This is a genomic window from Peribacillus tepidiphilus (assembly GCF_009466385.1).
Lineage (GTDB): Bacteria > Bacillota > Bacilli > Bacillales > DSM-1321 > Bacillus_BN > Bacillus_BN tepidiphilus.
The window spans coordinates 57,672-115,342 of record NZ_WIAQ01000015.1 but is presented as its reverse complement, the minus strand read 5'-3'; the positions used below and the strand labels follow the sequence as shown (position 1 = coordinate 115,342).

The 57,671-nt window shown below is 37.2% G+C and carries 52 protein-coding genes and 2 riboswitches (2 of these 54 cut by a window edge); of the genes, 18 read left to right on the top strand and 34 right to left on the bottom strand.

The features are described 5' to 3' along the window. On the bottom strand, positions 1–518 hold the 5' portion of the coding sequence (locus GD441_RS09915; RefSeq protein WP_153126223.1) for a chemotaxis protein. The gene continues 388 nt to the left of window position 1, outside the view; the window shows 518 of its 906 coding nt (coding positions 1–518); its start codon is at positions 516–518; its stop codon lies beyond the left edge, outside the window. 295 nt (positions 519–813) lie between these two features. Further along, complete coding sequence (locus GD441_RS09910; protein WP_191992144.1) at positions 814–1,845, bottom strand: sensor histidine kinase; 1,032 nt, start codon at positions 1,843–1,845, stop codon at positions 814–816. Positions 1,846–2,510: 665 nt separating this feature from the next. On the opposite strand from GD441_RS09910, the gene GD441_RS09905 reads away from it, so the two are divergent. After that, positions 2,511–3,656, top strand: coding sequence for an aminotransferase A (locus GD441_RS09905; protein WP_153126219.1), 1,146 nt, complete (start codon positions 2,511–2,513; stop codon positions 3,654–3,656). Positions 3,657–3,718: 62 nt separating this feature from the next. Here the strand turns inward: GD441_RS09905 and GD441_RS17440 are convergent, their stop codons facing one another. Then, positions 3,719–3,850 carry a hypothetical protein gene (locus tag GD441_RS17440; protein ID WP_263862439.1) on the bottom strand — a complete coding sequence of 44 codons (132 nt, stop codon included), beginning with the start codon at positions 3,848–3,850 and terminating at the stop codon, positions 3,719–3,721. A gap of 208 nt (positions 3,851–4,058) precedes the next feature. On the opposite strand from GD441_RS17440, the gene GD441_RS09900 reads away from it, so the two are divergent. From GD441_RS09900 to GD441_RS09890, 3 genes are all read left to right on the top strand, one after another. After that, positions 4,059–4,844, top strand: a complete 786-nt coding sequence (locus GD441_RS09900) for an SDR family oxidoreductase (protein ID WP_153126217.1) — start codon at positions 4,059–4,061, stop codon at positions 4,842–4,844. 12 nt (positions 4,845–4,856) lie between these two features. Beyond that, positions 4,857–5,729 carry an NAD(P)-dependent oxidoreductase gene (locus tag GD441_RS09895; protein WP_153126215.1) on the top strand — a complete coding sequence of 291 codons (873 nt, stop codon included), beginning with the start codon at positions 4,857–4,859 and terminating at the stop codon, positions 5,727–5,729. Positions 5,730–5,816: 87 nt separating this feature from the next. Continuing rightward, positions 5,817–6,182 (top strand): hypothetical protein, encoded by a 366-nt coding sequence (locus GD441_RS09890; protein WP_153126213.1) that lies wholly within the window; start codon positions 5,817–5,819, stop codon positions 6,180–6,182. A gap of 68 nt (positions 6,183–6,250) precedes the next feature. On the opposite strand, the gene ptsP is transcribed toward GD441_RS09890, so the two are convergent. The 3 genes from ptsP to GD441_RS09875 all read right to left on the bottom strand — a co-directional run bounded on the left by ptsP (position 6,251) and on the right by GD441_RS09875 (position 9,727). Further along, complete coding sequence (gene ptsP, locus GD441_RS09885) at positions 6,251–7,969, bottom strand: phosphoenolpyruvate--protein phosphotransferase (RefSeq protein ID WP_153126211.1); 1,719 nt, start codon at positions 7,967–7,969, stop codon at positions 6,251–6,253. Further along, a complete protein-coding gene (locus GD441_RS09880) occupies positions 7,969–8,235 on the bottom strand; it encodes a phosphocarrier protein HPr (protein WP_153126209.1) in 267 nt (88 codons plus the stop codon). The genes ptsP and GD441_RS09880 overlap by 1 nt, the downstream gene beginning before the upstream one ends. A gap of 751 nt (positions 8,236–8,986) precedes the next feature. Further along, positions 8,987–9,727, bottom strand: coding sequence for an SDR family NAD(P)-dependent oxidoreductase (locus tag GD441_RS09875; protein WP_153126274.1), 741 nt, complete (start codon positions 9,725–9,727; stop codon positions 8,987–8,989). A 265-nt stretch (positions 9,728–9,992) separates the two neighbouring features. Between GD441_RS09875 and GD441_RS09870 the strand changes: the two genes are divergently transcribed. Beyond that, positions 9,993–10,460, top strand: coding sequence for a sigma-70 family RNA polymerase sigma factor (locus GD441_RS09870; protein WP_153126207.1), 468 nt, complete (start codon positions 9,993–9,995; stop codon positions 10,458–10,460). A 71-nt stretch (positions 10,461–10,531) separates the two neighbouring features. Here GD441_RS09870 and GD441_RS09865 read toward each other — a convergent pair whose 3' ends face one another. From GD441_RS09865 to GD441_RS09855, 3 genes are all read right to left on the bottom strand, one after another. Continuing rightward, on the bottom strand, positions 10,532–12,394 hold the full coding sequence (locus tag GD441_RS09865) for a CapA family protein (protein ID WP_191992143.1): 1,863 nt from the start codon (positions 12,392–12,394) through the stop codon (positions 10,532–10,534). Between the two features lie 90 nt (positions 12,395–12,484). Then, positions 12,485–12,679 (bottom strand): hypothetical protein, encoded by a 195-nt coding sequence (locus tag GD441_RS09860; protein WP_153126203.1) that lies wholly within the window; start codon positions 12,677–12,679, stop codon positions 12,485–12,487. Between the two features lie 153 nt (positions 12,680–12,832). Then, complete coding sequence (locus GD441_RS09855) at positions 12,833–14,569, bottom strand: methyl-accepting chemotaxis protein (RefSeq protein ID WP_191992142.1); 1,737 nt, start codon at positions 14,567–14,569, stop codon at positions 12,833–12,835. A 332-nt stretch (positions 14,570–14,901) separates the two neighbouring features. On the opposite strand from GD441_RS09855, the gene GD441_RS09850 reads away from it, so the two are divergent. Further along, complete coding sequence (locus GD441_RS09850; protein WP_153126199.1) at positions 14,902–15,102, top strand: YkvS family protein; 201 nt, start codon at positions 14,902–14,904, stop codon at positions 15,100–15,102. Positions 15,103–15,170: 68 nt separating this feature from the next. Here the strand turns inward: GD441_RS09850 and GD441_RS17185 are convergent, their stop codons facing one another. Further along, positions 15,171–15,278 carry a DUF6254 family protein gene (locus GD441_RS17185; RefSeq protein WP_225434193.1) on the bottom strand — a complete coding sequence of 36 codons (108 nt, stop codon included), beginning with the start codon at positions 15,276–15,278 and terminating at the stop codon, positions 15,171–15,173. Positions 15,279–15,430: 152 nt separating this feature from the next. Between GD441_RS17185 and GD441_RS09845 the strand changes: the two genes are divergently transcribed. Continuing rightward, positions 15,431–16,045, top strand: a complete 615-nt coding sequence (locus GD441_RS09845) for a CPBP family intramembrane glutamic endopeptidase (protein ID WP_153126196.1) — start codon at positions 15,431–15,433, stop codon at positions 16,043–16,045. A gap of 257 nt (positions 16,046–16,302) precedes the next feature. After that, positions 16,303–16,953 (top strand): hypothetical protein, encoded by a 651-nt coding sequence (locus GD441_RS09840; RefSeq protein ID WP_153126194.1) that lies wholly within the window; start codon positions 16,303–16,305, stop codon positions 16,951–16,953. Between the two features lie 72 nt (positions 16,954–17,025). Here GD441_RS09840 and GD441_RS09835 read toward each other — a convergent pair whose 3' ends face one another. The 3 genes from GD441_RS09835 to GD441_RS09825 all read right to left on the bottom strand — a co-directional run bounded on the left by GD441_RS09835 (position 17,026) and on the right by GD441_RS09825 (position 20,617). Continuing rightward, positions 17,026–18,063, bottom strand: a complete 1,038-nt coding sequence (locus tag GD441_RS09835; RefSeq protein ID WP_153126192.1) for a YkvI family membrane protein — start codon at positions 18,061–18,063, stop codon at positions 17,026–17,028. A 269-nt stretch (positions 18,064–18,332) separates the two neighbouring features. Beyond that, complete coding sequence (locus GD441_RS09830) at positions 18,333–20,027, bottom strand: M3 family oligoendopeptidase (RefSeq protein WP_153126189.1); 1,695 nt, start codon at positions 20,025–20,027, stop codon at positions 18,333–18,335. 149 nt (positions 20,028–20,176) lie between these two features. Beyond that, entirely contained in the window at positions 20,177–20,617 is a 441-nt protein-coding gene (locus GD441_RS09825; protein WP_153126187.1) for a MarR family winged helix-turn-helix transcriptional regulator, read from the bottom strand. A 192-nt stretch (positions 20,618–20,809) separates the two neighbouring features. Between GD441_RS09825 and GD441_RS09820 the strand changes: the two genes are divergently transcribed. The 3 genes from GD441_RS09820 (at position 20,810) to GD441_RS09810 (ending at position 24,020) form a co-directional block, all read left to right on the top strand. After that, entirely contained in the window at positions 20,810–22,291 is a 1,482-nt protein-coding gene (locus GD441_RS09820) for a PAS domain-containing sensor histidine kinase (protein ID WP_153126185.1), read from the top strand. A gap of 24 nt (positions 22,292–22,315) precedes the next feature. Beyond that, complete coding sequence (locus tag GD441_RS09815; RefSeq protein ID WP_153126183.1) at positions 22,316–23,533, top strand: MFS transporter; 1,218 nt, start codon at positions 22,316–22,318, stop codon at positions 23,531–23,533. A gap of 136 nt (positions 23,534–23,669) precedes the next feature. After that, positions 23,670–24,020: a hypothetical protein gene (locus GD441_RS09810; protein WP_153126181.1), complete on the top strand. Its 351-nt coding sequence runs from the start codon at positions 23,670–23,672 to the stop codon at positions 24,018–24,020. Between the two features lie 316 nt (positions 24,021–24,336). Here the strand turns inward: GD441_RS09810 and GD441_RS09805 are convergent, their stop codons facing one another. From GD441_RS09805 to GD441_RS09790, 4 genes are read right to left on the bottom strand one after another with little or no spacing between them, the layout of a single operon-like run. After that, positions 24,337–24,621: a ferredoxin family protein gene (locus tag GD441_RS09805; RefSeq protein ID WP_153126179.1), complete on the bottom strand. Its 285-nt coding sequence runs from the start codon at positions 24,619–24,621 to the stop codon at positions 24,337–24,339. Then, the gene (locus GD441_RS09800) at positions 24,621–25,916 is read right to left on the bottom strand and encodes an FAD-dependent oxidoreductase (RefSeq protein ID WP_153126177.1); all 1,296 of its coding nucleotides are present in this window, start codon (positions 25,914–25,916) and stop codon (positions 24,621–24,623) included. Before GD441_RS09800 ends, GD441_RS09805 begins: the two co-directional genes overlap by 1 nt. Next, positions 25,900–26,937: an electron transfer flavoprotein subunit alpha/FixB family protein gene (locus GD441_RS09795; RefSeq protein ID WP_153126175.1), complete on the bottom strand. Its 1,038-nt coding sequence runs from the start codon at positions 26,935–26,937 to the stop codon at positions 25,900–25,902. The genes GD441_RS09800 and GD441_RS09795 overlap by 17 nt, the downstream gene beginning before the upstream one ends. A 28-nt stretch (positions 26,938–26,965) precedes the next feature. After that, entirely contained in the window at positions 26,966–27,790 is an 825-nt protein-coding gene (locus GD441_RS09790) for an electron transfer flavoprotein subunit beta/FixA family protein (protein WP_153126173.1), read from the bottom strand. 760 nt (positions 27,791–28,550) lie between these two features. Between GD441_RS09790 and GD441_RS09785 the strand changes: the two genes are divergently transcribed. Then, a protein-coding gene (locus tag GD441_RS09785) for an IS3 family transposase (protein WP_153126171.1) occupies positions 28,551–29,716 on the top strand; the annotation gives its coding sequence in 2 pieces (ribosomal slippage) (positions 28,551–28,827 and positions 28,827–29,716; 1,167 coding nt in all). 56 nt (positions 29,717–29,772) lie between these two features. Here the strand turns inward: GD441_RS09785 and GD441_RS09780 are convergent. The 7 genes from GD441_RS09780 to GD441_RS09750 form a co-directional block, all read right to left on the bottom strand. After that, on the bottom strand, positions 29,773–30,315 hold the full coding sequence (locus GD441_RS09780; RefSeq protein ID WP_153126169.1) for a PilZ domain-containing protein: 543 nt from the start codon (positions 30,313–30,315) through the stop codon (positions 29,773–29,775). A 75-nt stretch (positions 30,316–30,390) separates the two neighbouring features. After that, positions 30,391–30,639, bottom strand: a complete 249-nt coding sequence (locus GD441_RS09775) for an aspartyl-phosphate phosphatase Spo0E family protein (RefSeq protein ID WP_153126167.1) — start codon at positions 30,637–30,639, stop codon at positions 30,391–30,393. 268 nt (positions 30,640–30,907) lie between these two features. After that, positions 30,908–31,441: a cupin domain-containing protein gene (locus GD441_RS09770; RefSeq protein WP_153126165.1), complete on the bottom strand. Its 534-nt coding sequence runs from the start codon at positions 31,439–31,441 to the stop codon at positions 30,908–30,910. A 14-nt stretch (positions 31,442–31,455) separates the two neighbouring features. Then, entirely contained in the window at positions 31,456–32,097 is a 642-nt protein-coding gene (locus GD441_RS09765; protein ID WP_153126162.1) for a methylthioribulose 1-phosphate dehydratase, read from the bottom strand. After that, complete coding sequence (locus GD441_RS09760) at positions 32,094–32,753, bottom strand: 2-hydroxy-3-keto-5-methylthiopentenyl-1-phosphate phosphatase (protein ID WP_153126160.1); 660 nt, start codon at positions 32,751–32,753, stop codon at positions 32,094–32,096. Before GD441_RS09760 ends, GD441_RS09765 begins: the two co-directional genes overlap by 4 nt. Continuing rightward, positions 32,750–33,994 carry a 2,3-diketo-5-methylthiopentyl-1-phosphate enolase gene (mtnW, locus tag GD441_RS09755; RefSeq protein WP_153126158.1) on the bottom strand — a complete coding sequence of 415 codons (1,245 nt, stop codon included), beginning with the start codon at positions 33,992–33,994 and terminating at the stop codon, positions 32,750–32,752. The genes GD441_RS09760 and mtnW overlap by 4 nt, the downstream gene beginning before the upstream one ends. Before the next feature lie 72 nt (positions 33,995–34,066). Then, a riboswitch (SAM riboswitch) is annotated at positions 34,067–34,217 on the bottom strand. Positions 34,218–34,302: 85 nt separating this feature from the next. After that, positions 34,303–35,475 (bottom strand): pyridoxal phosphate-dependent aminotransferase, encoded by a 1,173-nt coding sequence (locus GD441_RS09750; RefSeq protein WP_153126156.1) that lies wholly within the window; start codon positions 35,473–35,475, stop codon positions 34,303–34,305. A gap of 96 nt (positions 35,476–35,571) precedes the next feature. On the opposite strand from GD441_RS09750, the gene GD441_RS09745 reads away from it, so the two are divergent. From GD441_RS09745 to mtnA, 3 genes are all read left to right on the top strand, one after another. Further along, positions 35,572–36,360, top strand: coding sequence for a carbon-nitrogen family hydrolase (locus GD441_RS09745; RefSeq protein ID WP_153126154.1), 789 nt, complete (start codon positions 35,572–35,574; stop codon positions 36,358–36,360). Between the two features lie 83 nt (positions 36,361–36,443). After that, positions 36,444–36,596: riboswitch (SAM riboswitch) on the top strand. Between the two features lie 96 nt (positions 36,597–36,692). Continuing rightward, positions 36,693–37,895 (top strand): S-methyl-5-thioribose kinase, encoded by a 1,203-nt coding sequence (gene mtnK, locus GD441_RS09740; protein WP_153126153.1) that lies wholly within the window; start codon positions 36,693–36,695, stop codon positions 37,893–37,895. A gap of 13 nt (positions 37,896–37,908) precedes the next feature. Further along, positions 37,909–38,955, top strand: a complete 1,047-nt coding sequence (gene mtnA / locus GD441_RS09735; protein ID WP_153126151.1) for an S-methyl-5-thioribose-1-phosphate isomerase — start codon at positions 37,909–37,911, stop codon at positions 38,953–38,955. Between the two features lie 93 nt (positions 38,956–39,048). Here mtnA and GD441_RS09730 read toward each other — a convergent pair whose 3' ends face one another. The 5 genes from GD441_RS09730 to GD441_RS09710 all read right to left on the bottom strand — a co-directional run bounded on the left by GD441_RS09730 (position 39,049) and on the right by GD441_RS09710 (position 47,865). Next, positions 39,049–41,427 carry a sensor domain-containing diguanylate cyclase gene (locus tag GD441_RS09730; RefSeq protein WP_153126148.1) on the bottom strand — a complete coding sequence of 793 codons (2,379 nt, stop codon included), beginning with the start codon at positions 41,425–41,427 and terminating at the stop codon, positions 39,049–39,051. Positions 41,428–41,676: 249 nt separating this feature from the next. After that, entirely contained in the window at positions 41,677–42,174 is a 498-nt protein-coding gene (locus tag GD441_RS09725; RefSeq protein WP_225434192.1) for a methylated-DNA--[protein]-cysteine S-methyltransferase, read from the bottom strand. A 31-nt stretch (positions 42,175–42,205) separates the two neighbouring features. Further along, positions 42,206–44,380, bottom strand: a complete 2,175-nt coding sequence (locus GD441_RS09720; RefSeq protein WP_153126144.1) for a PAS domain S-box protein — start codon at positions 44,378–44,380, stop codon at positions 42,206–42,208. A 177-nt stretch (positions 44,381–44,557) separates the two neighbouring features. Then, on the bottom strand, positions 44,558–46,852 hold the full coding sequence (locus tag GD441_RS09715) for a thiamine pyrophosphate-dependent enzyme (RefSeq protein WP_153126142.1): 2,295 nt from the start codon (positions 46,850–46,852) through the stop codon (positions 44,558–44,560). Next, the gene (locus GD441_RS09710; RefSeq protein WP_153126140.1) at positions 46,852–47,865 is read right to left on the bottom strand and encodes a 2-oxoacid:acceptor oxidoreductase family protein; all 1,014 of its coding nucleotides are present in this window, start codon (positions 47,863–47,865) and stop codon (positions 46,852–46,854) included. Before GD441_RS09710 ends, GD441_RS09715 begins: the two co-directional genes overlap by 1 nt. Positions 47,866–48,297: 432 nt before the next feature. On the opposite strand from GD441_RS09710, the gene GD441_RS09705 reads away from it, so the two are divergent. After that, positions 48,298–49,356, top strand: coding sequence for an acyltransferase family protein (locus tag GD441_RS09705; RefSeq protein ID WP_153126138.1), 1,059 nt, complete (start codon positions 48,298–48,300; stop codon positions 49,354–49,356). Between the two features lie 301 nt (positions 49,357–49,657). On the opposite strand, the gene GD441_RS09700 is transcribed toward GD441_RS09705, so the two are convergent. From GD441_RS09700 to GD441_RS09685, 4 genes are all read right to left on the bottom strand, one after another. Next, the gene (locus GD441_RS09700) at positions 49,658–50,380 is read right to left on the bottom strand and encodes a LutC/YkgG family protein (protein ID WP_225434195.1); all 723 of its coding nucleotides are present in this window, start codon (positions 50,378–50,380) and stop codon (positions 49,658–49,660) included. Further along, positions 50,377–51,804 carry a LutB/LldF family L-lactate oxidation iron-sulfur protein gene (locus tag GD441_RS09695; RefSeq protein WP_153126134.1) on the bottom strand — a complete coding sequence of 476 codons (1,428 nt, stop codon included), beginning with the start codon at positions 51,802–51,804 and terminating at the stop codon, positions 50,377–50,379. The genes GD441_RS09700 and GD441_RS09695 overlap by 4 nt, the downstream gene beginning before the upstream one ends. A gap of 37 nt (positions 51,805–51,841) precedes the next feature. Next, positions 51,842–52,558, bottom strand: coding sequence for a (Fe-S)-binding protein (locus GD441_RS09690; RefSeq protein ID WP_153126132.1), 717 nt, complete (start codon positions 52,556–52,558; stop codon positions 51,842–51,844). A gap of 173 nt (positions 52,559–52,731) precedes the next feature. Continuing rightward, positions 52,732–53,451, bottom strand: coding sequence for a FadR/GntR family transcriptional regulator (locus tag GD441_RS09685; RefSeq protein WP_153126272.1), 720 nt, complete (start codon positions 53,449–53,451; stop codon positions 52,732–52,734). Positions 53,452–53,871: 420 nt separating this feature from the next. Between GD441_RS09685 and GD441_RS09680 the strand changes: the two genes are divergently transcribed. Together GD441_RS09680 and GD441_RS09675 are read left to right on the top strand one after the other, a co-directional pair. After that, a complete protein-coding gene (locus GD441_RS09680) occupies positions 53,872–55,548 on the top strand; it encodes an L-lactate permease (RefSeq protein WP_153126130.1) in 1,677 nt (558 codons plus the stop codon). A gap of 140 nt (positions 55,549–55,688) precedes the next feature. Continuing rightward, complete coding sequence (locus GD441_RS09675; RefSeq protein ID WP_153126128.1) at positions 55,689–57,443, top strand: B12-binding domain-containing radical SAM protein; 1,755 nt, start codon at positions 55,689–55,691, stop codon at positions 57,441–57,443. A 70-nt stretch (positions 57,444–57,513) separates the two neighbouring features. Here GD441_RS09675 and GD441_RS09670 read toward each other — a convergent pair whose 3' ends face one another. Beyond that, on the bottom strand, positions 57,514–57,671 hold the 3' portion of the coding sequence (locus tag GD441_RS09670; protein ID WP_153126126.1) for a hypothetical protein. Its footprint extends 1 nt past the window's final position; the window shows 158 of its 159 coding nt (coding positions 2–159); only part of the start codon is in view: it crosses the right edge, with 2 bases visible at positions 57,670–57,671; its stop codon occupies positions 57,514–57,516.

Here is a 57,671-nt window from a genome sequence, read left to right as displayed (position 1 = left end):
TCAGAACGCTCTCTTTTTCCAAGCTTCTGAACTTGCTGAACACTGATGCCTGAGTCTGGATTGATTTCCACAACAATTTTTTCAAAGTCTAATAGCAAGATCATCTCGCCGTTTAATTTGATTACCCCAATAATTTGGCTTTCAGAACCTTGATACATATCGGAAGGTTTTTCAATTTGCCCCCAGGAAATTCGGTGGATTTGTGTCACACTATGAACGTGAAAGACAACCTTCTGCTTATTAAATTCAGCAACAATGAATTTATCTTGTTTCGGATTTTCTGATGGAGGAAAGCCAAGCGCTGTTGCCACGTTCACAACAGGAAGCACTTCTCCTCTTAATTCTATAATGCCTTCAACATTTTTATGAGCCTGAGGGACCACGGTAATTGGAACCGGGTTGATGATTTCTTTCACTTTAATAACGTTAATTCCAAACTTATTGTTACCAATCCCAAACTCCACGATTTCAAGTTCATTCGTCCCGCTCTCTAACAGAATTCCTTTCTTATTTTCCATTCCATTACGCCCTTCCTGTTAAAAAATACAATATATAATTCAATATAACATGTTTATATCTATTTTCTTACCTCAAAATAATCGTTTTATTGAAAAATATTAGGCATACAGAATTGCCGTAAGAGAACAACAATCTATTATCTTCTTTTTAATTCTGCTTTATAATACGGAACCTAATCTTGATTATTCATAAACTTCATTCACGCGGCTATTATTTGAGCTTTGTGATGAAAATCATTTTCCAAGAAATCGACGAAATAACTTCGCCTCACTCCTCTAAAGAAATTGTTATAACTCAAGTTGGTGGCAAATCAGTTGTGACTGGAATTGTGACAATCACTTTTGTTCCGATATTTTTTTTGCTTTTGAAGTTAATAGATCCTCCATGCTCTCGAATAATGGCTTTTGAAACCATAATGCCAAGTCCAGTTCCTGTTTCCTTTTTCGTATAAAAAGGTTCACCTATTCGATTTATTTCTTCTTCACTCATTCCAATACCATTGTCCTCTATTTCCACGAAAATAAATTGACTATTTCCATACACTTTTATGTCCACACGCCCCTGCTCACCTGAAATAGATTCTATCGCATTTTTTAGTAAATTATAAAAAATCTGTTTAATTTTGCTTATATCACCTAACGTTGTTAACCCCTCTTCTATATTACTGTTAATAAGAATGTTATGTATATTGGAATATGACCTCATAACAGACTGGACACTTTTCATCATTTCACTTATATTAATCGGCTCTTTTTTTATTTCGGTTTTTTTTGCAAGATTTAAATAATCAGATATTAATGATTCAGCCCTTTCCAACTCTGTCAAAACTAGTTTCATATAATGCTTATTTTTTGTACTTTCTTCTTTTTCTATCAATTGGATAAACCCTTTCACCACCGTTAAGGGATTTCTGACCTCATGTGCAATGCTTGCTGCAAGCTCACTAACAACCGACATTTTTTCAGAATCCTGAACAGCTTTTTTCAATTTTGAGTTTTCAAGAAAAAACTCAGTGAAATAGACCAGTAAAAAGAAAGATAGAACATAGATAATCAAGCTCAAGAAAACGTCTTTTGCAGTATATTGTTCGATTGGCACTTTGATAGGAGATAAGAACACATTAATAAAAAATAAAATAAATCCTGAAAAACTTATGAGTATGGAAGCGAGATACTTCCTTTTGACCGAGTAAGATTTCCACTTATTCGCTATTAGAAAAGGAGCAGTATAGAAGAATGGCAGTTGAAATAGTGAAATGACAAGGTCTGTATGATCGCTAACAAAAGCTCCGAATAAGGTAGAAAAGACCATTAGCCATATTCCCATCCACCGACTACCATATAAGAAGGAATACATAATGATGATAGATCGAAAATCAACAGAAAACCCATTTATGTTCATGATCGGAAACATCGAACAAAGAATAGCCGTAATTAGACAACAAAAAAATAATAACGTCATATCCTTTATTGGTACAGAGCGAAATTTTTCGTGTGTCCACAATAACTGATAGATTAAAATTGGGACAAAAATGATAAAGAAATGTAACAATATTTCTGAAAAATCCATAATCACCATTCCCATAAGTAGGCTTATAATTTTAATTATACAGCAACCTCCATTTTTTTACCATTTTTTCCAAAATATTATATTTATATATTTTTTCTATTTTCGTACAACGATTCAAAAAAATGTCTCTTGCTATTGGGAATATGGATATTAATAGAATGAAAACAAAAAACTCGAGCAAAAATTTTATGCTACGAGTTTTTTGTTTTATCTGTCTAAATTAAATGGTCTCTCCCAATTGTCATGTTCATCTACTCCAATCTCTCTTTAAAAAAATAATGCCAAAAGAACAGGGATAAAGCTTATGATCAATGAAAAAAAATTTAAAATATTAGTTTGCATGTTAATTTTCTTCTAATCCTTAAAGAATTCCTTGTTTAAATTTGATAAAATAGGTGCAAGCTTAAGGAGGATTTAATAAAATGAATAAATTCATTAACCACCGAGTCAATCAAATCGAAATTTCTGGGATAAGAAAATTTTTCAACCTAGTAGCTCCCTATAAAGATGTGATTGGCCTTACGATTGGCCAGCCTGATTTCCCAACTCCTTCACACATTAAGGAAGCAGCTAAAAAAGCAATTGATAACGACTTCACTGTTTATACACATAATGCTGGTTTCCTTGAAGTAAGAGAAGCTTGCTCATTATATGTAAAAGAGAAATATAACCTTGATTACTCAGCCGAAAACGAAATCATTATTACAAGTGGAGCCAGTGAAGCCATTGATGTTAGCCTTCGAACAATTTTAGAAGAAGGAGATGAAGTGATTTTACCAGGTCCTGTTTATCCAGGTTATGAACCGATTATTAAATTGTGTGGAGCTAAACCAATTTACGCGGATGTAACAGAGAAAGACTTTAAATTAACAGCTTCTGTCATACAAACATACTTAACACCCAAAACAAAATGTTTTATTCTCCCGTATCCTTCAAATCCTACAGGCGTTAGCTTATCAAGAGAAGAGTTAAAGGAAATTGCAGAACTCGTAAATGGAAAAGGGATCTTTGTTCTAGCGGATGAAATTTATAGTGAGCTCGTCTACGACCGACCACACGTATCCATCGGCGAATTTTTGAAAGAGCAAACGATAATCATTAATGGCCTTTCAAAATCGCATTCCATGACAGGCTGGAGGATCGGCTTCCTGTTTGCAGACGAATCAATCTGTAAACAAATTCTAAAGGTACATCAATATAATGTCACATGCGCCTCCTCCATTTCACAAAAAGCCGCTCAAGCTGCTCTTACAGTTGGAAAAAACGATGCGCTTCCTATGAGAGAGGAATATAAGAAAAGAAGAGACTATGTTTTTGAAAGATTAAATTCGATGGGGCTCAAGCCTGTCAAGCCTGATGGAGCCTTTTACTTTTTCGTAAAGCTACCTAATGGGTGGAATTCTTCTTTTGAGTTTGCTTTAGAGCTTGTTGAAAAAGCAAAAGTGGCTGTTGTACCTGGCAGTGCTTTCTCTCCACTAGGTGAAGGATATTTCAGGTTGTCTTATGCGTACTCAATGGAAACATTGAAAGAAGCATTCGATCGATTAGACAAATTCTTAAACACATAATTTCAAAAAATGCCGTACTCTCCCCTCTTTTAAAAGGTTTTAGAGTCGGCATTTTTGTTTCGTTATCCCCTGTTGTTCTTATTGTTTTTTGAAGGGTTGGCAAATTCTTGGGCAAATTCTTCTTTCATAGTAGCAGAATTAAAGCCCTGTTTATTTTTTTGCTCTGCATCATTCTTTTTTGTCCTTTTAGCCATCTATACTTCCCTCCTTTTCACCATTATGTTTTGAAAAGGAAGGATTCATTATGCATCCACCCAAATGGGAAGCTTGCTTTTTCCATTCTTCATTCTCTTGAAATTACTCAAATACATTAAAAAGCAATCGTTTGAATTGTTTAAATTTTTCCCTTTTTCTTGATTCCCGTTATAATAGAAGTGATTAATATAGAAGGGGGAGAGAGAATTGGAATTAGGATTAAAAGGTAAGATAGCATTGGTGGTGGCTTCAAGCCAAGGACTTGGCAAGGCAATTGCTGAGGAGCTTTTAATCGAAGGTGCCAAAGTTATGCTTGTGGGGAGAGAAAAAAACAAACTTCAGCGTGTGAAAGAAGAATTTTCTTCATACGGTGAAGAAAATGTAGAGTATGTTGAAGCAGATATCACTAAGCCAGACCAAATAAAAAATATGGTTCAAAAAACGATTGACGTGTTTGGTGGAATACATATTCTTGTAAATAATGCCGGAGGACCGCCAGCAGGATCCTTTGAGGATATGACGGATGAGATGTGGCAAAAGGCGTTTGAGCTAAATTTATTAAGTTATATCCGGATCATTCGAGAAGCTCTGCCTTACTTAAAACAGCAAGGCGGGAAAATTATTAATATTGCTTCTTCTTCCATAAAAGAGCCCATTCCAGGATTGATTCTTTCTAATACGTTCCGTACGGGTATAGTTGGACTTTCCAAAACCTTGGCCTTGGAATTTGCCCCATATGGAATCCTGATTAATACAGTAGCTCCTGGTCGAATCTCTACCGACCGAGTAAGGCATTTGGATCAAGTAAACGCTGACAAAAAAGGTGTTTCCCGTGAAGAAATAGAAGAGGCTGTTAAAGCCACTATACCTCTTTGCCGTTACGGAGAGCCAAAGGAATTTGCAAAATTTGTGACCTTCCTCGTATCAGAGGCCAATTCATATGTAACCGGAAGTGCCTTTTTAATTGATGGCGGAATGGTCAAATCCATTTAAAGGGGGATATTTATGGACTTGCAAAACATGCAAATCGGTTTTATCGGTACTGGTGTAATGGGTAAAAGCATGGTCCGTAATTTAATGAAAGCTGGTTTTTCTGTTTCCATTTTCACTCGTACAAAAGAAAAAGCCGAAGATCTTCTTTCAGAGGGAGCTTCTTGGGCACATTCCCCAAAGGAATTGGCTCAAAATTGTGATGTGATTATTTCCATTGTAGGTACCCCTCAAGACGTAGAAGAGGTATACCTTGGAGAAGAGGGAATCATTACAAATGGAAAAGAAGGTTTATATATTATCGATATGACAACCTCAAAGCCCTCCTTAGCCAAAAAGCTTTACGAGGAAGCAAAGAAAAAAGGTATTTCTTCATTAGATGCACCTGTATCCGGGGGAGATATTGGAGCAAGGGATGGAAAGCTTTCCATCATGGTAGGGGGAGACAAAGAAGCTTTTGAAAAGATGCTACCTATTTTTCAAGCAATGGGAACCAATATTGTATACCAAGGTCCGGCAGGTTCAGGTCAACATACAAAAATGTGCAATCAAATCGTTATAGCTTCCGGCATGATCGGAGTTTGCGAAGCGCTGGTGTATGCAGAAAAATCCGGTCTTGATCCAGAAACAGTTCTTCAAAGCATTTCAACAGGTGCTGCTGGCAGCTGGAGCTTATCCAACTTGGCTCCACGCATCATTAAAGGTAACTTTGAACCTGGATTTTTTATCAAGCATTTCATTAAAGATATGGGTATTGCGCTAGAAGAGGCAGAAAAAATGGGAATGGATGCCCCTGGTCTTTCCTTAGCAAAACGGATGTATGAAGAGCTTGCCGAAAAGGGTGAGGAAAATAGCGGCACACAAGCTCTTTATAAGTACTGGCGTTGATATACGTTTCGTCTTGAGATGAACATGCATATCCCCTTCTTTTTACGAATAAAATGTTATATGTTTCGCGAAAGAAGGGGATAAGTTATGGGCTTATTTGATGATATCGAGGAAAAATTTATGGAGCTTGAAGACGGAAATTATGTAGTCCGAATCGACGGATTCAGTAGGGAAAGAACCGTGACTGGTGCTAAGCCATTAAGATGGGAGCTTACCTTGTTGAATGATCATTCTTCTCCTCTTCCTACCAAGTTTAGTCACATTGAAACAAACGCAGGCTTTCAAATTTTATTACGAGAACTAAAGAGCTTAGGATATAATAAACCTGCTAATTCACGGGAATTAGAAGAGATCTTAAATTCCTTGATTGGATGCATAGTTGAAGTCCATCTAAACACAACAAATCGAGAAGAAGGCTACCGAGAAATAAAGTTATTAAGGAAGCTTTACTAAAATGAAATTGCGATCATATAAAAGAAATAAAAATGGGCCTCACCACTACTGGCGAAGCCCAATTTCTATTAATGTTTAACCACACGGTTAACTGCTTGTAATACTTCTTCATTCGTTCTCATTTGAAGAACTTCCTCAGCAAGCTTTTCCATGTCTGCTTTGGAAAGATTACGAATTAATGAACGTGCTTTCAAAATGGATGTCGCACTCATGGAGAATTCATCTAATCCAAGCCCCAATAAAATTGGAATCGCAGTTTCGTCACCGGCCATTTCTCCGCACATGCCAGCCCATTTGCCTTCTTTATGGGCAGCATCAATAACCATTTTTACCAATCGAAGAATGGCAGGATTGTATGGTTGATATAAGTATGAAATTCTTTCATTCATTCGGTCTGCAGCCATCGTATACTGAATTAAATCGTTTGTTCCGATGCTGAAGAAATCTACTTCTTTTGCAAATTGATCAGCTAAAACAGCTGTTGCAGGGATTTCAACCATGATTCCCACTTCAATATTGTCAGACACTGCAATGCCTTCTGAAACAAGCTTTTCTTTTTCTTCTTCTAGCATTGCTTTAGCTTGACGGAACTCATCGAGAGTAGCAATCATCGGGAACATGATTTTCAAGTTTCCGAAAGTACTTGCACGAAGTAATGCTCTAAGCTGTGTACGGAACATATCTTGTTCTTCCAAGCAAAGACGGATTGCACGGAATCCTAAGAACGGATTCATTTCTTTAGGCAGGTTTAAATATGGCAGCTCTTTGTCTCCGCCAATATCAAGTGTTCGAACAACAACAGGCTTTCCGTTCATCCCTTCTAGAACAGCCTTGTACGCTTCAAACTGTTCTTCTTCCGTAGGGAGCTGGTCACGGCCCATGTATAAAAATTCTGTTCGATAAAGACCTACACCTTCTCCACCATTAGAAATGACTCCATCGATATCTTTAGGCGTGCCGATGTTTGCAGCCAACTCAACATGATGTCCATCTTTGGAAATCGTTTTCTCATTCACAAGCTTAGCCCATTCCGCTTTTTGCTTTTCATACTCTGCGATTTTTTCTTCATATTCTTTGAGCAATTCTGGTGTTGGGTTAATATGAACTTCACCATTTAAACCGTCAACAATAATGATGTCTCCATTTTGAATCGTTGAAGTCGCTTGTTTTGTACCCACTACAGCCGGAATTTCCATTGAACGAGCCATGATGGCAGAATGGGAGGTTCTTCCACCGATATCAGTCGTGAAAGCCTTCACATATGTTCTGTTAAGTTGGGCTGTATCAGATGGCGTTAAATCCTCTGCAACAATAATCACTTCTTCAGCAACCATGCTTGGATTAGGAATTTGAACACCGAGAAGATGAGCCAGTACACGCTTCGTTACGTCACGAATATCTGCAGCTCGCTCCTTCATGTATTCATTATCCATTTGTTCAAACATGGTAACAAACATATCAGCTGTTTCTTTTAATGCAAACTCAGCATTAACATTTTCATTCTTAATTTTATCTTCAATCGGATTTAATAATTCAGGATCACTCAAAACTAAAAGATGGGCATCAAAAATTGCAGCCTTATCGGCTCCTAATTCTTTCTCTGCACGGTCACGAATAGCTTGAAGTTCAGTCTTTGATGTTTCAACAGCGCTTTGGAAGCGAGCAACTTCAGCTCCTACATCCTGAATCTCTTTTTTAGATACAGATAAATCAGGTTCAATTAATCTGTACGCTTTCGCAATTGCAATTCCATTTGATGCGGCAATACCAGTTAACAAAGTTGTCATTATTCAGCTAAACCTTCTTTTTTAAGAGTTTCTTCAAGCGTATTCATTGCTTCCTGTTCGTCGCTACCCTCAGCAGAAATCGTGATTTCAGCACCTTGACCTATTCCAAGCGACATAACACCCATAATAGATTTAAGGTTTACTTTTTTGCCTTTGTACTCAAGATTGATTTCAGAATCAAACTTTCCTGCTGTTTGAACAAGAAGAGTTGCAGGACGAGCATGAATACCAGTTTCAGCGATCACTTTAAAAGTTTTTTCTACCATTAAAATCAGACTCCTTTATCAATAAATAGTATGATTAGCTTACGTCGCTTCGCTTCAATTTCTATGGAAAATACTATCTATTAATGTTGCACAAATTGGATAAATGTATGTTTTACACAAAATAATTAAGCGAAGCGAGGAAGCGAATGAACAAATTCTAATGATCTTAAGATAGTCAGACAACTGACATCTCCAATACAAAGAATAACATCAAAAATGCTACGATACAATGTATTTTACAACATTTCGTATGCTGAAAATGGTACAAAATCTTGAAGGTAAAATCAACTAATGAGATTTTTTAAATAAATGTAAAATGTAGGGTAACCACACTAATCCTTCACCTTTTCAGATTGTTGTACCATACAATTTCTTTGTGATATTGTATATAATATTTTAAACTAAAACAATGCCATTGCTTATCCTACATCATCATTGAATGGAATTCAACTCATATACGGTTTGTAAATGTTCACTAGAAGAACTGATTCTTAAAGAAGTAAAAACCTACTCCAAAATGATAAGAAGCCAAAGTGAATAAGAAAAGCGGAAAACGGCTTACCCTGAACAATCATTTCCCATTGTTTAGGTAATCCGTTTTTTTTTCAATTATAGTCCTTGAATGGATTTAGAATTATAATCATCGTCCCATCTATACTCTGTAACCTATAGGAAGGTAACGATTATACCTTCCAATCTTTATTGCTCATTATTCGTGGTTATGGTTTTTATTTTGTTGTTAAGAAAATGTTTATTCTTCGTATATCATTTTTTTCGTCATACCACCATCTACAATGATGTTTTGACCGTTGATAAAATCATTTTCAGGATCAGCCAGAAATAAACAGGCTTTCGCGATATCCTCCGGTTTTCCGACTCTTTTTGACCAGTGCTGTTCATGATCCTTGTCTGTTAATGCTTCATAATCTGTGGTCTGAATCCAACCTGGACTCACGCTATTTACCCGTATCTTTTTATTTTGCAAGGATGCCGCTAGTGCGTGTGTTAATGCAATCATTCCTCCTTTAGAGGCTGCATAGGCTTCAGAGTTCGGTTCTGACATGAATGCTCGGGTCGAAGCAATATTGATTATACTCCCCCCGTCTGACATGATTTTCGCTGCTTCCTTTGAACCAATAAATACGCTACGTAAATTTGTATGGATGATTTCATCCCATTCATCAACTGATAGCTCCATCAAAGGCTTAAATCTTGAAACGCCAGCATTATTGATCAAAATATCGATCTTGCCAAAAACCTTGGCCACATGTTGGAATAATCGTTTAAAATCGGCTTCTTTCTTAACATCTAGAGGAAAAAATAAAGCCGAACCCTTAATTGATTGAACTTCCTGAAGAGCTTTCTTTCCTTCCTCCTCATTAATATCGGCCAGAATGATATGAGCTCCTTTTTGAGCAAATGCTTTCGCAATTCCTTTCCCAATTCCTTGACCAGCACCAGTAACAACAACAACTTTATCTTTAAACACGATACCCACCTCTTTTTCTTACTGATTTCTATAAAGTGTAACTTTTTTCGGAATTTTTTGTTTTTATACAAAAAATAAATTTTTGTTGCCTTCTTACCTATAATTGAGCCATTTTTCTTAGTAAATTATTCAAAACCTCACACTTTTTCTATTAAAAACATTATTTTCTAAAATCTACAACATTTTCTGAATCTTTTATAGTAAAAATACCCGGGAATAACTGAAAACGCGTTTTAGAAAGTAGGATAAGGTGGAAAATTTTAATGAAATGGTTAAGCAATATTCTCCTATGGTCTACAAAATTATCCATTCTTTACGCATTTACAAGAATCAAGAAGACTATTATCAAATAGGTTTGATAGCGTTATGGGAGGCATATGAAAAATTCGAAATCAGTAAAGCTTCTTTTGTCACTTTTAGCTACAACATGATACGAGGAAGAATTTTAAATGCTTTGCAAAAAGAAAAGCGTATAGATGATAAACTAGTTTTATATGAGCCTACTTCCTATGTCCTTATAGAAGGTTCACCGATGTGTGATCATTATTTTCCCTACGAAATTTTGAAAAGTTATGGTGAAGATTTGACAGATCGACAGCTTTGTTGGATCCTTCATCATTTTATTGAAGACTTATCAATCGAACAAATAGCAAAAAAATATAATGTCAGCAACGAAACCGTAAAATCTTGGAGGAAAGGAGCATTAAAAAAACTAAGGAGAAAACATAAAACGTAAAGCTCCACTTCTCTTTTTATGAAAAAAAGGTGATTCTCGAATCCAACAAGGAATCAAGAGTCACCTTTCTATTATTTTACAATGATATTCCCAGAATTTATTTGAACTCCATAGGAAATTCCTTGAAGCTTACTCCATACTTTCCTTTTAGTATGAGCATCTTGTGCTATGATTTGATTTTTATAAATGTAATATGGCGAAAAACCCATATTTACGGTCTTATACTTTATTTCAAGATGCAAAATACCAGTTTGGGCAGTATTTCCTTTTACATAATCAGGGAATAAAAAATTCCCTAAAGAATAGGCAATAGGTTTCCCTTTATAATATTCGAAGCCCTGCAGGACATGAGGATGACTTCCGATAATTCCATCCGCTCCGGCATCGATCATTTTTTTCGCCCAAGTCCTTTGATAGCTCTCCGATTTTTCACTTTTTTCTTTCCCCCAATGAATATACACAAACAAAAATTCACTGTCCTTTTTCTCTTTTTTGATACGGCTCAACATGTCTTCTAGATTATACCCATCGGCAATACCCGCGCTTTTGCTCCCTGCTTTCCAGCTTGCATCTGGAAGCACCCTGGAAAAAGCCATAAATTTGATTTTTTTCCCATTTATTATTTTTACATATGGCTTATTTGCATCAGTTGCATTGCTACCAGCACCTACATATGGCATGTTTGCCTTCTTTAAATAGTGCATCGTATCTGACAAGCCTTCTTTTTTATAATCCATCGTGTGATTATTAGCCAATGATACCAAGTCAATACCGGCATTCTTCAAGCCAGAAATTGAAGTGGGGTCTGACTTAAAATTATACGTCTTTGGATAAGGAGAGTTTCTCGTTGTAATCGCAGTCTCGAGGTTGGCTACCGTTAAATGACTTTTCTTCAATTCAGGGGCTACAAATTGAAAAGGAAAGTTGACTCCTTTCTTTTTCATTGCTGTTTTTACAGACCAATCCATCATCATATCCCCGACAAAAGAAATCTTGATTGGAGCGTATAAATCTATGATATTACTATTTTCAATGTATCCAAGCCGTCCAAATACATTTACTCCATAGTAGCTTTTATGCAGCTTTATAAACGGGAGCCGATCCCCTTTTTGAAATTCTGCAAAAGCAATTGGCTTGCTCGTGGACAAATCAAACACTTTAGCGTTTTTATTTAACTCAATAACACCCAAGTTTTTCCCATTGATCCTTCCATTTGCAAATAGAGCTTCTTCGTCACGGTATGTTCCCTTTTTGCCTACATAGCCTTTTTTATCCCCAATCTGTACTACATGATATCCATCTAATTCACCAGTTCTTACATATTGTTGTCCCTTTATAAGGTATCCAGCTTTTTTATACTTGCCATTCATTTTGTAATAAAACGGGGTATTCGAATCAACGACAGAGAAAAATTTTGTCTGTTGATCGAAGGGAAGTGAAGCATTTTTTGCATCAATATAACCCAGTCTTCCACCCAGCAAAATTTTATAAAAATCACCTGTTTTTTCTTCGAAGGCTAAAGAAGTGTCCCTATTCAACTCTCCTATTCTATGAGATGAGCTGTTCGTGTCAAAATATATCGGAGCTTGAGTTTTGATTATGATAAGTCTTTGATTTTTGGAAGGCAATGAATGGTATGAATAATTGTCAATAGAGGAGCCTTTTACATATTTTTTTTCGACAAAACCTACTGAATTTCCAAAAGCCATTTCAAAATGATTAGAGTGCTCTTTAAGGATTCGAAAGGTTTCGTTTTTATTGAGATGACCTAGCACTTGTAACTTTCCTTGAAGAGCACTATATATTTTCACTTTTTCTAAAGTAGTAAAATATTTTGTCTCATCTGCTTTTGAGATGGTCAAGTGTGATACAACTAATATGACCACAAAAAGCGATAATACCATGTATTTTACTGATTTCCCTCCGATCCGCATTCCCATCCCCCTATATGTTTTCCACTCATTTTACAGTAGTTATTATAAAAAAAATGTCGAAATGCGGATTTCAATAGAAATTCCTTCTATTTAACTACGAGGTTTCTCCATATATTGATAGGTGACTTTCCCACCGTGTTGAGCAATACCACGAAAATGTTTAAAATCCTGGCGTTTCACAAGCTCTGTTCGGAATTCAAGAAAATCTTCCTTATTAACGGTATATTCATTTAATTCACCTGAAGCCAGCTTGTTTAATATTTCTTGGATCAAACTTTTTTCCATGAAAACCATCCTTTCCTAAAAAATATAAAAGAGGCTGACTACAGCAACATCTTTCAATCATCTTACAATGTGAATGCTATTTTTTCTACTCACTTGTTACATGAAAATGAAAGGTGTGATATTGTGTCAACCTCTTTTATAAATACGTACATCTTAAAGTTTAAATTTTTGAATTTGGGATTGCAAATGCTCTGCTAATTTAGATAAGCTTTCTGCTGATGCTGAGATTTCCTCTATAGCTGCCGTCTGCTCTTCTGTAGCAGCGGCAACATGCTGAGTGTACTCATGTGAATCATTGGATATTCTTGTGATTTCTTCTGCAGATTCAACTAATTCTTTCATGATCTCGTTCATTCGCTCCATTGCTTCAGAAATCGAATGGGATTGTCCTGAAATACTTGAAATGGAACTTGAGATTTCCATAAAAGCCTCTCCAGCTTGGTCGACCACTTCTTTCCCAGCTAATACAGATTCTTTTCCTTTTTGCATCGTTTCTACAGCTTTTCTTGTTTCTTCCTGAATTAATTGAACTAGTTCTCCTATATCAGACGCTGCTTGGCCGGATTGCTCAGCAAGCTTTCTCACTTCATCTGCAACAATAGCGAAGCCTCTTCCGTGTTCACCTGCTCTTGCCGCTTCAATCGCAGCATTTAAAGCCAGTAGATTGGTTTGATCTGCTACGGCCGTAATCAGATTGAGAATTTCACCAATTTCTGTTGATTTTTCATGCAATACATTAGCGATCCCTACCATTTTTTCTGTATTATCAGCAATAATATTCATTTGGTTCATTCCGTTTTTGACAAGCATATTTCCTTGTTCAGCAGATTGGGTAGATTTCAAAGCAGATTGTTGCATGGTTTTAATGCCATCATGAATGTTCGTGAGCATATTTGAAATGTCTACCGTTTGATTTTTTACTGAATTCATTTTTACAGACTGCTCTTCAGCACCAGCAGCAAGCTGGATGGTTGAATTGGATATTTCTTCAGTAGCTTTGCTCGTGTGTTCACTGCTTGCACTAAGCTGTTGTGAAGAGGCAGCTAGAAGTAGGGAAGACTCATTCACATCCACTAAAAGCTTCCTTAAATTAGAAGTCATGATCCCAAAGGCTTTTGCTAATTGACCAACTTCATCGTTATTTTTTACAGAAAGCTCATAAACACTTAGGTCTCCCTCAGCCACTTTGCTTGCCTGTTCAGCAATTTTCCTAATCGGCAAACCAATGTGACGTGCAAATATTATGACGAAAATAGAGCCAATGATACTAGAAAGGAGCAAGGTAATACCAAGAATATACAATATTTTATTTGCTCCACTATTAAAATCCATCATATATGTACCTGATGCCACAACCCATTGCCAATTCGGATCTTTTTTTGCGTACACGATTTTCGGAGCCAAAGTATCTGGATCATTTGGAAGTGCCCAATCATATTTTGTAAAACCACCGCCATTATTGGCTTTTTTGATAATATCCTGCATGAAATAAAAGCCTTCTGCTGTTTTCGTTTCATATAAATTGTCTCCTTCAATCACTGGATGCATCAAAAGAGTACCTTGATCGTCCACCACATATAAGTAACCGTTTTCACCAATGTCAATATCTTTTGTTATGGACCTTTTTCCATCCTTGCCCTTTTCTCCTAACAGCTGAACCTTCACAGCTTCCTGAGCTTCTTCTAAGGTCAGCTCTCCAGACTCAACCTTTTCTTGGGCAATGTTAATCATCTTCAATGCAAAATTCACATCATTTTTTAAGCTTGTCTCAGCTAATGTATTTAATTCTTGCTTTGAGATATAAAAAGCGATTGTACCTATTATTAACCCAGGGATTATTAATAGCATTAAACACATCAGAATCATTTTTTTCTTAATCGAAAGCTTCATTTTTCCACCTCTCATAAATAAGTCCAAACAATCATACACATAAATTTTAAAGTAGACAAACTACTTATTCAAGATTAGGAATATTGCGAAAAATAACACTGTAATAGTGTAAAATTATTAAATCAACGTTTTTTGAAAAATTTTTTTTATAATTTTTATGGATGAGGACTCATAATTTTCCATTTCCGAAATACATTTTACATATTTTATTAAAAATTTCTTTACGAATATGGAATAATAGTGCAAACTGTATAATAAATGTTTAATTTTTTGATCATTGACAAAAGTATGTTTTTTTTGATGGTTAAAATAGAAGTAAGGATGTGGGGCTAATGAAAATAGCTGAAATTGGAAATGTAATAGAATTCAAGGAAGGTCTCCAGGGCGTTGTCGAAAAAGTTAATGAAAATTCAGTGATTGTTGATTTAACTTATATGGAGAATTATCGTGACTTAGAGCTTGAACAAAAGACAGTAGTCAATCATAAAAATTATAAAATCATTCATGAAAGTGTACCCACAGGTAAATGCTAGATTAATAAGCATAAAAGGCTGAATCGAAAATATGAACTTCGATCAGCCTATTTTTATGCCATCCTTTCTTATTCCTTTTCATCCAACTCCTTAAGAGATTTAATTTTTCCGTGCGGCTTTTGGTCTTGCTTTCTAACAGTCCAAACACGTTCTTTTTCTCTTTTCGATTTTGACATTTTCCTCACTCCTTTCTTTGTCTTCTTAATTTGTGAGATAGACAAAAATTTATTCGCTATGCAATTTTTCCCTGTAACACTTAGTCTCTTTAATTTCTATCATTTTTTCTGTTACAATTATTTTTGTTTGATAAGGAGGGAGAGCTTTAGATATGAAAAAAAATGTGGCAGATCTTCGCCTTTTCTTAGGGTTAATCTGTGCCCACATATTACTAAATATTACGTATGATGATAAAGCAGTTTTTTGGTATATTTTTACTGCAACTATTTTATTCTTAGTCAGTATTGCCATCTTATCTGAAAGAATGGATGATGAGCTGTCCATCTTACCATACCTTTTATACGGAGTTTTATCTGGAGCCCTTTTATATAGTGTTTTTTGGATTGGATATAAACTTATGAAGCTTTTCGATATTTCACCGTTAGTGAATGATGTAGCAAAATTATATAATATTTATGCTCCTCAGATGATATGGCAATATGTCGTTCTACTATTCATCATCATCCCAGGTGAAGAAATATTCTGGAGAGGGTTTATCCATAAAAGGATCTCGCGTCTCTTTCATAAAAAATGGGTCATTCCCCTATCCGCACTCATGTACACTTTACCCTTGATATACAGCGGAAATAAGGCATTGCTAGTAGCAGGGTTTGTTGCTGGACTATTTTGGAGCTTTTTGTATGAATGGAAAAAAAGTCTGCCTCTAGTTATTATTTCTCACTTGACGTTCGATTTATTGCTGTTGTATATATTCCCCTTTTTGTAAGCTTCAATCAAAACCTTTAGGCCAGGCATTACCACCTATATGATGAATCATCACTATTTTCTGCTTGGCCATTTTGCATTTTTTTGTCACTGTTTTATGACGTAACATAGGTTACAATCTATAGTAAATGTTATATAATCCCTTTAAACCCATACATAGTTAGTGCATGATAACTTTTCACCTTATATGCCATCTATATTGATTGGGATATTCAAAAGTTGCTACAATCGTTTAAAGAAAGATTTGGAGGGGCTTATATGAGAAAATTGAAATTTTTCACCGTCATTGGGATCTCTGCTTTGCTTTTGTCCGCTTGTGGGGCAAATGACGCAACAAAAGAACAAGTTCATGAGAATTCAGCAGCTGAACAAAACCTACAAGATAAAACAAATACTAAAAATGGTTCTTTAGAGAAAGACACCCCATCAACGGATGATGAATTGATCCGATTAATGGAGCAAAACCTGACCTATTCAATCAACGGTGAAAAAATAGAAGAGACTGCTTTTCTAACAAACAGTGATAATCAAGGTTATTCCATGTATGTTCTTCCACAATTCGAATTAACATCGGAAGAACCTATGAAGGACATTCTCTATTTAAAAGAACATGATGACGTTTTTATGAGGATTGAATTGTTGTCCGAAGATACTGATTGGACAGCTGAGGAAAGCACCACAAAGGCTCAGCTAAAGGCTGTTTCTAATCATGTTGAAGAAGCAAAAGAGGATTTTCTCAAGGCTGATCAGTCTGCTGCCTTCCAAGCTTCCAACGAAGAAGAAATCATGACTGCCGTCCTTTTTAAGAACGAAAAGAACCCTCTAAAGGTCACTATGTTTACAAAAAAGGGCCTTGATTACAGACAAGCTTTTATGGAAATGGCCAAAACAATCGAAAGAAATCAATGACAATGAAAGGGTTAGCCTAGTCTTCAAAGTTCAGACGTAGGCTAACCCTTTTCCTATGTTAATCATATGTGGTCACCTATTCCTACTTTTCCAATAAAGCAGAAATAAGAACAAGAGACTAATATAGCCAAAAAGAGGATACAAAATCGATAATAGGACGCCATACTGTATTCGACTGATTACAATGGCAATGATAAAAATAGAAACAAATATAATCAGAGGCTTTACCGTAATATATGTACTTGCTTGTTTTTCTAATCCAAATGCATTCCCTATAATAGATGTAAAAATTTCACCGTAAATGATGAATACATAAATCCAATAAAATTGAGGAGCCAGTTTTTTCATAATTTCCGCAGTTGGAATATTAAATTCGCTAAAATTAGGTAAATTAACAAGTGCAGCATGGGAACAAAGCAAGATCAGTGCCAAAAGTGTTCCCCCTAAAATCCCTCCATATCTGATAACTCCTTCATTTTTTACATTATAAGCTACTGGTACAAGAACAGCCTGGGCCAATGCAAGATTAAAGGCTGCATATGAAAACGGCGTTAAAACAAATTTCCAATGGCTTATATTTTCAGGAATATGTAAAAAACTAGTAAAAAACTGAGAATGAGTAATCGATAACATACACATTATGACACTAAAAAAAATCATAATAGGTACTACAAAAGAATTGACTGCAAATAAGCCTTTAATGCCTTTAGTAAGAATGAATAGCGACAGGACAACAGTCAGTAAAACTCCTTTTAATTTAGAAATTCCTAACTGTTCCTCAAAAACCGCTCCTGCCCCAGACAGCATCACAGAAGTTACTCCTAACAACATAATAAAAAAAAGGAGATTGATAAATACAGCTGCTTTTTTCCCGAATAAATAGGCATTCAGTTCTTCATACGACCTTGCCCCAATGTTGGCTGAAAGCAGCATTAGCTTCGTTCCAAGCTTGATAAATAGTAAGCCTGCTATCAAAATACTGATTACTCCAAGAAACCCATACTTTGAAAAGAACTCTACGATTTCCTTACCAGTTGCAAACCCTGCTCCAACCACTGTTCCAACATAAACTGCAGCTATTTGAAAGGCTTCTGTCCACCTTGACCTCATTTCCTCTCCCCCTCATATAAAAAGTATATGAGGTAGGTAAGATAAATAGACAAGCCTTTACTCTTGTCTTTTAATAATACCCCTTTGTGCTAGAGGGATTTTTTTTTGTAAAGATTGTCACATAATATGGTAATATTGCTGCCAAACAATGAACCATTTTTTCACTCGATCAAAATAATTTAACTCATAATAAAAATGACCTTCTTAACCAGGTCAGCTAAAAAAAGATTCAAAACAGAGACATGCTCTATTTCGAGTCAATTACTCAATTAAAGCGCTTCATCATCTACATCATTCAGCCATTTTTCAATTTCACCGACAACTGACTGCACACAGCCGTCCTCAAACGGAGAAATCAAATTCGCTGTTTTGACAAGTCCGAGGAAGGATTGACTTCCACCTTGTTTACACAAGTTCACATAATCTGACCATGCTTTTTCTTTGTCTTTCCTGGAACGCTTCCAGAATTGAAGAGCGCAAATTTGGGCTAGCGTATAATCAATGTAGTAAAAAGGAGTAGAATAAATATGCCCTTGTCTTTGCCAGAATCCACCTTCTTCAAGATATGTCAAACCATCGTAGTCCCTGTGCGGCAAATATTTTTCCTCAAGCTGTTTCCAGGCTTGTTTACGTTCCATAGGTGACATGTCCGGATTTTCATAAATAATGTGCTGGAATTCATCCACAGCTACACCATAAGGCAGGAAGATTAAAGCACCGCTAAGATGCGCAAACTTATATTTATCCGTATCCTCTTCAAAGAACAGGTCCATCCACGGCCATGTGAAAAATTCCATACTCATCGAATGGATTTCGGCGGATTCAGAAGTAGGCCAAATATATTCAGGTATTTCAAAATTTCGGCTGCAATATACCTGGAATGCATGCCCTGCTTCGTGCGTGAGTACATCAATGTCTCCTGATGTTCCATTGAAGTTCGAAAAAATAAATGGGGCTTCATACTGATCGATAAATGTACAGTATCCTCCGCTTTCCTTCCCTTTTTTCGCAACCAGGTCCATTAAGTTATGTTCAATCATAAAATGGAAGAATTCATCCGTTTCTTTCGATAGTTCTTTATACATTTTCTTTCCTTTTTCAATGATCCACTCTGGACCGCCTTTAGGCTTTGCGTTCCCGTTCTTAAATTTGAATCCTTCATCGTAAAATTTTAATGACTCAACACCGATACGTTTTTGCTGACGTTCTTTTAACAATGAAACGATCGGAACTATGTATTCTTCTACTTGTTTTCTGAAATTAGAGACCATCTCTGCATTATAGTCCGTACGTTGCATCCGGTTATAGCCTAATTCAACAAAGTTTTTGTATCCAAGCTTTAAAGCCATTTCATGACGGACCTTTACCAGCTCGTCGAAAATCCGGTCAAACTTTTCCTCGTGATCCTTGAAAAATTGAAACTTTGCTTCTACAGCGTTCTTCCTTGTTTCACGATCAATGGACTCCGTATACGGATCAATTTGAGCAAGAGTCTTCTCTTCCCCATCAAATGATATTTTGGCAGAAGCGACGAGCTGGGAATATTCAGTAGTCAGCTTATTTTCTTTTTGCATGAGAGGAATAATTTCAGGACTGAACGATTTGATTTGACATTCAGCCAAATCAAATAACTGTTTCCCCCACTTATCTTCTAACTCTTTCCTAAATTTTGAGTTAATCAACTCTTGATAATATTGAGTGACTAACTCATCGACCTCGGGTTGCACTTCATCTATATATTCCTGCTCTTTTTTATAAAATTCATCATTCGTATCAATTGAATGCCGGATGTAGCAAAGTGTGAACATCGTGTTCACGTTGCGGCGAATCGCATTGATTTCTTTCATTGCCTCATCCTGTTGTTCAAAATGATCCGCTTGTTTAAATTTTACTAGTGCCTTATTGAATTCTGCCTTTATAACATCCATTTTGGGCCTTTCATACACATAATCTTGGAACTTCATGAAAAAATCACTCTCCTTTATCATTCATATTATATTTCGATTTTATTTGGAAAATCTCCTTTTTTACTATCAATCAACAACAATAATGAAAAAACAACAAAAAAGGCCGGTTCAAAAATCATACCCAGATTCTTTGAACCGGCCTTTATTTAAGATTGAACGGCATTCAAACCTATTTTTTTTAATAATTCAATAGCTGTTGCTTTTTCTTCAGGAGTTAAAACGTTCATAATTTCATCAATTCTTTTTTCATGTTCGGGAAAAATTTCACGAATAAATTTTTTTCCTTTTTCTGTAATTCGGGCATAAGTGACTCTTCTATCCTTTTTGCAAGCAACCCTAATAAGGAACTCCTTCTTCTCAAGCTTGTCCACCACATATGTAATACTTCCGCTTGCCAGTAATATTTTTCCTCCGATTTGCTGTAGTGGCTGATCACCCTTGTGATAGAGTAATTCCAACACTGCAAATTCAGTAGGATTCAACCCATGTTGGGCAATAAATTGATTTACTAAGTCATTTATGGATCTGTGCGCCCTCGATAATACAATGAATAGTTTGAGTGATTGCTGAATCGAATCAGAACTCATTATGGCACCACCTTGTTTTGTAACCAACAAAACTCAAATATCTTGAATTCAAAAATATTTTAAAGAAATAGACGTTCATTGTCAAATACATTCATTTCATGGGAATTTCGCTTTTCCTATCATGTATCAAACGAAAAGCTTTGTTATAATAAAATTGTTAACTTTTACTATTATTAGAGAAAGAGATGTACTATGTCGAAAATAAAACGAAATGTTTTACTCTATATTCTGCTTGTCGTAATACCTTCCATAATAGTGAGTATCAGCTATACATATTTTTCTGAAATAGCATCCCAAAAGGAATTGCTTCACCAAATGAAACAGGACGGCATCGTTCACCAGCAATACCTTGATACATTAATCCTTGAAACAGTGAACCGTCTAGATATCATTGCCATTGTCGTGGCAGATAAACAGTACGCACAAAATAATATCTCTAAACTTCTTAAAAAAACAAAAGAGTCTGAGAATCGATACGAAAACCTGTTTTACGTTGATAAAAAAGGGATCGTTATTACCTCTACAGCTTCCAAATGGGAAGGACATCGATTACTTAAAGCACCAACATTGAATCTTCTTCACCAAACGAAAAGGTCGATTGTCCTTGATCAAAAGCAATGGAATGAAAAAAATCAAACCTTCTTATCGATCGGATCTCCTGTCTTTAATGAAAAAGGAGATATTCAAGGGTTTATTGTCGGCAGGCTTCGATTAGATTATATCGAAAACATCATGAGCCAGATTACACCTGAATATAATATTTCGATTACAGATCGAGCAACTAGAAAACTAGCTATCTTAAAAAAACAGAACAAAAACACTCATTTATTTATCCCTCTAAACAATGCTTCATGGACGATTCACTTGGTAAATGCAAAAAATCACCAGGGTATAGATAAACGAAATTTCATTAGTACCGTTTTTCTTACTCTCGTAATTTTTCATATTATCTTTCTTTCTGTGAAGTATTTTTTATTGAAAAAAGAAACCAAAAAACAAAAAGAACAATATGAGAAGCAAAAGCTAGAAGCGGTTGGAACCTTAGCTGCAACAACTGCCCATGAAATAAAAAATCCACTAACAGGGATCAAAGGGTTAGTTCAGCTCTTAAGCGAAAAATATACAGATAAACAGGATCAGAAATATTTTTCCGTCATTCAAAATGAAATAACAAGGATTAATAACATTGTAAATGAATTTCTAATCCTTGGCAGACCGACCATTCAGGAGCTCAATAAAGTCGATATTTGCAAAGTAATACATGAACTAAAACCTATTATTCTTGCAGAAGCATCCTCTTACACCATAAATGTAAAGCAAGTTGACTGTAAGGAATTAACCTATGTTTATTGTGTGAAGGATCAATTGAAGCAAGTTATTCTAAATATTGTAAAAAATGCCTTTGAAGCATCAAAGGTTGGGGATCTCGTAGAGATTTGTGTATTTCAAAATGATGATCAAGCCATCATTCAAATCAGCGACCATGGAATTGGCATGACAAAAGATACCCTGCAAAAAATATTTCAGCCCTTTTTTACAAGCAAAGAAAACGGTACAGGTCTAGGTCTGTATATTTGTCAAAGAATCATCCGGCAATTCAATGGGCACATTCATGTGATGAGTGAACCAGGGATCGGGACAACTGTGAAAATCGTATTACCACTAGTAAAATGATCATTTGGAATAGGAGCTAGCATAATGAAAAGCACTGCACTTCAATTAAAAAATCATTCACCTCAATCTGTTACAGCCTATCGTTTTTTATTTATCATTGGCTTTTGTCACCTATTAAATGATTCGCTGCAAGCAGTTGTACCTGCCATGTTTCCAATCATAGAACGTTCAATGGCTTTATCCTACACCCAATTAGGTTTTATTGGGTTTGCATTGAGTATGATTTCTTCTGTCATGCAGCCGGCTGTTGGCTGGTATACCGATAAAAAGCCAATGCCCTATGCACTTCCACTTGGGTTAACTAGTACATTAATTGGAATCGTACTTTTAGCTCTAGCACCAAACTATCTGACTGTCATCTTCTCGGTCATTTTGATCGGTATCGGTTCTGCTATTTTTCACCCTGAAGGATCACGGGTTGCCTTTATGGCTGCCGGAACGAGAAGAGGACTTGCCCAGTCCATCTATCAGGTAGGAGGGAATACAGGTCAAGCATTAGCACCATTAATTACTGCAATTATATTGGTACCTTTAGGGCAAATCGGAGCTTTATGGTTTGCGCCAGTTGCTTTTATTGCTGTATTGCTACTCGTTTACATTGCAAGATGGTATTCTCATCAGGTTACAATGAACCATACTAAGAGAAAAAGCAATGACCAAAAACCATTCAAAATTACACCGACCATTAAAAAAGCACTTGCTATTATTCTTTTCCTAATTTTTGCAAGATCTTGGTATATATCCTGTATAACCAATTACTTTGCTTTTTTCTTGATTGAATCCTTTTCTTTTAGCATTGAAAAAGCTCAAATATACTTATTTGCCTTTTTAGCTGCAGGAGCTTTAGGCACTTTGCTCGGTGGCCCGCTAGCTGATCGATTTGGCAGGAAAAACATTATTACGATTTCCTTGCTTGCTTCAGCTCCATTGACCATTCTTTTACCTTATGTGCAAGAGCAACTGACTTTGATCCTTCTTTTTTTCATTGGCTTCATTTTAATGTCCAGCTTTTCAGTAACCGTTGTTTACGCTCAGGAGCTAATACCAGGCAAGGTTGGAACAATGTCTGGCTTAACAGTCGGTTTAGCGTTTGGCATGGGAGCGATCGGTTCAGTGCTCCTTGGAGCCCTGGCAGATACCATTGGGTTAGTTCAAACGATCCAAGCGGTGGGCTACTTACCTCTACTTGGTTTATTAAGTCTTATGCTGCCATCTGATAAGGTAATTAGAAATTGGTATTAAAGCACTTCCTCCTTGTATGAAGTGCTTTAATATAAATTCTAAAAATTTTAACAATTCTATATACTTCTTTCTACAAAAATCACATATAATAAAATTAGGAGGATTTGCATATTAAATGTGGAAAGGAGTGCACATCATGAAACTTTCCCCAAGCTACAGAGAATATTATCAAAAATCCATGATACCTATGGGAGTAAACGACCAAAATACGTACCAAACAGCTGGCGAAGAAAATGATTCGAGGATGTTATTGACACATTGGCTTGTTGCCCTTCAAGGCGAACCAGAAAATCCAGATTCAGATTTTTATGTATGGCGAGTCATAGTCTATCCTGCAAACTCAGAGGGTTCATTTAAATGGAACGATCCTTACTACGCTTCACCCCCACATCGCTGCATACAAAAAGCCATTGAATTCGCTCGAACAATTGAAACATGTGCAAAAAGTGACAACCTCATAAATTCCTTTTCTCAAAAAATCAGTTAATCTATACAGATAAAAAACTCCACTTATTTATTCTGAGATGAAACGTCTCTCTTTTTTCCCTATAATTGTGAAATATCATACATACGATGTAAACCTATTACAAAATCTTCTATAACCTCGATACTTTTTCTTACAATTTTTTAGTCATCAAATTGATTTCTTGACTAACAACCCTGTATTTCCGTTGATCCCACATTACTTGAATAATACCTCCGTTATTTAATATCCCGCCCAGTTCTTGATGCTTGCATAAAACAACATCATTGTATTCAATCAAAAATCCCCACTGCCATCTCTGCAATGAGGATTTTTTTGCTTATGCTAATCTAAAAACAATACCTTTCCCGCCTTCAGGATATTCCCAATGGATATTTTCATACGGACACCCAATCCTGCAGCTTCCACATTCGTGACACCCTTCGTATCCTACCTGCATTCTCTTTCCTTCCCATTTGTAAACCTCAGCTGGACAAAATATTGTGCAAATTTTATCTGGACATTGAGTCAGACAAATTTCATGACTTTTAACAATTAAATGCGATTTTTTATCTGCCTTAAAACGGATCAAATACTGTTTTTCTTCAATTGTCTTCGTTGACATTATTTCACCGCCTTCCAAGCTTTATAAACATCCTTCAAAACGCCTAGTGTTCCTTTTTCTGAGGTGACAGACTTTATAATCTCTTTTTGTTTTTCTCTCTTTGGTGTGCCATCAACCGTAAAGAACTTACTTGCAGCGCGGTTCATTAATGGAATATACTCCTTAAAGTATTGCGGATTGTTTTCGAACGTATGCGTAGCATCTTTATACTTCATTAAGTCTTTAATAATAAAGCTGTTATAAAGGGCATCTTTATATTTACTTAAAGTAGCTTCGCTATAATCTCCTTTTTCTTTGGCTGCTATAATGGTTTCTGCTGCCATTTTGCCAGACGCCATTGCCATGTTCGATCCTTCACGATGGATGGCATTGACAAGTTGGGCAGCATCTCCTACTACCACAACACCGTTTCCAACAACTTTCGGGACAGAATAGTAGCCGCCTTCAGGTATTAAATGAGCTAGATATTCAGCCGACTCTCCTCCTTCGAGAAGAGGCTTAACCATCGGATGATTCTTCAAGTAGTCTAATAGCTCATAAGGCTTTAATTTCGCCTTAATCATACTGGACAAAGTTGTTCCTACTCCGATATTGATGCTTTCTTTATTCGTATAAATAAAGGCCGTACCAAGATTCCCTTTTGTGGCATCGCCAAATATTTCAATGGTACATCCTTGATTGTCGCTTAAATTGAATCTGTCATTAATCTTATCTTTTGGGAGATTAATAACTTCCATGACAGTTAAAGCCACTTCATCTGGCCTGAATTCCCTGTGGAAGCCCAATTGCTTGCCCAGCAAAGAATTGACTCCATCCGCCAACACGACTACATCAGCGTAGACCTCTCCATCCGGACGGTCTGTACGTACCCCAACTACTTTACCATTATCAACAATACACTCTTTTACAACCGTTTCATTAATTAATAGTACGCCTTCCTCTACACCCTTTTGTGCGAACCATTGGTCAAATTTGGCCCTTAAAACAGTAAAGTTGTTGTAGGGCTCCTGACCCCATTCCAATCCTTTATATCCAAACGTAACAACGGATTCCTGGTCCATCATCCAAATACGCTGTTCAATAACAGGGCGCTCAAGCGGAGCTTCCTTCCAAAATTCTGGAATGATTTCTTCCATTTGCTTACGATAGAGAACCCCACCCATCACGTTCTTACTACCTGGGTATTCTCCCCTTTCGATTTGCAACACCTTTAATCCTGCTTTTGCACATGTATAAGCGCAGGATGTACCCGCGGGACCCGCCCCTACGACAATTACATCAAATTTTTCCGGCATAGCTGACTTCTCCTCCTTTCGTGCTTAAAGCATTTTTGAATTGCTCAATTAAGATGGGCAGAATTTCATGTGCATCGCCAACAATCCCATAAGTGGCAACATCAAAAATTGGAGCATCAGGATTTTTGTTGATCGCAATAATCACTTCGGAGTTTTTCATACCTACAACGTGTTGAATCGCACCGGAAAGACCAATGGCAAAGTATATCTTGGGAGTTACAGTTTCACCTGTCTGGCCGATTTGCAGCTCATGAGGCAACCAACCAGCTTCAATAACATCACGAGTTCCCCCAACGCTTGCACCAAGCACCTGAGCCAGCTCATGAATTAATTCAAACCCTTTTGCATCTCCCATACCTTTACCGCCGCAAACGACAATATGAGCATCTGCAAGATTGCTTACTTTTGATGTATCCTTAACAATCTTTAAAACTTTTGTTCTCATATCCTCTTCTTTCAGTTCGATGCTTTCCTCTATAATCTTCCCTTGTCTACTCTCATCTCTTTTTAGGGCTTTCATCACTTTCGGTCTCACGGTAGCCATTTGTGGTCGATGTTTTTTACATAGGATGGTCGCCATGATATTTCCACCAAAAGCCGGTCTACTGGCTTCTAGCAGCCTATTCTCTACATCCACATCAAGCATTGTTGTATCGGCAGTTAAACCGGTACTTAAATCGGTAGCTACAGCACTGGCAAGATCTTTCCCGTTTGGAGTCGCTCCATACAAAAAGATTTCAGGCTTATATTTCTTTGATAATTCGTTAACGCCCTTCATGTACGATTCAGTTCTATAGTTTTCCAATACAGGATGATCGATTACATATACCTCGTCTGCTCCGTAATAAATAACTTCCTTAGCAAGATTTTTTACATTGGATCCTAACAAAACGCCTGCAAGTGGTGCTTCAAGCTTATCAGCAAGCTTTCTCCCTGCTCCAAGTAATTCAAGAGACACTCCTGCAATTGCACCTTCATTTTGCTCGATAAACACCCAGACACCTTTATGTTCCTCTAACATTCTTTACCCCCCTAAAATCATGAAGCGATTAGACGTTTATTTTCGTGTCAAACAGCTCTTTTCTTTCCATTAATATTTCAATTATTTGTTCGACTTGTTTTTCCGGAGTGCCCTCCAGCTTCTTCCCACCTTCTGGCTTTGGTGGAGAAAACATCTTTCCTACAATCGTTGGAGACCCCTTTAAACCAAGTTGAAGTTTGTCCACATGATCCAAATTGCTGACACTCCAGACAACAGGTGAATACCTGGCTGCTTTAATCATGTTTGGCAGCGGTGAATATTCAATTTCATTGATTTCTTTTTCAACTGTCAATAAACATGGCATATTTGCTTGAATTAACTCATATCCATTCGATAACTTTCTTTTTAATAAGATGGTTTTTTCAGCCTGATTGACCTCAACCACTTCGATTACATTTGTAACAGGTGGGATATCTAATCTTCTAGCAATACCAGGGCCTACTTGACCTGTGTCGCCATCAATGGCATGCTTGCCACAGATGATCAAATCAATAGGCTTTTCACTTGAAATCTTTTCAAGTGCCTTTGAAAGCGCATAGCTTGTGGCTAGTGTGTCAGCACCAGCAAAAGCCCTGTCAGAAATTAAATACCCTTTGTCGGCACCAATCTCTACACTTTTCTTAATGATTTCAACTGCTTGAGGTGGTCCCATCGATAGAACAGATATTTCTCCACCAAGCATACCTTTGAGCTTTGCCGCCTCTTGAACGGCGTGAGCATCATATGGATTAAGAATGGCAGGTGCGCTTCTTCGATCCAGTGTGTTAGTTTTTGGGTTGATTTTGATGATTTTTGTATCAGGCACTTGCTTAACGCATACCACTATGTGCATGAACAATGCTCACTCCTATCTTTTTATATAATCTGCCGATGATAACATCAGCATGTGAAACCCTATACAAAGGTTATTATTATGTTTTATATGTAAGCTGAAAAAGTTATATACCAACTCTTGAAGAAATGTTTTAAACTATGATCATTAGGTTAGAAGCTCTATTCATTGCTTAGTTAAATCGTTAAAAGCTTCATATTCCAAAAAAGGAGTAAAAACTTTGTAGCGTATTTCACAAATAAACATACATATTTCCTTTACCAAAAATAAACAGGAACAATTGACACAAAAAAAGATGGAATAATGAAAAATAGGCTTTTCAAAGAAGCTGATCGTTTGTGTGATCAAAGATGATGGAATTGTGTGAAGGATCTTAGGAAGTTGTGTAATAAAAACATTAATTATACTATATTAAATATTCCGAATAATTCAATGATAAAAATCACAGCTTAAGGCATTCAGTTTGATGAAAAAGCTTTGCTTATCCTATCTGCCATAACACTTTACAAATCCCAGAAGGATTATCTGTTGATGTAAGCTATGCTTCTTCTGCAGAGGAAGGCTGGAAATTTAATCGCTTTTGCAATTGGACTGCCAAACCCCACCAGAATTCCTTCTATTGGGGATGTAGTAAAATGAAAACAAAACACCCGGAACAGAATAATTAAGCCTTTGAAGTGACCCAGTAAAATGGGACAAGGAAAAAACACCTCCTGAATCGAATGTATAACTTACTTCGATTTGTGGAGGTGTTTGTCTTATGGGGACAAGAGTTCATTATCCAGAGGAGATCAAGTGGAAAGCTATCGAGATGAAACAAGCAGGGTATACCAACCGAGAAATTATGGAGACGTTAGGGATTAAAAATAAGACGCAGATCAAGACATGGATGAGATGGTATAAAAATGGCGAAACTCATCGGTTTTCTCAGCCTGTAGGGAAGCAATATGTATGGGGGAAAGGGGCACAGGAATTAAATGAAATGGAACAGCTCAAAATGCAAAATCGTCAGCTAGAAGCACAATTGGAAATCTTAAAAAAGTACAAGGAACTCGAGAGGAGATGGTGCCAGAAGTAGTGGTCCAAGTTGTAAGAGAGTTAAAAGACAGATATCCTGTTACCCTTATCTGTTCTTGTTTAGGAATTCCAAGATCGACATATTATCGATGGGAAAAGAAATGGGAAGAGTTCATCATGGAATCAGAGTTAGAACGGTTGATTCAAGAAATTTGTGTAAAGAATCATTATCGTTATGGTCATCGCAAGGTAAGAGAAGTCCTACGGCTTAAATATGGAATCAAGTTGAATCGCAAAACCGTACAAAAAATCATGCAAAAACGGAATCTTCAATGCCGTGTGAAGAAAAAACGTCAAAACTGGATCAATGGAGAAAGTAAAATCATCGTACCTAATCGTTTAAACCGTGATTTTACGGCTTCTCAACCAAATGAAAAGTGGGTAACGGATATCACTTATTTGACGTTTGGTACTTCGATACTTTACTTGTCAACCATTATGGATTTATACAATAATGAGATTATTGTCTATCAAATCAGCGACCGACAGGATGTTCAGCTAGTGTTAAAGACACTAGAAATGGCCGTAAAAGAGCGACAACCAAAACAAGTGTTACTCCATAGCGATCAAGGGGCGGTCTATACGTCTTATGCTTTTCAACATTTAGCCAAAGAAAAAGGCATTACCACGAGCATGTCCCGCAAAGGAAACTGCCATGATAATGCCGTAATAGAATCGTTTCATTCTTCATTAAAGGCTGAAACATTCTATTCACAAGAAAAACAAAATCTCACTAACTCTATTGTAAAACAAATGGTTCAGAATTACATCTATTATTATAATCAAATTCGAATTCAGGCCAAATTAAACTACCTGTCTCCTATTGAGTTCAGGAAACAGGCAGCATAGGTGTTTTTTCTGTGTCTCAAATAGGTGGGTCAGTCCACCTTCAATCCGGGTGTTTTCTATAATTTGTTCAGTTGATCCATTAATATAAATCTTCTCAAATGATACAAACATTCTTCTGATATAGATATAATCGTGCAACCATATCTTTTTTTCCCGTTCTGCTGCACTTCGTTTTGAATCTTTATAACAGCATGTAAAAGTGTATCTTGTACATAAAAATGAATAGGATATTGTAATGACTGATTCAAAGGTAGCTCCGTCTGAAAGGCGATCCCTTTAATGCTAACATCCAAAACCCTAACCTGTATTTCACTATTATTATATAAAATCGTTCCTTCTGTATTCAAAGGGCTTCGTGCTGCTTTTCTTCTTCTGTTACTCAATTGAGCTTCCGTCCATGAAACAAATACATATAGATTAAATCCTTGTTTTTTAATTAACTTTCCTTGAATACGCATCTCATCGACAGCAAAATAGATGGTTTGTCCCACTTCAAATAATTCTGGATCTTTTACAATTACATTCATTAGCTCACCCTCGATAAAAAAGAGAGCAGCAGCGATCACTTGGTCATCTAAAATGATAGAAATTTCATCCATTGTTTACCCAGCCCTTAAACCAATCTGACCCGATTATACCAGATTTACCCTAAATTAGGCCGCATACAATAAAATTTATTGCACTTTCAAATTGGATACAGTGTGATTTAATATAAAAGACATTTTTTTAAAATTTATTTTAATCCCAATTCCATGTTTGCTACTCCTTTTGATCTGCTGATATTCATTAATTAGCTTGTCCAATTCCTGACTGAATAAAATGGTTTTGTCATTGGTTAATCCATATTTGTTTGCATGGCTCATCATTTCTTGTCTTTTCATATGAATTTCATTGGATAGCAACTCTAGTGTTTTCTCAATCATTTGCCCTTTCTTCCCCTCAACAAAATTTTTACTTTTGGATTATTACAAATTTTTCTTTATCTGTAAATAGTTTCGCAAATATAGACAAAACAATATAATATTAGCCAATTTTTGTACGTTTTAGCCTGCATTTTCGACAAAAATCCCCATAATTCATTAAAATCTCAGTTTGACCTTTAGCACCCTTCTATAGTAAACCAAAAAAACAGGATCAAAAAAAAACCTTTGCAGAGCATAATACCCCGCAAAGGTTCTTAATCTTAAACACTTATGCTTTTGCTTCTTCCTTCTCATAAATTGGTACCCAGCCTTCTGTTGTGACAAAAATTCGGACGGCTACTACTCTTCTATCTTCTTCTAATAAGAAATAGTGTCTAACGTTTTCTGGCACTGATATTAAATCTCCAGGACTTAAATGTACGTCAAACCATTGTCCGTTTTCTCCTTCAATCGCAAATAAGCCGTGACCACTTACGATGAAGCGAACTTCATCATCCGTATGGTGGTGTTCCTTTTTAAAATTTTCAAGGAGTTGATCTAAATTTGGGGTATGATCAGAAAGTGCCACGACATCCTGTGCTTTGTAGCCCCTTCTATCAGAAAGATCTGCAATTTCTTGCTCAAATGTTTGAAGGATGGCTTCTTTTTCTTCATCTGACAAAATATATTTTTCTTTCAATGAATCCGGAAGCTTTGTAACATCCCATTTTTCATAGATCACTCCCAGGTCATTTAAAAAACTCTCCACCTCTATTTCATCCTTCAAAACTCTATCGCTTTCATGAAAAGTAATATAAGCCATTTTCGTTTCCCCCTTTAATAAATTGATAATTTGCTATTTTTTGCTGCTTGGAGTTGCAGTAATTTCACTTGATATGAAAACAAAAATTCACATGCTTCTAGAATTTTCTTCGCTTCGAATCCATTTCTACCCCAGACTGTAATACCATGATTGCGAATTAAAACAGCACCGTAATCTTCGTGTACATGACGGCTAAATTCTTCAGCTAAAGAAGGAATATGGGCATGGTTGTGTATAATTGGTATGATCAGTTCCGCATCTTCCTCCCATTTTCCAATAGCTTTAATAAGCTCCTGCTTTTTAAATACAATCTTTCCTTCATCACCATATAGTTCAGAGATGACATTGTTATCAACCGTATGCACATGGAGGCAGCAGCCCGCATCCGTTTGATTGTAAAGGACTGTATGTAAGAGAGTTTCTGCAGAAGGCTTTAGATGGGTCTTTTCAACAGGGTTTCCTTCTTGATCTATAAGGAGGAAGTCTTCATTTGTTGTTTTTCTTTTATCCTTCCCGCTTGCTGTAATTAAGAAAGTAAGAGGATCCGCTGACACTTTAATTGAAAGATTACCACTCGTTCCAAAAAACCAATCTCTCCCTGCCAATTCTTCTTTCATTTCAGTTAGCTCATGCCATCTTTCCACAATTGCACTCATGTCCTCACCTCCAGCTCTTCCTTTAAAATACTCAGGCAATCATAAAATGTCTCAAATGATTTATAAGGAATTCCTTCTTCCTCACATTTCTTTACAAGATAATCTCTTGCTAAAACGAAATCTGCCATTTTGGCGGCTTCTAAGTCCGTTATAGAATCTCCAATGACAATTTTGAACGTTTCATTGGTTGCAAGCTTTCTCATCACAGATGGCTTACAACAGCCACAGCCATTTTGACAAAGATCATCACAGGAATGCGGCCACAAAATTTCAATATGATTATTTTGGAAGCTAGCACTGTTGCAAAAGATCGCTTCTTTTTCAACTAAGCCTTCTAGTAAAGGCTCCACAAAAAAGTCAATGCCTCCACTTACAACATAAAAAGGGATGTTTTCCTCTTTAACGTATGAAATGAAGTCATCGAAGCCTTCCCTTATTTCTGCATTTGCTTCTAAATATTGAATGATCTCGTCTTTTTTTTGGCTATCAAGAAGGGAAAACATTTTTCCTACACCCTCTTGAATGGAGATTTTTTTATCTAATACGTCTTGAATAATCGTCTCGGTTTGCTCTTTTTCAAATTGCTTCATGATGCTGACGATATTATCATTTTTTGTAATGGTCCCATCAAAGTCACAAAAAATTACCGGTTTCATTTCACCCCGATGGGTTCACCTCCCCAAACCTCTATTGCTGTTCTCAATTCTGAATACTCCTTTATACCCTCTGATAAGGTTTTCCCTTTAAGGACTGTATCGACCGCCTGTCTGAAAGCACGACCTCCGGCAGCAGCTCCGTCCGGGTGACCATGAACACCTCCACCAGCATTAATCACGCTATCGATTCCAAAATCCTTTATTAACTGCGGAACCAATCCAGGATGAATTCCAGCAGATGGAACTGGAAAAGACTTTTTCCATTCACCTTCTTCTGCAGTTAAAGCTGTTGCGATTCCGAGGGCATCTTCTCTTGGAATTGCTACACTACCATATGGAGATGGGAACAACGACAAGTCCGCGCCTGTAATCCTTACTAACTTTCCAAGCAGCAATGGATAAGATAAACCATACAGTTTTGAAGAAGCTATACTGCCACTGAATGATGGATGTGCCATAATCGGCAAATTAAGATTTTCTTCTCGTAATGCTTGCAAGACATCTAACCCATAGGTAAAAACATTGAATAATAAAGCGTCTGCCCCAAGCTCTGCTGCCCTTTTAGCTCGGTCAATCAATTGATAGGTTTTACCTGTTAAATTTACGGCATAAAGAGTTCTTTGCCCGGTTTCTTCATACACCTCGCGAAGAACTTCCTTACCTGCGATGATCCTCTTTTCAAATGGAGTTAGGTCCTGATCGAAAAGAATTTCATCATCCTTGACCAAATCTACTCCTCCACGTGCCTGATCTTTGAGCTGATTTTTGAGGTAGTTCAAATCGCGGCCAAGGACACCTTTAAATATACTCATTACAAGCGGACGATCATGGACATCTAAGATAGAGCGGATACCATCTATACCAAATTTAGGACCTGGAAAGGCATAACGAATTTGTCCTTTTAGTTCTAAGTCTAGTAATTTAATTTCACCATCAAGTGAGAGCTTTCCGAAGACAGTTGTCAATATAGCGGGTAAGTCCGTAGAAAAGTTCGCAGCTGGGTAAGCAATCGTTACGATTGATTTTCGTACTTTTTTTCCTAAAAATTTAGAAACTGCCTCATCCTCTTTAGCTTCAGAAACGGACATAACAAGCCCTTTATGCTTCTGCAATTGTTCTTTTTCAAGCTGAGGCAAATCTGTCCAAGTCCCAACGGTTAATCCGAGGGCAATTCCTTCGGCTTTCTTTTCAGGTTGATCGTTCTGATCGTAAATCTGATAGGTAGCCCAAACTTCGCTCATGCTTTACCTCCTGTGGAGTATGGAATATAAAAGGCCTCTTCCATGAGAAGAGGCCATAAGAGTCTGACAATCTTCTCATCTTTCAGCGACTGCTGTTAGATTTAGCACCGTGCCTTACGGATTCTTCATCCGGCGCAAAATTTAGCGCCCCATTTCACAATGGTATTACGGTCGGTTGCCGGGCTTCATCGGGCTAATTCCCTCCACCTGCTCTTGATAAGAAAACAAAACGATATGATTTTGAATTTAAGAAAAATTTCAAATTTATTTGGATTATGACACTATTCATTTATACTGTCAATATTTTTTTAGAAAATCCCCAATGCTTGTATTCTTCTGACAGCTTCAAGCATCTTGTCTTCATCCGTCAGCAATCCTGCCCGAACGTAGCCTTCACCATATTTTCCAAAGCCAATTCCCGGAGCTACAGCGACATGAGCGTGTTCAAGCAAGTAATTGGAAAACTCCTCAGAAGTGAATCCCTTAGGGACCTTTAGCCAGGCAAAGAAAGACCCTTTTGGAAATTCCACTTCCCAGCCGATTTTTCTTAACCCATTAATGAGTACTTCTCTTCTTGATTCATACTTTTTCACAAGATTATGAACACATTCCTGAGAACCAAGCAATGCTTCTTCTGCAGCTTCCTGGATAGCAGGAAATAAACTAACATAAAGATGATCCTGCAAAAGCTCAATAGCTGAAATGACGCTCTCGTTTCCCACTGCAAATCCTACCCGCCAACCAGCCATGTTATACGTTTTAGAAAGTGTATAAACTTCTATACCAATATCCTTAGCTCCCTCTATTTGCAGGAAGCTAAGAGGCTTATTCCCGTCAAATCCGATGGCACCGTATGCAAAATCATGGACTACGCAAAAGCGATGCTTTTTAGCTAGATCAACTGTTTCCCTAAAGAAATCCTCTGTCGCTATGGCACCTGTAGGATTATTAGGATAATTCAAAAATAAGAGCTTCGCTGATTCTAAAATTTCAGGGGAAATAGATTTATAATCTGGTAAAAATTCATTTTCTTCCAATAAAGGCATAAACTCCATTTTTGCTTGTGCGAGAGCCATTCCAGACCAATAATCGGGATAACCAGGATCCGGCACCAATGCAATATCCCCAGGATTCAATAGACATTGGGGAATTTCAACTAACCCTGCTTTGCCTCCAAACAAGACAGCTACTTCCTTTTCAGGGTCTAACTCAACTCCATACTCTCGTTTATAAAACTCTGCTGCCGCCTTCTTCAAATAAGAATAGCCCCTGAACGGAGAATATTTATGGTTAATGGGATTTTCACTAGCTTCTTGAAGTCTTTTCACAATATGCTCCGGCGTTGGTTGATCCGGATTGCCTTGTCCCAAGTTGATTACATCATGGCCCTGTGCTGTAATGGCTGCAACCTTTTGGACTAGATTGGCAAAGAATTGCTTCGGTAGTTTTTGCAATAACTTCGATTGTTCAAAATCGACCATTCTTTTCACCTACTCTGAAATTTCTTGAAAATCTAGTCACAAATATTATATTGTTATAGACAACTTGTAAAGATTATTTTTTTGAGGTGAAGTAATTTGAAACCATGGAAAGTGGCATGTATCCAACTAGATATTGAATTTGGTAATCCGGAAAAAAATTTTTTAAGAGCCAGTGATAAAATCGCTGAAGCCGCTTCTTCAGGTGCAGAGATTATAGTATTACCTGAACTGTGGACAACAGGATACGATTTAACGAGATTAGAAGAAATAGGAGATTCCAATGCAAAAAGATCCATTGATTTTTTGAGAAAAGAAGCAATAAAGCATAGAATCCATCTGATTGGTGGATCCGTTGCTAATCAAAAGAAAGACGGAGTGTATAACACACTTCTTGTGATCGATAAGGGAGGAAATCTCCTAAAACAGTATGACAAGCTCCATCTCTTCAAGCTGATGGATGAGCATAAATTTTTAAGGCCAGGCCAGTCTGATGGCTTGTTCCAACTTGATCAGGTTCCTTGTGCAGGGTTTATCTGCTATGACATTCGCTTTCCTGAATGGATCAGAACACATACCGCCAAGGGTGCAGAAGTTCTATTTGTAGTAGCTGAATGGCCACTTCCACGTCTTGCCCATTGGCGAGCATTACTCATTAGCAGAGCGATAGAAAATCAAGCTTTCGTCGTTGCATGTAACCGGTCCGGCAGTGATCCTCATAACACGTTTGCTGGACATTCTATGGTCATTAATCCATGGGGGGATATACTAGCAGAAAGCAGCGAAGATGAGAGCATCCTTTACGCTGATCTTTCTTTTGACAAAACACCTGAAATTAGAAAACAAATCCCTATTTTTCAGGATCGTAGACCAGAATTCTATTTGTAATGAAAATTTTCAAAAAAATATTGACAAAAACTTTTTAAAGTTGTTATGATTCTCATCAAGTAAATAAAACTGAATGAATCAAACTCTTATCAAGAGCAGGCAGAGGGAAAATGGCCCGATGAAGCCCAGCAACCGACCGTAATACCATTGTGAAATGGGGCGCTAAATTTTGCGCCGGATGAAAAATCCTTAAGGCACGGTGCTAATTCCACCGGAAATATTCCGGAAGATAAGAGGTGCGAAGTCGATCCTTCAAGCCTCTTTCTTATGAAAGAGGCTTTTTTGATGCCAATTTGGACTCTAGTTAGTAAATGAGCATGGGGGGAAGGAATATGGCAGTAATTACTCAATCAGCTTATCAAACTTTAACTGAACAGACAGCAAAGGAACTTGTCCGTAAGCTAGGACTTTTCGATCAAAACGAGGAATTGAACGTTAGGGAGATTGGCGACGGAAACTTGAATTATGTTTTTCAAATTACAAATCCCTCAACAAATAAACGCATCATCGTAAAACAAGCATTGCCATACGCAAAGGTTGTCGGCGAGAGCTGGCCTCTTACAGTAAAAAGGGCAACTATTGAAGCGAATGCATTAAAAATATTCAAGAGCTACAATCCAAAGCTTGTTCCGGAAGTCTATTACTCTGATGAACAGCTTGCTGTTACTGTGATGGAAGACTTGTCCCATCTGACGATCGCAAGAACAGGGCTTATTAAAGGGGAAAGCTACCCGCTTCTGTCCAAACATATTGGAGAATACTTAGCGAAAACTCTTTTCTTCACATCCGATTTTTATTTACACCCGACTAAGAAAAAAGAGCTAGCAAAACAATTTGTGAATCCAGAACTATGTAAAATTACGGAGGATTTAGTTTTTACCGATCCTTTCTTCGATCGTGAAACGAATGATTTTGAGGAACGGTTATCTGAGGATGTTCAACAGCTGTGGGAAGACGATGAGTTAAAACTCGAAGTTGCAAAATTGAAGAAAGCCTTTCTTACCGAACAGGAAGCTCTTCTTCATGGAGATTTACATACTGGTAGCATTTTTGCAGGTTCGTTGGAAACTAAAATCATCGATCCAGAATTTGCTTTTTACGGACCGATGGGATTTGATACTGGCCAATATTTCGGAAACCTTATTTTTCAAGCTATAACTAGAAATGGGGAAAAACGAGCTGAGATTTTAACGAGTTTGAAAGAGTTCTGGGAGACCTTCGAAATACATTTTACTGAACTATGGAATTGTTCCGACACGGATCCTTATCGGCATACTCACGGATATCTCCAATCCGTTTTAAATAAAATTTTTCAGGATACACTTGGGTTCGCTGGATGTGAACTCATCAGACGAACCATTGGTCTTGCCCATGTGAAGGACCTTGACGGAATTCAAGATGAATCCAAGAGAATTCAATGCAAAAAAATGACTTTATCCGTGGGGAAAATGCTTATAAAAAATCGTGAGGAGCATGGCGACCAGCAATCTGTACTGAAATCTCTCAATCACTTATTAGATCAAGCAACAAGATAAAGGAGTGTTTCATTTGGTTTCAAAATCAACTCTCCCTCGTTCCATTGAATGGAAAGAATCCCATATTACGATATTAGATCAGAGAAAGCTGCCTCACAGTACAAATTTTATTGACTTATACTCAATCGAAGAGGTGTACGAGAGCATTGTCTCACTTGCTGTACGCGGAGCTCCTGCCATCGGAATTGCAGCAGCTTACGGGCTTGCTCTAAGCGCCCAGCAGCTTGATGGGGAATCATTGGAGGAATTTAAATTAAAGGTAAAAGCCAAGTCCCACTATTTGCGTGGCTCCCGACCTACTGCAGTTAATCTCTTTTGGGCACTTGACCGGATGGAAAAAGCATTAAAAGACGCGATTTCCGTTAATGAAGCAAAAACAAACTTAATCCATGAAGCCATTAAGATTCAAACGGAAGATGAAGAGGTTTGCCGTCAAATCGGTGAGTATGCTTTAAGTCTTGTTAAAAACGGAGATACTTTAATGACAATATGCAACGCTGGAGGCATAGCTACAGCCAGATACGGTACCGCTCTTGCCCCCTTTCACCTTGCCAGTGAAAAAGGTATGGTGTTAAAAGCCTTCGCATGTGAAACAAGACCTGTCCTGCAAGGAGCTCGCTTAACAGCTTGGGAACTACAGCAATGCGGTACGGATGTTACGATCATTACGGATAACATGGCAGCCCAAACCCTCAAGGAAAAAAACATTTCAGCTATAATCGTAGGTGCCGATCGCATAGTTGCCAACGGTGATACTGCTAATAAAATTGGTACTCTTGGTTTAGCTATTTTAGCGAAGCATTTCGACATTCCTTTTTATGTATGCGCCCCAACCAGCACCTTTGATGTAACAATGCAAAATGGAAATGAAATACCAATTGAAGAACGCAGCCCTGAAGAAGTTACACATCTGAACGGTCAACGGATTGCACCTGAAGGAACAAAAGTTTATAATCCGGCATTTGATGTAACTCCATCAGAGCTCATTACGGCATTCATTACGGAAAACGGAATTATACATCCGGATTATTCCGAACATATTCCAAAATACCTCAAGTAAAGATATTGGAAAAAGATTAGAAAAGGGCTTCCCCGACGAGGGAAGCCCTAAAAAAGTTATTCCAAGAACAATCAGAATGATTGAAAACGTTGTTTATTCGTAACTTGAGCATCCTCTAATACCTATCTGATCTCTTCCGTTATCCTTTGCATAGTAGAGTGCCTTGTCAGCTTCTTCTATAAGCTCAGAGGGATCAGAATGTACAGTAGGCCATTTGGTGGCAGCCCCAATACTGACTGTCACATACTGTGATATAGGAGAAGATTCATGTTCAATCTTTAAGTCCATAATGGCTTTCCTTAACTCTGAAGCCACTTTTTTTGCACCTTTTTGATTCGTTTCAGGCAGTAAAATAATAAATTCCTCTCCCCCAAACCTTGCCACTATATCGCCAGGTCGCTTAACGGTTAACGTAAGTATTTCCGCTACTTTTTTCAAACATTGATCACCCTTTACATGTCCATAGAAATCATTGTATTGTTTGAAAAAATCGATATCGACCATTAAAAGCGATAATTCCTGCCCAACCCTAATCGCTCTTTTCCATTCCTTTTCTAGCATTTCATTGAAGTAACGGCGATTTGGAATAGATGTTAAGCTATCCTTAATAGAAATTTCCTTTAACTTCCGATTCGCTTCCTCCAGTTGAAGCTGAGCATTTCTTTTTACTGTAATATCCTTACACAAAAATAATCTTCCATGAAAACCTGTTTTACCTTTGATTGGAACATTAGTGATATCGATATATCGGTCATCTATAAGCTTTAACTCATACTCTATTACTTCTTTTAATGGAGATGAAAGAGCTTTAAAATTTTGCATTCTAGAAATGAATGGCATCACATATTTACTAAGAACGATCGAAAACCTTTCCCCCACTAATTCCTCCGGCTTCTTATTAATATGGAACATTTCACAGAATTGAATATTTACATGTGTTACCAGCCCAGCTTCGTCTTTAGCTAGGAGAGCAGATTGCAGGTTTTCGATTAATGCTGTAAGTCTGCTTGTAGTTTCTTCCAATCTTCTTTGAGATTTTAGCGTATCTGTGATATCAATTAGCTTTCCTCTCGTACCAATCGGTTTTCCTTCTTCATTTCGTATTAATTTTACAAATACCTCTACCCAACGTTTCTCTTTAGCAGAAGTTAAATACCGCATTTTGTAGCGGATCGTTTCATTTTCACCCTTAAGTAGTTGGGATAAAACTAATTTATTGGTTGTCAAATCTTCTTTGTAAATATAATTAAAATAAGGCTTTCCAATAGTCTCTTTCACCTTATAGCCGGTTAGATCCTCCCAAGCTTGATTTAGAAACTCCCACTTCCCATCCATATCCGTAACGAAAATGATCTCTTGTAGAGAATTGACAACATCTAAAAATCTTTCTTCATTTTTTTCTAGAAGTTTTACAGTATCGTAGACCTTTTCGGACATTTCATTAAATACATCGCAAAGCTCTTCTATTTCACTTGAACTTGAAGCGACTTCTTCATTGGAAATACGGATTAGTTGCATCTCGTTTTTTAATACCTTTGCTGCATGCAACAATTTTTTAATAGGACGTTCAAAATTTGTCGCCAATCGGAACGTTGCAAAAAATCCGAAAGCGAGAACAACCAATGACGAAATAATAATAATCCCTGCAGAATGATAAAATGGAGCCAAAATCTTACCTTTATCAATTTCACCAATGATCATCCAAGGTACCTTTTCGAGAGTTTTGTAGGTTATGTAAGCATTTTTTTCATTGTCTTCTATTAAACCTTTAGACGAATTAGAATTTTCAGATATTTTTTCTTTTAGTTGATCTCCTATAAAGCTGCCTTTCCCTATTCGAGTAGAAACATTCGTCAGCAAATATCCATCCATATTTACGATATATGTTTTCATTCCATGGGATAAATGAAAATCATTTATGGTTTCATCAAGAATCGTCATTTCGACAGCGCCTAATAGAAGTCCCCCTTTTTTGAGTGGCGATGAGAACACTACGATCGACTTCTTATGATCATGAGCATTGAAAATTTCCATAACGTCATCCAATTCTCTAGAAGCAGAATAAAAATATGGACGATTCGAAATGTTAAGACCCATTAGACCATTCGTATCCGCTCGAATAATTCCTTCCTCGTCTGCATAGGCAAGGGAATAAAAATCCGGGGTATAAGCGGAAAACCTTTCAAGAGCTCCTTGAATTTCTTGATTGCTTTTTCCTTCGATGTCCATTGTGTCAGCCATTATACGAAGCTTTATGGATTGTTCCTCAATCCAAGAATCAATAGCCTTTTTCTGCAATTGCATAATTTGGTTAAGATCTTGTTCAGCCTGATTTTCACGATAGCTTTTTTCATAAAAAAACAATGGAATGATACTAAAGATTATGACACAAATTAAAAACAATGAAGTCCAGAACCTCAATTGTTTTTTAAAAGTCTTCAATTTAAATGTTTTGATAAACCATAAAAACAAGGAGCTCCCCCCTTTCTTATTACAATATTTTAAAAGTTGGATATTTTTTCGTAAATATCATTCTTTATACCTATTATAAAATGTCTAGGATAATAATCCATCTTTTTTATATAAATAAGTTCAAAATAGTGTTTTTATTCGTAGTTTATGATTAATCTGTTTTTTTCTAACAATAACCTACATGTATTCCCTTTTAGATTTTAGGCACTGTATACTGAAAAAACCCGCGAATTAGGCGGGTAGTTTGTTTTATAAGGCACCTTCTAATTGAAGCAGCCTGCTTTTTATTGATGTTTTAGTTCCAGCGTAGCCAGTTAAACTGCCTGATTTCCCTATAATTCTATGACAAGGAATAATGAAAGGGAACTTATTGGCCCTGCTGGCTTGTCCGACTGCCCTAACAGCTAGAGGGCGATTGATTTGGGCGGCAATTTCGCTATACGTTCTTGTTTCTCCGTAAGGAATCTCCATCATGGCTTCCCATACACTTAATTGAAAAGGCGTCCCTGTAATATGAAGAGGAGTCGTAAATTCCATTAATTCACCGTTAAAATAAGCTGTAAGTTCTTTTTTAGCCATTGTTAATATATGATGATCTTCTTTTGATATCAGGTTATAACCTTTTAAAAAACGGACTAGATCCACTTCTTCAAAAAATATCCCCATCAATTTTTCTTCATCTGCAGCAAGCCAAATCTGATTGGCCAAAGGATGACATAAGATTGAAACATATATGCTTTTTTTCAACAATTTGACCTCCTTTTTCACCATATCATTATCATAAAGAATCTGGTTTGAAAGGCAAATACACATGGAAGGTCGTTCCTTCTCCCAAAGAGCTTTCTACTTCAATCCAGCCATGATGTTCTTCTATTATTTTATAGCTTACCATTAGACCTAAGCCTGTTCCCCTCTCCTTGGTTGTGTAAAACGGTTCACCAAGCTTTTTTATTTTTTCCTCGGGGATGCCCATTCCTTCATCCGAAATCGAAATTTTTACATACTCATCCTTCCAGGTATCTGTCTCAATACAGATTTTCCCCCCTGTTGGCATAGCCTCCAAAGCATTTTTCATAATATTGATAAACACTTGCTTCAACTGATTGGCCTCACAAAAGATGACCATTTGCTTGTGATAAATCGGTGTAATGATTACATTTTGCAAAAGTGCTTGTGCGCGCAGCAACTCGATCGTTTCTTGGACAATTAAATTAATATCCTTCTCCAAAAATTGAGTGGCTTGAGGCTTTGCTAAAATCAGAAACTCGGTAATAATTGACTCAATTCTTTTTAGTTCTGAATTAATCACACTAAAATAAGTAGAAAAATCTTCCTTTACACTACCTTGTAATAACTGGATAAATCCTTTTAGAGCAGTCATTGGATTCCGGATCTCATGAGCAATGCCCGCAGCCAACTCACCCACCACATTTAGTGTGTCTGACTTCCGGAGTTGTTCCTGCATTTCTAGCTTTTCGGTAACGTCCTTAAATACAGTTAGATTCATTCCAGATACTAGATTCATTTTAGTAGAAAATTCAATATGCTTTGTTTTACCATCTTTAAATATAATAGGGATCACAGCGTTTAAACTTTGTGAATTTTTCAGCTTATAAATGTACTTATCGATTTCTTTTTTATTTTCCGGTACAAGCTTTAGCATTCGGCTTAATTCCATAGAAAGAATCTTTTCTTTATCGATCTCTAATATCTTCGCACCAGCATTATTAATATTATGAATGCAATTGTCCTTCCATAAAATAAGTCCATCCATTGAGCCTTCAAAAATTTTACGAAATTTATTTTCGCTTTTTCTAAGCTTCATTTCCATTTGCCAGCGTTCACTTACATTCCGATAAATCGTTAAAGTTAGATGATCCTTTTGTAAGGCTTTCGATGTAAACTCTAATAGCTTTTTCTGACCATTTGGCATAAGAAAGAATAGCTCGTCTCGTATCTCCCCTTTTTCTTTAAAGGTAAGATTCATTTTATAAAATCTACGATCTTTTTTCATCACATATTGGGTAATATTGCTTCCGATTAAGCTTTTCTTATCAGATTCAAAAATTTTACAAGCCGCCTTGTTTACATTAAGAATCATTCCCTTTTGGTCAGTTATAACGATCCCGTCAATTGCTTTTTCAAACAAAACAGAAAAAAGCTCCTCACTTTTATTTAATTTTTGCTCAATAAGCCTTTTTTCTGTAACATCCCGAAAAATGGACATAAAATGCCCATTATATACATTGGAGCTTGTGGTAAAGTCCAAGAAAAGCTGGTTTTCCGCAATATTAAAAACGACCGATCCTTCGGATGTTCCCGTTTCTATCAAATTCATCCATTCCTTCTGCCATTCTTCAATGGAACTATTATCTACAAAATCATGAATATATTTTTTTAATAATTCCTCTTTCGAAAGATTAACAATATGAATAAAAGCCGGATTTGCATCAACGATCGCACCGGTTTGATCATAGATAACAATTCCATCGACAGCCTTTTGGAAAACATCCTTAAACATATGAGAAGAAATATTTCTTTCTCTTTCCACCTGTTTTTGGACAGTAATATCAAAAATCTTATAAACTATATGATCTTCCATTAACAAAGCCAAGAATTCCACGTGTTTGACTGAACCGTCTTCTAAAAGTAGAAGCCATTCATCTTTAAATTGATGATTAAGATACAATTGTTCATCCTGGTATTGTAATATTTGTTCTGGGACCATTTCTAAAAAGCTTTTCAAATTGATCCCAATCAATCGATCTTTTGGACATTGAAGCAACGTTTCAGCTGCCTTGTTCACATTTACAATATTTTTCTTCATATCTGTAGTAATAAACCCATTCTTTGAGTCATCTAATAATCTTTTATAGAGATTATATCCGCTTTTTAAATCGGAAATATTTTTATGAGATTCATTATGGTTATGTTCTATTTTGCTCGAATACATCCTATTAGCACCCCCAAATCCTCCTCAACATAAATTCTACAAAAAATTGCAAAATCCTATTTCCAAACTCTCTAACTTTAAAAAAATGTAAAAAAATAAAAAAAACAGGAAAAAAGATCGCAGTCTTTTTCCCTGTTTTTTCTTATAATATATAAAGTTGAGGAACTTTTGATGTGCCTAAAGATATGGATTTTCATGCTTTGCTTTTAATCGCTGCCATCTACGCTCTACTTCTTCTTCAAATCCCTGTAATAAATGTTTATTTTCTGGTTTGAGAAGATGCTTTGTTTTGCCCATGTAAGAAAGCCATTCAGTAAGAGGAATACGTTTATTCTTCGCTTCAGGATCGTATGTGATGGTTGTTTGGCCCTGCTCAACCTCATAAAGAGGGAAGAAGCACGAATTAACCGCAGCTTCCATGATCGTAGTCCCAAAACGGTCTTCAGATTTCCAGTTTAATGGGCAAGTAATCAAGATTTTTCCGTAAACGGTACCCATATTTTGAGCGTACCATTGTGCTTTCGCAGCTTTCTTGATCAGATCTTGAGGGAAAGCTTCCGTTCCTGTAAAGACGTAAGGAATATTCGTTGACGCCATTATTTGGGCAGTATCCTTATGGTGGAATGCTTTTCCTGCTTGTGAACGACCGACATTCGTTGTGCTTGTCATATGACCTAGAGGGGTTGAATAACTCATTTGAGAGCCTGTATTCATATATCCTTCATTATCATATTCAAGGATAATTAACTTATGATTTCTTAGTGCTGTACCAATTGCTGATCCCATGCCGATATCCATACCACCGTCTCCGGTGATCATAACAAACGTTACATCATCAGAAACATTGATTTCTCCCCGGCGCTTTAATTCAAAAAAGGCTTCAGCTGTCCCAGACAAAGTAGCAGCTCCGTTTTGGAATAAGTTATGAATCATTGTCTGTTTATGAGAAGTATACGGGTATGCAGTAGTTACCACATAGGCACAGCCTGTTTGGAATAATACTACGATATCTCCTTCAATCCCTTTAAAAAACAGTTCAAGTCCAGCAAAAATTCCGCATCCCGGACAAGCTCCGTGACCACTTGCCAAACGCTTTGGCTTGGAAGTTAACGCACGTAGGGGAGGAATCTTCACCTTCAGCTTACCAGTAGCTTCATCTGGAGTAACCGAAATCAGTCCGGATTTATACACATCTCCATGCATTGGCTCAATCACTGGCTTTAACACATTTTCTGGGTTCCCAGGTGTATGACCATAATAATCAAACGGTTTTTCTGCATATCCTTTTTCCATTGTCTCGATTGCCATTTGGAAAAATGCGTGGGCATCTTGAGGATAAAAATCTTTACCACCAAGACCAAAAACACGGCTTAAAACAACTGTAGAGTTATAAGGATCCTCTTGAAGTGCTGATTTTACCTCATGCGTTAAATTTGGACCGTGACCACCATAAGAATCAGCTCTTTCTCCAACGAGTAGGGCTTTTACATTTTTTAAAGCTTTCTGTATTTCTTTAGCTGGGAACGGACGAAGAATATTCGGGCTGATCACACCTACTTTTATGCCTTTTTCACGGAGCTGATCGACCACATCTTTTGCCGTTTCTGCAGCAGAATTTAAAAGGAATAATGCAACTTCAGCATCTTCCATTTTATATAAATCCAAGACTTCATATTTGCGTCCAGAAATTTTTTCGTATTCATCTGCTATTTCTTGAAAAACATCATGTGCTGCGTACATCGCCTCAGATTGCTGAAAATGATTGTTCAATAAATCTTCCCCGTTCATGTGGGCACCAATCGTTACAGGTTTTTTAGGATCACGTGCGAAATTGTAATCGGTTGGACACTCTCCTACAAAATCTTGAACCACTTTTCGATCCTTGAAATATTGAACTTTTCTTTTTTGATGAGATGTAAAGAAACCGTCATACGCCACGATGACTGGCAGGCGAACCTTTGAATGCTCGGAAATCTTAAGAGCCATAATGTTCATATCATATACGGCTTGTGGTGTGCGAGCTGTTAAAATAACCCAACCAGCATTTAAGGCAAAATAAAGATCTGAATGATCCCCACGAATATCAAGCGGACCTGAAATAGAGCGAGTAACAAGGTTCATGACCATAGGGAAACGGGTTCCTGATTGGACTGGCAATTGCTCAAGCATATACATAAGTCCATTTGCACTTGTTGCGTTGAAAACACGGGCTCCAGTGACAGCAGCACCATAGCATATACCAGCGGATCCGTGCTCCCCATCAGCCGCAATCAATTGAATATCATGCTCGCCTCTTGCTTTCATCTGATCTAAAAATTGTGCCACTTCTGTTGATGGTGTGATTGGAAAATATCCCATTATATGATAATTGATTTGGGCTGCCGCCATTGCCGCCATTTCATTACCAGATTCAAAGGTTGTAACTTGCTCTGCTACACCTGTTTCTTTCAAATCTCTTTCTAATAGTGCCATTACAATGCACCTCCTGTTACATAAGGAAAGGTATGCTTCACTGTGTTTGCTTCCGCATAGCCCATTTCTTCACGAAGATCTGTAAGGGCGCTTGTAGGGCACGCTTCAACGCATTTTAAGCAACCTTTGCAGTATTGATAGTCAATTCCTTTAAGGAACATATTTTTACGACCCTTTTTATCTTCTCCTTCTTCCCAAACAAAGCAAAAATCTGGACAAACTGTATCACAAGACGCGCAATGGATACATTTTTCACTATCAAATTTCGGAAGAAAACCTTGGCGTGAACCGCTTAAGTCTTTCAAAATGCTGTTAGCTTGAGCTGTTATAACCCCACCAATTTCCTGGGTTTTATAGCCTAATTGTGGTAATGGTACTTTGAATTGTTTCCCTTTTGCACCTTGAGGAGTTTCGTATGTTTTGAAGGTGACTTCATTATACCCTCGGTCAAATGTGCGGATATTAGGCTCAACGAGATGAGGATACTTCTTTTCAAACGTTTTTCTAATGACTGAGCGCATAGAATCTGGATCTAAGAAATCACAGATTTTAAACAACGCTCCAAGCATCGCTGTATTCACCTTCGTTTTTTCTTCAACCGCAATTCCAAGTGCATCTACAATAGCTAATGTGCCATATTCAATTTTCAAGTCTTCTTTAATTTCATCAAAATCCCTTGTGGAATTTACTAATACAATGCTGTCCGGCTTTAGACCGCTAACTACATCTACCATTTTGTATAACGCTTCGTGAAAAACCCCAATTACATGTGGCTCTTCAATTGGACTATGGTCGCGTATTTCTACATCCGGGTCACAGAAACGAATAAAAGATTTTACAGGAGATCCCTTCTTTTCCGACCCATAGGATGAAAAGTTCGAACCGTTTAATCCTAATCCCAGTACACCTGCTTCTGCAAGCATTTTCCCTGCTAAGTTTGCACCTAATCCACCAATAGACTCAAGTCGTATCTCAAAAAAACCGAGATCATTTTTTTTCGGTAAAACTGACATCATATCCCCTCCTTTTTACTTATGTCCTCCTTACGAAGACAGATGTTCTTAAGCAGGATCTTCTGTCTATCTTGATGCACCATTTGACTCCTATTTAAAAACATGAACACTATCTCTATTAAACTTACGGAAAAATCTCTCTTAGAAACATTCTATGAAAAACGCTTATGAAATGCTGTGATAAATATCAAACATTTACAAATATTTTATGATACACAATTATTTTTATGAACAAAACCTTAATATACTGCATATGAAAGCGTATACAATATTATATAACAGATTTGATTTTGTATTATAACAACATCTTGTAGGCTTGATTTTTTCAAAAAAATATGTATGATGATACAGTCTGCGTTTTAAACTTGATTCTATGAGTCATGAATGCTGTCGACGTTCTTTTATTAAAGAAAGGTTGGAGGCAATACGATTATGAGGCAACGAGATTACTTCTTTGATAATGCAAAATTTTTTCTTATATTTTTCGTTGTATTTGGTCATTTGCTAAGGGAATTTATCAGTGATAACGAAACGATTTATGCGGTATATAAAACCATTTATTCCTTCCACATGCCGGCGTTTATTTTTGTATCCGGTTTTTTCGCAAAAGGAATCTATGAAAAAGGATATATAACAAAAATAGCAAAGAAACTGATTCTACCTTATTTAATTTTCCAATTGGTCTATTCAGTTTTTTATTTTTTCTTATACCAGAAAAATTCACTCACCATTGATCCATTAACTCCTCATTGGTCATTATGGTTCTTGGTTAGTTTATTTTTCTGGAATATCATGCTGCTCGGTTTCTCAAAATGGAAACCTTGGATAGGCATTAGTATTTCTTTAACCATTGCACTATTAATTGGTTATGTGGATTTTGTATCAAATTATCTTAGTCTTTCTAGAACATTCGTTTTCTTTCCGATGTTCTTAATTGGATACCATATGAAAAAAGAGCACATTCAAAAACTAACCAATATAAAGGCTCGTTCGATCGCTTTCATTACGATAGCCACCGTATTTTTTTGGTTCCTGCAATTCCCAGAAATTAATTATAAATGGCTTCTAGGCTCAAAGCCTTATTCAGAGCTTGAAAGTGGTTCCTATATTGCCATGTTTACCCGCTTAGGCTTCTATGTCTTAAGCCTTATCATGGTTTTTAGCTTTTTGGCTTTTGTTCCAAAAGGTCAGTATTTCTTTACGAAATGGGGCAAACAAACTCTTTACGTGTACTTGCTCCATGGATTCTTTGTCCGTACGTTTAGAGAAAGTCCTTTGAAAAACTATTTCACAGACATCGAAAACTTTATTATGCTTGCAGGGATCTCCTTGCTATTAACAATCTTTTTATCAAGCCAATTGATCACATCACTCGCCCAGCCAATCATCGAGCTAAGAACAAGCCAATTAAAAATGCTTCTGCGAAACATTTCCTTGTATATGGACTCCATTCGCGGTAACCGCAATCGAAAAAGCAGCCAAAGCTATTAACACAAAAAATGAAGCATCTGCCGATGTGGCAGATGCTTCATTTTTTGCGATCCATATATATTTCTTCCAAACTATCCTCAATTCTCTTTAACCTTTTCGTGAAAAAAAGAACCCTTTAATAATCACGACGATTGCTATAATGATGGAAATTAGAATAGCAAACATGATAAACTGATAAATTAGATCCCCTAAATACATCCATACTCCCCTCTTTTTTTCAACTTATCAAATAAAATCCAGACATTCAATATAAAATGAGCCGACTTTCCATTAGAAATCGGCTCTTTCATTAGTTAAACCTTTATTGATCTTCTACTACAATATAAGCTGCTTTAATTGGTCCATGTACACCAACGACCAAATTCATCTCGATGTCCGCTGAGTTACTTGGCCCTGTTACGAAATTTATGCTTGATGGAACTGCTTCTCCATTTTTTACGGCTTCACGGATAAATTGCGCTGCTTGCGTCATTCTTGGAACGATCGAGCTCTTCGGAATGATTGCAATATAAGTTGTAGGGAGCAAGCTTACAGAACGACCTTTTTCTGGACTTGCAAATAATACAACAGTGGCTGATTCGGCTAGCGTAATTTCGCTGAAAGTAATTCCGACATTTGATTTTTCAGCTAACGAAATATTTTGATCGCCTAATTCAGGATTCCATTCAAATACTTTGCATCCGTTTGCAGGCAATTCCTCTGATAGCAAACCCCGCAAGCCGAAATCATCAAATCGATGGTCCTTTGTGATCATGACGGGACCGCCGCCAAATTTATTTATAGCTGCCTTTAAAGTGTCTTGTAAACCGGATGTAGTCGTTTGATAGTAGTCGGTATGAATTCGCTCACAATGTTCCTTGAATATTTCCACCAATTCATCCATTGTTTTACCAGCCAATGTCTTATGCTGCGGCTGGTAATTATATTCACGTTTCGGCGCACTAGAAAGTATTGAACTTCGACCTAAGCGCCCTGCTACTTTTGCTAAAAATTGCTCGCGATTTTGAATGGTTCCGCTCATTATTTATTCCCTCCCTTTTCACGATTCTTGAACCAATCCCGGAAGCGTTCTTTGTTTGGAGCAGGGAATTCACGAATTTCTGTCCAAGCCTTCAAAGGTCCAGGACCTTTTGAAATTTTGGAACCAGTTGTAAATGGACTCATTGCGGAAGGAGCAATTTTTGATCCAAGCTTATAAAGCCCTGGAGAAGCCGCACCTAATCCGAATGCTTTCATAGCAAGCTTTTCAGAAATTGGTGCACGACCTTCTCTTTCCACAATGACTTGACGATGCTTGTGCAAAAGCTCATGAAGCGGTATTTTGACCGGACAAGCTTCAGAGCAAGCTGCACAAAGTGTAGATGCATAAGGCAGTTCCTTATAGTCATCATATCCACCAAGCAATGGAGATAAAACAGCTCCAATTGGTCCTGAATATATCGAACCGTAAGAGTGACCACCGATATGTCTATATACCGGACATACATTCACACAAGCAGCACAGCGAATACATTGCAGTACAGATTGGAATTCAGTGCCTAGTATTTTTGAACGACCGTTGTCAACAATCACAAGATGGAATTCTTCTGGTCCATCTGCTTCACCAGCACCTCTAGGACCTGTAACTGCTGAAATATAGCTTGTTAACCTTTGTCCAACTGCACTTCTCGTAAGCATTCCAACAAGCACTTCAAACTCCTCGTGAGTTGGAACGATACGCTCCATACCCATAACTGTGATTTGCGTTTTTGGAATCGTCGTTACAAGACGTCCGTTTCCTTCATTTGTTACTAAGCTAACGGAGCCTGTCTCAGCAATAGCAAAGTTACAGCCTGTAATCCCGATGTCTGCTGTCAAAAAGTCCTTACGAAGGATACCACGAACGTGGGCTGTTAATTCTTCTGGCTTTGAAGTCCGTTTATACCCTAATTTCTTAGCAAATACTTCACGGACCTGTTCTTTATTCTTATGAAGAGCCGGTGCAACAATATGAGATGGAGGATCATGGTCGTCTACTTGAAGAATATACTCTCCAAGATCCGTTTCAATGACCTCACAACCAATACTTTCCAAAACAGCATTCATGTTGATTTCTTCTGTAACCATGGACTTCGATTTAACAATTTTTTTCGCTTGTTTCTTTTCTGCCACCGCTTTAATATATTGTGTCGCTTCTTCCGCTGTTTCAGCAAAAAACACATGTCCACCACGTTTGGCAACATTTTCACTCAATTGATATAAGTAATAATCCAGGTTTTCAAGAACATGCTGACGGATCTCCTCTGAATGAGAACGCCACTCTTCCCAATTCCCAAGCTCTTCAGCGGCAGCTAATCTTCTACCATGTAGTCTTTCTTGGGCACTAGAAACAGCCGCTCGCATGAACTGATTGTCGATTCCATGATCTACACGTTCCTTGAATGTTTTGGAACTTGTTTTCATTGCCATATTATTCAACTCCTTTTACGCTAGCATTGCTATTTAATCAACGGCTGTTTAACACTTCAGCAATATGCATTACTTTGACCGGACGTCCTTTTCTCTCAATCCGTCCGCCAATATTCATAAGGCAGCCCGCATCTGCACCTATTAAATAATGTGCACCCGTTTCCTCAATGTGTGCTACCTTTTCGTCAACCATTTGCTCGGATATTTGACCCATTTTAACTGAGAATGTTCCACCGAATCCACAGCAATTATGAGCGTTTGGAAGCGGAGTAAATTCTAATCCTTTTACATTTTTCAGAAGAATCATTGGTGCATCCTTCACACCTAGCAAACGAGTCATATGGCAAGATGTGTGATAAGTTGCTTTCCCTTCAAGACGTGCCCCCACATCTTCGATCTTTAATACCTCTACGATAAATTGAGTCAGTTCGTACGTTTTGTCAGCAAGCTTCTTTGCCCGCTCTTCCCATTCGCCTTCCCCTTTAAAGATATGAGGATATTCCTTAAACATCGTTGCGCATGAACCAGATGGAGAGACTACATACTCTGCATTTTCGAAAGTTTCGATCATTTTTTTCATCGCTTCTTTCGATTCATTTACGTATCCACTATTGTATGCAGGCTGTCCACAGCAAACTTGTGATTCCGGAAATTCTATTTCACATCCCAAACGTTCCAATAGCTCAACTGTTGCCTTTCCTACCCCTGTCTGAAACATATCAACTAAGCAAGTTGCAAAGAGGGTAACCTTCATGTCAAAAAATCCTCCCTAAAGTAACATTAGATAAAATCATGACAGGTCATCAGATGACCTAACTTCGATTTTACCAACTCTATTAAATTAAAAATATTCCATTAATAGGTTAATAAAACGGTTTCAATATTACAACATTTTTTTGAATAAAATCATATTTATCTATTTGGCGTCTATTTCGAATCATTGTAATAGTCAGCAAGATTTTTTTCCATTACCTCTAAATGCGCATACATCAATTCCTGAGCCTTCTCTTCATCCTGGTCAATAATCGCTTGTAAAATCTGTTCATGATGGATATACAATCTCTCAACAGTCGTTTCTTTTGAATAAAGCCAAATTCTTCTCAGCTCTCTCATACTTTCTGCCATTATGTCAGAGACGTTATTCATTAATCTAATGAGCAAAGGATTTTTAGAGGCTTTGGCAATACCCAAATGAAAAAGTATATCTGCCTTCTCTCCTGCTTTTTCATCACCAAAAGATTTTCTCATTTTCTCGAGCGTAGCGGTCAATTCCATAATATCTTCATCCGTTCGATTTCTGGCAGCGGATCGGACTGAACCAACTTCTAGGATTTTTCTAACTTCAAGTAGATGAATAATATCGGTTTGATTCATCAGTATTGCCGATGAAAGAGATAAAGTATTACTTTCAGGATCAAACTGCTTTATGAAGGTTCCTTCTCCTTGGCGCATTTCTACTAATCCCATGGCTCTTAAAGCACTTAGCGCTTCTCGAATCGCTGATCTGCCTACTTGAAAATTTTCAGCTAACTGTTGAACAGAATCTAATTTATCGCCCGGTTTTAATTCTCCTCTTTTAATCATCCCATGAAGAATTTCTGCAACTTCCTCATATATTTTTCTAGGCTTGATTCGTTTATATTCAATCCCCATTAAAATACACCCCTATGTTTTTCTCTAACAGCCCCCTAATTATGTAAACGATTACATCCCCATTCCCTATTATGAAATAAATAGATTCTACAAAACAACCCTATTTGTAAAAAAAAATTCACTTTTTACAAAACTATTTTGCCATAACTAGATTATAATAATTAATTTATTTTACTTTCTGCATGAGGTATCGAAGATTAAAAAATTCAAAGTTTACAAAAATTTGTTTTTTTATAAAAAATATTCTTGCATTTTTCTAAACTGCCAACCTATAATGAAAAACGAAATACAGAGGTCGAGTCATCATATGACCCAATCTTTTCTTTTTGCACGGAAATGTAAGGGCTTACTTGATTGCTGACTTCTGTATAACAAGAGGGTATGGATATTTCATAGTAAAAGGGGATGTATTGAATGACTTGGACACAAAATTTCACACCAGTCATGGATAACCTTTATGTATCCGCTTTAGTAGCACTAATCCCAATTCTTTATTTCTTTTGGGCATTAGCAGTCAAGCGAATGAAAGGTTATGTTGCGGGCTTAACAACTTTGCTAGTGGCACTGCTTGTTGCCATCTTTGCCTACGGTATGCCAGCAGGCAAAGCAATCATGTCAGCTTCACAAGGTGCTGTTTATGGAATCTTGCCGATCGGATGGATTATCATTACATCTGTTTTCTTGTACAAACTGACCGTTAAGACTGGCCAATTTGATATTATTCGTAATTCCGTTCTTTCTATTACAGAAGACCGTCGATTACAGGCATTGTTGGTTGCGTTTTCTTTTGGTGCATTTTTGGAAGGAGCAGCAGGCTTCGGTGCTCCGGTAGCAATTTCCGCTGCCCTTTTAGTAGGTTTAGGATTTAATCCTTTATACGCGGCTGGGCTTTGCTTAATTGCAAACACTGCACCAGTTGCTTTCGGTGCAATCGGTATTCCGATCATTGCCGTAGAAGGTCCTACCGGGATTCCAGCGATGGAAATTTCTAAGATGGTTGGTCGCCAATTACCGTTTTTATCCGTATTTATTCCGTTTTATTTGATCATCATTATGGCTGGATGGAAAAGAACGATGGAAGTTATGCCAGCGATTTTAGTATCTGGTGTATCTTTCGCACTTACACAATATCTAAGCTCTAACTTCTTAGGACCTGAGCTTCCAGACATTTTATCAGCTCTTGTTTCTTTATTTGCATTAGCGATTTTCTTAAAATTCTGGAAACCAAAAAACATTTACCGCTTTGCATCTGAAAGTGAGGCTGCAGCTACTGCTGAGTCTGCTCCAAAAACTTACACTGGCGGGCAAATTTTCAAAGCTTGGTCACCATTCCTTGTACTTACAGCGACTATCTCACTTTGGGGAATTCCACAAATCAAGCTTGCTCTGCAAGGACATTATGAAGGTACTAACGCGATCTTAAAGGCAGTCAATTCTATCGGACATTCTTTGACTTTTGTACCAGAAGTTCCTGGATTGAACAATTTAATTTTAAATGGACAAGGTCAACCAATTCCAGCAGTCTATAAGCTTGAATTATTAGCAGCCGCAGGAACAGCGATTTTAATTGCTGCGTTGATCACGAAGTTTATCGTCAATATTTCTTTTAAAGATTGGTTCATTACTTTCGGTGAAACAATCAATGAGTTAAAGTTCCCTATTATTACGATCGCTTCAGTTGTAGCATTTGCGTATGTAACAAATGCGTCAGGAATGAGTACAACGCTAGGAATGACACTTGCTAAAACGGGTGCACTATTCCCATTCTTCTCACCATTCCTAGGATGGCTTGGAGTATTCATTACAGGATCTGATACATCTGCTAACCTATTGTTCGGTAACCTGCAAAAAATTACAGCAACATCTGTGGGCATGGATCCGATCCTTGCTGTTGCAGCGAACTCATCAGGTGGAGTTACTGGTAAAATGATTTCTCCTCAATCTATTGCAGTAGCTTGTGCAGCAGTTGGATTGGCTGGTAAAGAATCAGACTTATTCCGCTTCACTGTAAAACACAGCTTATTCTTAGTCACAATCATCGGTATCATGACATTCCTACAAAGCAACGTTTTATCTTGGATGATCCCATAAAAAGTTTAAAAAACTCCGGGCATATTTGCCTGGAGTTTTTACTTTTATCAATCTTTCCAAATGGCTAAACTATGGTAAAATAATATGTTAGGAATTTTGGGCTGTTATGGCCTGCTAGAGAGGAGAAATAATCGAACGGCATGAAAATTATTGCTGCTACCCTAAATGCAAAATACATTCATACCAGTCTTTCAATCCGTTATCTGAAAGCTTATGCAGCTCCTGAATTTGACGTGGAGCTGGCAGAATATACAATAAAAGACCCTGTCATGAACATTGTCAGTGATCTATATGCGAAAAAGCCGGACGTTATCGGTTTCAGCTGTTATATTTGGAACATAGAAGAAACCATTAAGGTCGTAAAAATGCTGAAAAAAATCAAACCTGAGTTGATGATCGTTTTGGGAGGTCCTGAGGTCACTTACGATTTCGACCACTGGATGGAACGCTTGCCAGAAGTCGACTATATCGTCATTGGGGAAGGTGAAGCAACGTTTAAACATCTACTCACTGTTATTAAAGGGAATGACGAGATTCAAAACGTGAATGGAATTGCCTATCGTAAAGATGGAAAAATGGTTTTCCAACCACAACGAGATAAACTCGATTTAAAAACGATCCCAACACCCTATCAATTTGAAGAAGACCTTCCTCATCTTTCCAAACGAGTCATTTATATTGAGACAAGCCGCGGCTGTCCATTCAGCTGTCAGTTTTGTCTTTCTTCTATTGAAGTGGGTGTCAGATATTTTGACCGTGAAAAAATTAAGGAAGATATTCGCTTTTTGATGAAAAACGGTGCGAAAACGATAAAATTTGTCGACCGGACTTTCAATATCAGCAGAAGCTATGCCATGGACATGTTCCAATTTTTAATCGATGAGCACGTCCCTGGAACAGTTTTTCAATTCGAGATTACGGCCGATATCATGCGTCCGGAGGTCATTGAGTTTTTAAATAAAGAGGCTCCACCTGGGTTGTTCCGTTTTGAAATTGGGGTCCAATCCACAAACGACTATACAAATGAACTGGTCATGAGAAAGCAAAACTTCGAGAAGCTTACTAGAACTGTAACTCTCGTTAAAGAAGGAGGAAAAATTGCCCAGCATCTCGATTTAATAGCTGGTCTTCCTAAAGAAGATTATTCATCCTTCAAAAAGACATTTAACGACGTTTTTGCCCTCCGTCCTGAAGAGCTTCAGCTTGGATTTTTGAAAATGCTTCGAGGTACGGGATTACGTCTCAGAGCAAAGGAGCATGACTATATTTATGCTGACCATGCACCATACGAAATTTTAGGGAATGATGTATTATCCTTTGATGATATTATTCGAATTAAGCAAGTGGAAGATGTGTTGGAAAAATATTGGAATGATCATCGAATGGATCACACCATTGAATTTTTAACAACAAAAGGCTTCCCAACACCATTTGATTTCTTTCAGGATTTCGGTTCCTTCTGGGAGAAGAAAGGCTGGTCTAGAATTGGACACCAGCTGGAGGATTTATTCAGGAGATTGTATCAATTCTTACAGGAAAGTGATTTTGACAAATTTGACATTGTTTTTGATTTAATGAAGTATGACTATTTTTCCAACCAGAAATATAAACCTCGTAAACCTTGGTGGGAGCACAGCTATGAGAAAGCAGAACGTTCAGCGATTTATCGTGCTATTCTAGAAAAACCTTTCCTTTTTGGAAAAGAATTCTCTGATTTAAAGCTAAATGAAAAAGATTTATATAAGCATACGATGCTAGAAGAAACCTCTCTTGATCTATCTCAATATATAAATAAAGGCGATTTTGTCTTGGAACCGTCTGTTATGTTAGCCTATTTTGATCCAACTGGTGCAGGGACAAAAATTTTCTCAGCTAAGAAAAAAGATTTGATATAAAAGTTTGAAGACTGCCGATTGGAATTGGCAGTCTTTTTTTTCATTCATCCTATTCTTTAAATTCTAGGAATTATTTTTTATGATCTGTCTTTGAATGATTCGCGTTTTGAACAACTTCATACATTTTTACTGCATTATAGTCCCCGATTAGTTCAGTTCCAAACTCTTCACGAATAGTAGATAATACATCACGGTCTTGAATACGTTTTCGGATGAATTTCTCTTTCA

What these genes read in the sequence shown, in the direction of transcription:
- GD441_RS09910 (WP_191992144.1), bottom strand. Translation starts at nt 1,845, where the DNA reads ATGGGAATATGGCTAATGGTCTTTTCTACCTTATTCGGAGCTTTTGTT.
- GD441_RS09905 (WP_153126219.1), top strand. Translation starts at nt 2,511, where the DNA reads ATGAATAAATTCATTAACCACCGAGTCAATCAAATCGAAATTTCTGGG.
- GD441_RS17440 (WP_263862439.1), bottom strand. Translation starts at nt 3,850, where the DNA reads ATGGCTAAAAGGACAAAAAAGAATGATGCAGAGCAAAAAAATAAACAG.
- GD441_RS09895 (WP_153126215.1), top strand. Translation starts at nt 4,857, where the DNA reads ATGGACTTGCAAAACATGCAAATCGGTTTTATCGGTACTGGTGTAATG.
- GD441_RS09890 (WP_153126213.1), top strand. Translation starts at nt 5,817, where the DNA reads ATGGGCTTATTTGATGATATCGAGGAAAAATTTATGGAGCTTGAAGAC.
- ptsP (WP_153126211.1), bottom strand. Translation starts at nt 7,969, where the DNA reads ATGACAACTTTGTTAACTGGTATTGCCGCATCAAATGGAATTGCAATT.
- GD441_RS09880 (WP_153126209.1), bottom strand. Translation starts at nt 8,235, where the DNA reads ATGGTAGAAAAAACTTTTAAAGTGATCGCTGAAACTGGTATTCATGCT.
- GD441_RS09870 (WP_153126207.1), top strand. Translation starts at nt 9,993, where the DNA reads ATGGTTAAGCAATATTCTCCTATGGTCTACAAAATTATCCATTCTTTA.
- GD441_RS09865 (WP_191992143.1), bottom strand. Translation starts at nt 12,394, where the DNA reads ATGCGGATCGGAGGGAAATCAGTAAAATACATGGTATTATCGCTTTTT.
- GD441_RS09860 (WP_153126203.1), bottom strand. Translation starts at nt 12,679, where the DNA reads ATGGAAAAAAGTTTGATCCAAGAAATATTAAACAAGCTGGCTTCAGGT.
- GD441_RS09855 (WP_191992142.1), bottom strand. Translation starts at nt 14,569, where the DNA reads ATGAAGCTTTCGATTAAGAAAAAAATGATTCTGATGTGTTTAATGCTA.
- GD441_RS09850 (WP_153126199.1), top strand. Translation starts at nt 14,902, where the DNA reads ATGAAAATAGCTGAAATTGGAAATGTAATAGAATTCAAGGAAGGTCTC.
- GD441_RS17185 (WP_225434193.1), bottom strand. Translation starts at nt 15,278, where the DNA reads ATGTCAAAATCGAAAAGAGAAAAAGAACGTGTTTGGACTGTTAGAAAG.
- GD441_RS09845 (WP_153126196.1), top strand. Translation starts at nt 15,431, where the DNA reads ATGAAAAAAAATGTGGCAGATCTTCGCCTTTTCTTAGGGTTAATCTGT.
- GD441_RS09840 (WP_153126194.1), top strand. Translation starts at nt 16,303, where the DNA reads ATGAGAAAATTGAAATTTTTCACCGTCATTGGGATCTCTGCTTTGCTT.
- GD441_RS09835 (WP_153126192.1), bottom strand. Translation starts at nt 18,063, where the DNA reads ATGAGGTCAAGGTGGACAGAAGCCTTTCAAATAGCTGCAGTTTATGTT.
- GD441_RS09830 (WP_153126189.1), bottom strand. Translation starts at nt 20,027, where the DNA reads ATGAAGTTCCAAGATTATGTGTATGAAAGGCCCAAAATGGATGTTATA.
- GD441_RS09825 (WP_153126187.1), bottom strand. Translation starts at nt 20,617, where the DNA reads ATGAGTTCTGATTCGATTCAGCAATCACTCAAACTATTCATTGTATTA.
- GD441_RS09820 (WP_153126185.1), top strand. Translation starts at nt 20,810, where the DNA reads ATGTCGAAAATAAAACGAAATGTTTTACTCTATATTCTGCTTGTCGTA.
- GD441_RS09815 (WP_153126183.1), top strand. Translation starts at nt 22,316, where the DNA reads ATGAAAAGCACTGCACTTCAATTAAAAAATCATTCACCTCAATCTGTT.
- GD441_RS09810 (WP_153126181.1), top strand. Translation starts at nt 23,670, where the DNA reads ATGAAACTTTCCCCAAGCTACAGAGAATATTATCAAAAATCCATGATA.
- GD441_RS09805 (WP_153126179.1), bottom strand. Translation starts at nt 24,621, where the DNA reads ATGTCAACGAAGACAATTGAAGAAAAACAGTATTTGATCCGTTTTAAG.
- GD441_RS09800 (WP_153126177.1), bottom strand. Translation starts at nt 25,916, where the DNA reads ATGCCGGAAAAATTTGATGTAATTGTCGTAGGGGCGGGTCCCGCGGGT.
- GD441_RS09795 (WP_153126175.1), bottom strand. Translation starts at nt 26,937, where the DNA reads ATGTTAGAGGAACATAAAGGTGTCTGGGTGTTTATCGAGCAAAATGAA.
- GD441_RS09790 (WP_153126173.1), bottom strand. Translation starts at nt 27,790, where the DNA reads ATGCACATAGTGGTATGCGTTAAGCAAGTGCCTGATACAAAAATCATC.
- GD441_RS09780 (WP_153126169.1), bottom strand. Translation starts at nt 30,315, where the DNA reads ATGGATGAAATTTCTATCATTTTAGATGACCAAGTGATCGCTGCTGCT.
- GD441_RS09775 (WP_153126167.1), bottom strand. Translation starts at nt 30,639, where the DNA reads ATGATTGAGAAAACACTAGAGTTGCTATCCAATGAAATTCATATGAAA.
- GD441_RS09770 (WP_153126165.1), bottom strand. Translation starts at nt 31,441, where the DNA reads ATGGCTTATATTACTTTTCATGAAAGCGATAGAGTTTTGAAGGATGAA.
- GD441_RS09765 (WP_153126162.1), bottom strand. Translation starts at nt 32,097, where the DNA reads ATGAGTGCAATTGTGGAAAGATGGCATGAGCTAACTGAAATGAAAGAA.
- GD441_RS09760 (WP_153126160.1), bottom strand. Translation starts at nt 32,753, where the DNA reads ATGAAACCGGTAATTTTTTGTGACTTTGATGGGACCATTACAAAAAAT.
- mtnW (WP_153126158.1), bottom strand. Translation starts at nt 33,994, where the DNA reads ATGAGCGAAGTTTGGGCTACCTATCAGATTTACGATCAGAACGATCAA.
- GD441_RS09750 (WP_153126156.1), bottom strand. Translation starts at nt 35,475, where the DNA reads ATGGTCGATTTTGAACAATCGAAGTTATTGCAAAAACTACCGAAGCAA.
- mtnK (WP_153126153.1), top strand. Translation starts at nt 36,693, where the DNA reads ATGGCAGTAATTACTCAATCAGCTTATCAAACTTTAACTGAACAGACA.
- GD441_RS09720 (WP_153126144.1), bottom strand. Translation starts at nt 44,380, where the DNA reads ATGTATTCGAGCAAAATAGAACATAACCATAATGAATCTCATAAAAAT.
- GD441_RS09715 (WP_153126142.1), bottom strand. Translation starts at nt 46,852, where the DNA reads ATGGCACTATTAGAAAGAGATTTGAAAGAAACAGGTGTAGCAGAGCAA.
- GD441_RS09710 (WP_153126140.1), bottom strand. Translation starts at nt 47,865, where the DNA reads ATGTCAGTTTTACCGAAAAAAAATGATCTCGGTTTTTTTGAGATACGA.
- GD441_RS09705 (WP_153126138.1), top strand. Translation starts at nt 48,298, where the DNA reads ATGAGGCAACGAGATTACTTCTTTGATAATGCAAAATTTTTTCTTATA.
- GD441_RS09695 (WP_153126134.1), bottom strand. Translation starts at nt 51,804, where the DNA reads ATGGCAATGAAAACAAGTTCCAAAACATTCAAGGAACGTGTAGATCAT.
- GD441_RS09690 (WP_153126132.1), bottom strand. Translation starts at nt 52,558, where the DNA reads ATGAAGGTTACCCTCTTTGCAACTTGCTTAGTTGATATGTTTCAGACA.
- GD441_RS09680 (WP_153126130.1), top strand. Translation starts at nt 53,872, where the DNA reads ATGACTTGGACACAAAATTTCACACCAGTCATGGATAACCTTTATGTA.
- GD441_RS09675 (WP_153126128.1), top strand. Translation starts at nt 55,689, where the DNA reads ATGAAAATTATTGCTGCTACCCTAAATGCAAAATACATTCATACCAGT.